We start from the raw sequence: 53,864 nt of genomic DNA, 5'->3' as shown, positions 1-53,864 counted from the left end.
CGGATGAAGCCGAGGGTGACCTTCTCGCCGAAGGCCTTCACCAGCTCGCCCGCTTCGTTCGTGTCGGCTTCGCTCGGCGGTACCAGGCGAACGCGAACCGGCCAGCCGTTGGCGTCCCTAGCCGTGATCTGCCAGAACACGTAGGGCTGGAAAATCAGGGCGTCGATCGTCCAGGCGAGGGTGTTCGAAAGCGGGGTGCCTTCTTCGGGCTGCTCCAGGATCGGGAACGTTCCGACCGGCCAGCGGGAGCCGTTGGGGCGCACTGCGCTGAGCGGGAGCCGCCCGACCGTGACGCATGCGGCGCGGCGGGCCTTCGAGACGACGGGGAGACGCATGGACCGGTCACGGGAGACGTAGACCTCGGCGACATCGCCGTACAGGGCTTCGAAGGTGACGTGCTCCAGGATGCCCTCTTCACGCCACGGACTCCGCACCTGGGTAGTGGTGCGGAGTCCGAGGGCTGAGGCGAGGGAGGAAAGGAAGGTCACGCCGTAAAGACTGCGGAGGGGGGCTGGACAATCCGCGAATCAGGGGTGTGTCGCCTTCTCAGCGGCGGCGTGTCGCTGGGCGTGCTTTCTAGCCGCCCAGCGGGCCGTCTCGCTGTCGGCGTGGAACGTCTTTTCGTGGTCGACGGCGCAACGGTGCGCCTCGCAGCACCCGAACCTGACGGCTGACCAGTGAGGGCAGTCGTCGCACTGGATGACGGCAGTTTCGGAGGGTGACGGGTCGATCTTGATTGCCATGGTCGGGCCTTTCAGCGGAGGGTCGGCGCGCCCATGGGGGCTTCGCGGTGGTCGTAGGCCCACAGGCCGACCGCGACCGCGATCAGCGCCGCTACCGGGCCGGTGGAGTACTTACGGGAGAAGCGGGCGGGGGCGTCACCGGCTGAGCGCATCACAGCGTGCATGACGGCGAGTCGGAGCGTTTCGGAGCCGTCGTGGCGCAGCGTCTTGTCGTCCCGAGCGGCGGACAGCAGCGCGATACAGGCGGTGCCGAAGTCGCGTGCGCCGAGCGTGAAGATGTCCTGTCCCCGGCGCACGAGCTCGTCGGTCACGGCTCGCGTTTCGCCGCCGTCGTCGGCTGCGATGACCATCGGCCGGCACTCGCGTTTGATGCGCTCAACGAGGTCGGCGAGCCAGATCGTTCCCGGGGCGGCGTGCACGACGTGTGTGCAGGGATTCCCGTCAGCATCTCGCCAGACGGCGTAGATCGCTGCGGAGTCCCCGCCGTGTGCGACCTCGTACGCGATCGCCACTTCCGACCATGCGGGAGGGTCGACCCACGTCGCGCGCAACTTGTCGAATTCCGCGGCCTCTACGATCGCGTTGACCGACTCGGTTCGCGTGTTCATGAACCCACGCATCCACTCGCCGTAGGGGATGCCGGTTTCGGCGCGCAGCGCTTCGACGGTCTGCGTGTTCCCGAGGGCCGGGTGGAACATCCACCACGTCCTCGGGTCGTACGGGTCGTGCCCCTCGGGCATTGAGTACTCGATGTAGCACAGGCCGGGATCGGTGCCCGCTCGCCCGAGGTCTACGAGGTCGTTCATGAACCCGGATTGAGCGGTGCCCATGGTCGAGACGTACCAGCGCTGCGCGATGCCGTGCAGCGTGATCATGGCGGGGCTGACAGCGCCCGTGAGCTGTTCGCCCAGCTCGCGCGAGTACTTCCAGAATTCGTCGTAGTCGACCCAGTGGGGCGTCTCGCCGTGGATCGCATCAGGACGCGGCGCGAACCGGGTCAGGCGGGAGCCGTTCGCCGGGAGGATCAGACCTTCGGAGCCGTTCGACAAGCGCGACTTGAACATGGGGGCCAGGGGCGACCCGGCCACCAGTTTGATCAGGTCTTTCATGCGCTTCCCGGCATCGTTCCCGGTCTGCGCCGTCGACCAGGCTGAGAGGTTCGGGCGGGTGATCATCCGGTGCGTTCGAACCGGCCCCATGAGCGTCGTCTTTCCCGACTGTCTCGGGACGGTGACCACGACGCGGCTATAGCGGTAGCGGCGCATGCCCAGGAACTTGTCGTTCTCCGACTCCCCCGGGCCGAACGTGCGCCACTCAGACGCGACCTCGACGGTTCGCCGCTGCCAGGGCATCAGCTCAACGCCCATCAGCCGAGCGGTCTTCGCGACCTCCTCGCCCTCGCTGTTCCAGGACAGGTCGCGCTCGGGCATGTAGCGCGGCTCGGGGTCGTAGGTGAACGGCATCAGTGATCGACCTCTTCGCTGTCGTGCTGCGGCTGATCGGACATCAGGAAGTCGAGAACCTTCGTGAGCGCGTCGGCGGATGCCGCTTCCGGGGCGGGCAGCGTCTCGAAGATCTCTTTCATGGCTCGGGTCAGGTTCGCGTACCCGGACGGGGCACCTCGACCCTGGGCCTGGTCGAGCGCGCGCGCCGTGGTGATCGCGAGTGCGACCTGTCCGGCGTGATGGTCTTCGATGTAGCCCATGCTGCGCAGCGCTTCAATCTGTCGGAGCGTTTCCTGCTCGATGAAGCCGGGTGTGCTGTCCTTCGGCGGCGTCGGGTCGAATCCGGGCAGATACGGGGCGTTTTCGGCGGTCATTTCCGGCTCCTTTCGGGCTCGTGGTCGGGTCTTTTTTGTGGGGTGTTGGGGGGAGATGGAAGCGCTGGCGCGGGGCGTCCGCTAAGCGGCCCGTTTGAAAAACTGGAGGCCTGTCTCTATCGGCGCAGTGACATCGCGATTGCCGCGCGACTCGTTGCAACGACGATGAGCTGGGCGACCGTTGGCAACGTCGTACCAGTCGCCGCCCTTCGATCGAGCGATGATGTGGTCGGCAGTGTCCGCACCAGGCAGACCGCACAGGCGACAGATCGTGCCCTTCTCAGCGAGGACAGCAGCGACCCACTCCTGCGACTTGCGCCCGCCCCACTTCTCAGCCACGGGCAAACCCCTGCCAGAACCCCCGGTGGGCCTCCTGCTGCTCACTGGTCAGCGGCTCGCGCTCAACCCACGCGACCAGCTTCATTCGGGCGGGGCCGTTGCACAGCCAGCACCGGCAGTTCATCGGGGGTCACCGGGCTTGTATGCGTCGAGCACCTTGCGGGCCGCGTCGACCCACTGCTGGCCGATCTCCGACCAGTCATCGAGTGGACGATCACCGACCATCTGAGCGACCAGGCGAAGCTGTGCGGCGTCGGTGTGCCAGATGTCGGACTGGGCGAACGTAGGCGCTTGCTCGGCTCGCTCGGCGTACTCGCGTGCGAGCTGGCGCAGCTGCTCGTAGATGGTCGGCTGAGGGGCGGTCTCGGTGGTCATGTCGTCTCCTTGGTCAGTCGGTCGGGGTCGTGTTGTTGGGCGGGGTCAGGATCAGGTACACGGTGATCACCACGGCGGCGATGATCGCGAAAGTCGGATCGATGTAGTCGGGCATCAGGCGACCTCTCCGGTGGCGGCGTTCATGGTCGGAGGCTCGAAGCAATGGGCGCACTTGCCCGTCGATTTGCTGAGCACGTGAGAGTGATCCCGCCAGTTGCCCGGACAACGCTCATCAATCCAGGTCATCGTCGGACGCACCGCAGATGCGCTCGCGCGACTACTTGAGTTGTCTCTAGGAGATGAGTGGTGAGTTCTAGGGACTGGTTTGGGTGACACTGGCGTCACCCCTCCGGGTGACATCGGCGTCACCCCTGTGGATAGATCGGGGGTGACACTGGCGTCACCCGTGTGGATAACCCCCAGCTCCCCGGCGAGGCCTTCCAATGGCGAGGGCCGGGGGCGGGAAAGCTGCTTCTTGGTGCGATGCTGCGCCGTGCGGTCGCAGTCGACGGGGCACCGGAGCAGGACTTCGTACAGGTTGGGGCGGTGGGAGTCCGCCATGAGGTGCGTGCCGCCGCCCTGGATGATCCGACGCACTTCGCCGAGCTTCACGAGCTGATCGATCGAGCGCTGGACGGTTCGCGGGTCGACGTTGGCATAGTCGGCCAGGGTGTCGATCGAAGGCCACGATCCGCCGTCGCCGTCGTGGTTGGCGATGCCGATCATGACAACCTTCGTGGTTCCCTTGGCGCGCGAGTGCCGAAGAGCGATCGCCATAGACTCAACCGACACGGCTGACCTCGCTGACCCGCTGGGCGGATACTCCCGATTTGTGCATGATCCACAGAGTTATGCACAGTGTGAATAACTCTGGGATTGGGCGCGGCGTGTCCCCGTTTTGGTCGCGGACACGCTAATCTGTGGATCATGACAATCCTCGACAACCCCACGTGGACGCTTGTTGACAGGCTGCGCAAGTCCCGGATGCTGGCCGACCTCGACCAGGGCGAGATCGCCGACCGTATCGGTGTGGCACGCAACACCGTGAGCAACTGGGAGCGAGGGCGCTCAGAGCCGACCGCGACCTACTTCGTCCGGTGGGCGAGCGCGACCGGCGTCACCCTCGACTGGTTGGCGGCTGGCCTTAACGCAGAAACGGCCCCCACCGAAGTGGAGACCGTTTCTGGTTCTGTGCGCCCGAAGGGACTCGAACCCCTAACCTTCTGATCCGTAGTCAGATGCTCTATCCATTGAGCTACGGGCGCTCAAACCCGCTCAGCGGGCCGACGATAAGCCTACAACAGACTCGGGGCGAAAGCGAAACGAGGCCGTCAGTCGACCTCGGACGCCTCCTTCTCCTTCTTCTTGTTCTTGGCCTTGGCGCGCTGCACAGACGACAGCGCCTGCAGATCGACGAGCCGCAGCGCCTGCATCCGCGCTTCGCGCATGCGGTCGTAATCGGGGTCCTGGTCGGGACGCATGCCCTCGACGCGCAGACGCCGATCGAGGTTGTGCCGCACATCGGCCCACGCACCCTCGCGGGCCTCTTCGACGATCACGCCGAGCTGCTCGGGGTCGTTCATCATCTCGCGCAGCTTCGCGGCGACACCGCTGGACTGCTTCGCGCGGCGGCGCAGATTGCGCACGTCGCGGTCACGGTAGTCGTGCGTGCCGTGCGGGTCGGAGTGCCGCCCGCGAGCGCGCTTGCGCAGCGCGGTGACGTTCGCGGCGGCCGCTTCTGACTCCTCGGCCATCGCGCGCAGTGCCTCCCGGGCATCCGCGATGTAGTTCTCGGTGTCGAAGACGCCATCCTCGGCGATCGTGCCCATGAGGATGTGATTCTTGACGGCGAGGCGCGCCGCAGCGGTCGCGATCGCGACGCCTTCGGCGATGGCATCCGCTGTTCGTCCCACCGGAACCTCCTCCCTTCGAGCGTACCGGTATCGCTTGCTCGCAGTGTCGGCCAGAATAGGGAAAAACCCGTTCTTCCCACCCCGCGCAGACGCACAGGGCGCGCACCCGAATCGCGCCCGGAGGAGGATGCATGAGGCCGCTCGCCCTTGCTAGAAACACCACGGTCATCACCGGCGCCGCCAGCGGAATGGGCGCGGCCGTGGCTCGTCTGCTCGCCGCGGAGGGAGCGCACCTGGCGCTCGTCGATCACAACGCCGAGGCCCTGCACGCCGTCGCCTCCGAGCTCGACACGACAGTGACCACGCACATCGTCGACCTGCGCGACGACGACGCCGTGTTCGCCGCCGTCGACGCCATCACCGCCGCCCATCCGCGGATCAACGCGCTCATCACCTGCGCAGGATCGTCGATGCTCGGCAACCTCGACCAGCTCACGATGGAAGAGATGCGCTGGCTCACCGACGTCAACCTGTGGGGAACCGTCTCCATCACCAAAGCCCTGCTGCCCGCCCTGCGTGCCGCGCCATCCGCACACATCACGCACCTCGCGAGCGTGTACGCCCTCGCGGCGCCGGCCGGACGCATCCCCTACGCGCTGAGCAAGTACGCCGTGCGCGGGTTCTCCGAAGCCCTGCGCCACGAGCTCGAAGGCACCTCGGTGTCGGTCGGAGCGATCTACCCCGCGGGGGTGCGCACCGGCATCATCCTGCACGGACGCTACGCCGCCGCCATCGACCCCGAGGTCGCCACCCGTGCCGCCGCCGCGCAGGCCCAGATGTACCACACCGAACCAGCCGATGCCGCGGCCCGGATCGTGCAGGCGACCGTGCGGCGCCGGGCGCGCACGATGGTCGGGCGCGAGGCGCGGCTCATCGACGTGCTCACCCGCCTGTCGCCGTCGGGCTACTGGAAGGTCATGCGTCGACCGCTGCGCGAAGCGATCGACACCACGACCCCGATCGCCTGAGCCGAGGCGGCGGGCGCGTCGAGTCGCGCTCAGCGCACCGCGCCCACCCAGATGCCCGATGCCCACGCCTGCTGATCGGCATCGCATCCGACGTCACCCGGATACCCGCGCACCACGGCCATGCAGTTCGCCAGGAACTCCGGGTCGCCGCCGAACGACGACCGGTACGCGGCCGACGAGTTCAAGGCTCCCCAGACGCGGAACTGGTAGATGTGCGCGAGCTCGTGCGCCATGGCCCACTGCAGGCGTCCGGTGCTCCAGTTCGCGAGGTCGGCCCGGTACTTGATGTATCCACCGCTGTTCGCGCAGGCCGGAGCCGTGCCTCCGGCGCACGACGATGACTCGTACAGGCCCACCCCGCCCCCGCCGACCTGGTCGAGCGCCGCGCGCACGCGGGCATACCCGTCGGGCCCGCTGCTCACCCATGCCGGGCCGCCGGGCCCGGCGCTCTGCGCCGCCTGCCAGCCGACGACCTGCTCACCGACCTTCTCGGTGAGCGCATGCACGGTCGCGGTCGCTGCGGTGACCGTCGCAGGGTCGTCGCGCTCGGCGAGCACGGTCTGTTGCGCCGACAGAGCGGATGCCCGATGGGCCGCTGTGTCGACCTTGCCCTCGGCCCCCTCCAACGCCGCGCTCAAGGCGGTGATCTCGGCGACGAACGCCGGTCGCACCTCGAGGATCGCGGCCCGATCGGCCGTGTCGTCCTGCGCCCGTTCGACCGCCCCTTCGAGGTAGGCGGTTCGCCCGGCCGCGGCATCCGTCCGCTCGGCGAGTGCGATGAGCTCGGCGGCCGCCTCGGCGCGGTCGGCCTCGAGTCCGTCGGCCCGGGCGACGATGGCGCCGCACACGACGACCGCCGCAGCGATCGTGACGGCGATCGTGCGGCGCATCACGGCAGGAATCCCGAGGTGTCGGAGAGTTCGCTCTCCTGCTCGGCGATCTGCGAGCGCAGAGCCGTGAGCTGTTCGGCGAGGGTGAGGTTGGCTTCGGAGATGTCGCCGAGCCGGTCGGTCGTGCGGTCGATCTGGTCGTGCAGCGTGGCGACCTCGGCGGCGCTCTGCTGGTCTGCGAGCACGACGACCGTCGCTCCCCCGATCAACAACAGACCCCCGACGACGACGGCAACGCCTCGCATACCGCTCCCCAGAGAACGCGAACCTACCCAATATGCCCAAATATAGCGGCGGATCAGAGAGCGTGACACCCGATTCCGCGGTCGGGCTCGGGGATGCCCCCTTCATAACTCCTCAAGACCAGGCCCGAAGTGCAACGGACTACACCGGAAATCGGATTGCGAGCCGATCTTGAGGAGTTATGAACGAAACCCCGTCGAGACCGCGCGTCAGCGGGCGGCGGTCTCGGCGCTGAGGCGGAGCTCGGCGGCGAGGCGCCCGCTCGCGAGGTGCTTCGGGATGAGCACACGCAGCGCCTCAGCGTCTCGCGCCTCCATCGCCTCGAGGATGATGCGGTGCTCCTCGGCCATGGCGAGCAGGTCGTCGTGCTGGCCGAACAACCACTGCAGGCGCGTGAGGAAGACGCTGATCAGCTCGCTGAGCATCTCGTTACCGGCGATGTTCCCGGCGAATTCGTGGAACTGGCCGGCGGCGATCCGGGCCGTCTCGGTGTCGTCGATCATGGCCGCTGCGAGTTCGCGCTCGTAGGCATCGCGCATGCGTGCGATGCCCGCATCGTCGTGCCGTTCGGCGGCGAACACGAAGATCAGCGTCTCGATCGCTTCGCGCACCTCGGCGAAATCCTGGATGTCGCGCAGCGTGAACTCGCGCACCACGGCCCATGTTCGCGGCCTCGCGACGACCACTCCCTCGCCCACCAGCGACTTGATCGCTTCGCGCACCGGCAACCGCGAGACGTTCAGTTCGGCGGCGATGTCGCGCTCGACGAGTCGCGACCCCGGGGCGCGACGACCCAACACGATGTCGTCGCGCAGTATGCGCGTGACTCGCACCGACTCCAATTCGCCGGTAGCCCCCGCCCCCGTCATGCCGGAATTCTCGCACTCATCAGCCGAATCACCAACTTTGGTATCCCACATGACGCGGTGGCACGCTCAGGGCATGCAAAGAGGGGCGGATGCCGTCAGCATCCGCCCCTCTTATCCGGCTGCGCTCAGGGCAGGCGGTTGGCGAGCGCGAGGTTCGCGGTGAGTTCTTCGGCGTTCTGTCGCACGACATAGGCGGGGCGGTCGCGCTCGACGCGCCACGATTCGCTGAGCGGGCCGACGTTGACGGTGTCGAATCCGACCTCGTCATAGAAGCGGGTGATGAACTCGATCGCGTCGGCGTCGTCACCCGCGGTCGCCAGGGCGCGACGATCGGGGGTTCCGGCCGGGGTGCCGTCTGCCGTGATGTCGCGGGCGTAGATGTGGTTGAAGGCCTTCGCGATGCGCGAGGTGGGAAGGTGGGCCTGCACGATCTCGGAGGTCGTCGTCTCGCCGTTGTCGAGGGCGTCGATGTGGCCGTCGCGCTCGAAGTAGTAGTTGTTCGTGTCGAGCACGATCTTGCCGGCGAGCGGCTCGGCCGGCACCTGGTCGATCGCGCGCAACGGCACGGTGACGACGACGACGTCGCCCGCTTCTCCGGCTTCGACCGCGGTGGCCGCCTTCGCCTTGGGTCCGAGTTCTTCGACGAGGGCGGCGAGCGTCTCCGGCCCGCGCGAGTTCGCGATCACGACGTCGTAGCCTGCGGCCACTGCCACGCGAGCGACCTGTGAGCCGATGTGTCCTGCACCGATGATTCCGAGAGTAGTCATGTGGTGTGCCAACGCCTGCGGCACAGCGGTATTCCCCAGACGTCACACGGCGACGTGCAGCTCAGAGCTCGCGGATGAACAGTTCTTCGGTACGGCGGTAGCCCAGTTCTTCGTACAGAGCGACGGCTCCGTGGTTGAAGCCGAACACGTGCAGTCCGATCGACGCGGCGCCCTCGCGCCGCGCCTCGCTCTCGGCGGCGAGCATCAGCTGCCGCCCGTAGCCGCGACGACGCTGATCGGCGGCGACCTCGATGTCGAGGATGAACGCGTGCGGGTGACCGTCGCGCTCGCGCAGACCGATCCACAGGATGCCGATCTCTGCACCGTCGACCGTGCCGACGAACAGCGCCTGGCCCGGTGTCGCCAACCCCTGCGGGAGCTCCTTCTCGAACTGGCGGCGCGACTCGACCTGCGCCTCGTCCATCGCCAGACGTCCGGAATCGACGAGGTCCTGCGCGAAGGCCTGCAGAGACTCGGCGGTGAAGCGCTCGAAGCGCTCCGGGGCCATGCGCACGACCTCGATGTCACCGGAAGGCTCCCGCTCCCGGATCGGATCGAGCAGCATCTGGATCGACGACGGCGAGAACCCTCGCCCCGCGAGGAAGCGGTGGCCTCCGGCATCCTGCGGGAACACGCCCATGCTGATGCTCGTGACCCCCGCGTCGCGCGCGACGGCCAGAACCGCCGCCATCAGGTCGTCGTTCTGCGCCTCCGACACCTCGCGCGCGAACGCCAGATCGACGACGAAAAGTCGCGTGGCGTTGAGTCCGAGCCACACCGTTCCGAGGTCGCCGTTCGCGTCGTCGACGATGCGCGAGATGCGCGCCGACGCGGTCTGCAGGCCCTCGGACAACAGCTCCTCGAAGTACTGATCGGCCTGATCCACGGCATCCTGCCCCGGGCGAGCGCCGGAGTCCTGCCGCAGACGGATCAGACGCTCCCGTGTGCCCGACCGCCACGCGTCGAACTGCTCGGGAGCGAGGGGAAGCAGCTGCACCGTCATACGTTCATCCTCTCCCGCGCGCGGCCGCCGGACGAGAGATCACGCCGACTTGTGCAGCGCGTCTTCAGCGGCGACCCAGGCGAGCATCGCGCACTTCACCCGGGCGACGTACTTCGACACCCCGCCGAGTGCGGCGGCGTCGCCGAGCAGCTCTTCGTCGGGCTCGATCTTTCCGCGCGAGCGCATCGCCTCGCGGAACGCCGCGATGCGGATCTCGAGGTCGTCGACGCTCAGACCCTCGGCGAGTTCCGCGAGCAGAGAAGCGGATGCCTGCGAGATCGCACACCCGTGCCCCTCCCACGCGATCGCCTCGATCGAGCCGTCGTCGGCGCGGTGCACCTGCAGAGTCACCTCGTCGCCGCAGGTCGGGTTGACCTGGTGCGACTGGGCCGCGATCTCGTCGCGCAGGCCGAAGCCGTGCGGGGTGCGGGAGTGATCGAGGATCAGCTCCTGGTACAGGTTCTGCAGGTCGCCGGATGTCATGCGTGTGCTCCGAAGAAGTCGATCGCCTGGGCGACACCGTCGATCACGGCATCCACCTCGGCCTCGGTGGTGTAGAGATAGGTGCTCGCCCGCGTCGACGAGGTGACGCCGAGACGCCGGTGCAGCGGCTGTGCGCAGTGGTGCCCGACCCGCACGGCGATGCCGCGGTCGTCGAGGAACTGGCCGACGTCGTGCGAATGGATGCCGGTGACGTCGAAGCTGGCGAGGCCCACGCGCGGCAGGTCGATGTCGGCGCCGAGCACGCGCACGCCGTCGATCGCCCGCAGACCCTCGAGAAGACGCGCACCGAGCTGGGCCTCATGGGCGGCGATGCGCGGCATGCCGACCGTCGTCAGGTAGTCGACGGCCGCGGCGAGCGCGATCGCCTGCGAGACCCGCTGCGTGCCGGCCTCGAAGCGCTGGGGCGGCGGCAGGTACTCGGCCTCGGTGGTGGTGACGGTGGTGATCATCGATCCGCCGGTGAGGAACGGCGGCATGATCTCGAGCAGCTCACGCCGACCGTAGAGCGCGCCGACACCGGTCGGTCCGAGCATCTTGTGGCCGGAGAGCACGGCGAAGTCGACGTCGAGAGCGCGCACGTCGAGCGGCAGGTGCGGGGCCGACTGGCAGGCGTCGAGCAGCACGAGAGCGCCCACCTCGCGGGCCCGCGCGATGATCTGCTCGACCGGGTTGATGACGCCGAGCACGTTCGAGACGTGGGTGACGGCGACGATCTTCGCCCGATCGGTGATGTGCGCGGCGAGGGTGTCGAGGCGCAGGGCTCCGTCGTCGTCGAGCGGGATCACGCGCAGGGTCGCGCCGGTGCGGAACGCGAGCTCCTGCCACGGGATGAGGTTGGCGTGGTGCTCCATCTCGGTGGTGACGATCTCGTCACCGGCGCGCAGATGCAGCGGCTCGGCGGCCGCTCTCCCGCGGCCGAGAGACGCGTTCGAGAGGGAGTAGGCGACGAGGTTGATGGCCTCGGTGGCGTTCGAGGTCCAGACGATCTCGTCGTCGTCGGCGCCGATGAAGCGGGCGACCGTGCTGCGGGCATCCTCGAACAGCTCCGTCGCCTCGGCGGCGAGCGTGTGCGCGCCACGGTGCACGGCGGAGTTGAACGTGGTCGCGAACTCGCGCTCGGCGTCGAGCACGGCGAACGGACGCTGCGAGGTCGCCCCAGAATCGAGGTACGCGAGCGGATGCCCCTGCACCTCGCTCGACAGGATCGGGAAGTCCGCCCGGAGCAGTCGCACCTCGTCGTCGCTCAGCGGGGTGGCCGGTGCGGTGACGGACGAAGTGCTCATCCTTCTAGCTTCTCACCCCGAGAGGGCTCCCGGGCCCGGAGCGACGACGGCGGCGGCCTCGGACGGCACGGTCACCCGGCCCGTCTCGACCCGCACCTCGGCGGTCGACAGCAGCACGGCGGCGTCTGGTCCGACCTCGAACGAGGCGTCGTCGGGCGAGAGGTTCACCAGCACCGAGGCGGGGCCGCGGTGGATCCGGTAGACGCGGGCGTCGGGACTGTTGCCTGCGGAGGCCGCGCTCATCTCGACCGTGACCCGGTTGTGGGTCATGTCGGGGTCGGTGAGTTCCGGGCGCTCGCGGCGCAGGGCGATGAGGTCGCGGTAGAGGTCGTGCAGCCGCTCGTGCGCAGGCTGCGCGAGTTCGCTCCAGTCGAGGTGCGAACGCTCGAACGTCGCGGGGTCCTGCGGGTCGGGCACCGTGGCAGGGTCCCAGCCCATGCGCGCGAACTCCGCGATGCGCCCCTCGGCCGTCGCCCGCCCGAGTTCCGGTTCGGGGTGCGAGGTGAAGAACTGCCAGGGGGTGGATGCTCCCCACTCCTCGCCCATGAACAGCATCGGCGTTCCCGGTGCGGTGAGAGTGAGCACCGCGGCGACCGCGAGACGATCCGCCGAGAGCGTCGCCGACAACCGATCGCCCGTCGCACGGTTGCCGATCTGATCGTGGTCCTGCGCGAAGGTGACCAGACGCCAGGCCGGCACCTCCGGAGGGATCGGCTTCCCGTGCGGACGCCCGCGGAAAGACGAGAAGCTCCCGTCGTGGAAGAAGCCGCTCTGCGTCACCTTGACGAGGGCATCCGCCGCGGCGAAATCTTCGTAGTATCCGGTGGTCTCCCCGGTGAGCGCGACGTGGGCGGCGTGGTGCCAGTCGTCAGACCACTGGGCCGTCAGACCGTATCCGCCGGCCTCGCGCGGAAGGATGAGCGTCGGGTCGTTGAGGTCGGACTCGGCGATCAGGGTGAGGGGGCGCAGCTGATGGGCCGAGAGAGCATCGGTCCGCTCGGCGAGTTCCTGCAGGATGTGCACCGGCTGGTCGTCGTGCAGGGCGTGCACGGCGTCGAGGCGCAGGCCGTCGACGTGGAAGTCGCGCATCCACATGAGCGCGTTCTCGATGATGAACTCGCGCACCGCCGGCTCGTCGAGGTTCACCGAATCGCCCCAGGTGTTGCGCTGCCCATCGCGCAGATAGGGGCCGAACTCGGGCAGGTAGTTGCCGCTCGGGCCGAGGTGGTTGTACACCACGTCTTGGATCACCGCGAGACCACGGGCGTGCGCGGCATCCACGAAGCGCTGGTAGGCCCGCGGCCCGCCATAGCCCTCGTGCACGGCGTACCAGAGCACCCCGTCGTAGCCCCAGTTCCACTGGCCGTTGAAGGCGTTGACCGGCAGCAGCTCGACATGCGTGATGCCGACGTCGACGAGGTGGTCGAGCCGCCCGATGGCCGACTCGAGAGTGCCCTCGGGCGTGAACGTTCCCAGGTGCAGCTCGTAGATCACGCCGCCGGCGAGCTGCCGCCCGGTCCACGACTCGTCGGTCCACTCGAAGTCCGTCGCATCGAAGGCGGCCGAGGGGCCGTGCACGCCGGACGGCTGACGACGAGATCGCGGATCGGGCCGCAGCTGCGCGCCGTCATCGATCAGGAACCCGTACTGCTCCCCGTCGGCGAGCGCGAGATCGGTGCTCCACCATCCCGTGTCGAGGGCATCCGACGTCGAAGCGACCAGATCGCGCTCGTCGATCGTCGCGCCGTCCGCAGACACGCGTCGCACCCGCATCCGCTGCGCCCGCGGCGCCCAGACCTCGATCATCGTGCGTCCTCCAGCAGTGCCACGGGATAGGTCTCCAAGAGTTCGGCGAGTCGCACCGGCCCCGGCGCGATGCGCCTGCCGGTCAGCACGTCGACGGCGGCGATGTCGGGCCGCATGAGCTGGGTATCGCCCCATCCGCCGCGACGCGACAGCCCTACCGGCAGTCGGGTCGCCACCGCGGTGACTCCGCCGCGGTGAACCGCGACCGCGTGATCGGATGCTTCGCCCACGACGACACCCGGCCGGTAGATGCCGAACAGCTCCGGGTTGTCGCGCCGCAGCCGCAGGGCACGCGACGTCACGAGTAGCTTCGCGCGGCCCGAGTCGTCGATCGGCGGGAGCGTGCCGCGGGCCACGTCGGCGTCGAGGTCTTTCAGCAGACGTGCGCGTGCGGCGAAGTCCACCGGACGACGGTTGTCGGGGTCGACGAGCGACAGGTCCCACAGCTCGGTGCCCTGATACACGTCGGGCACGCCGGGGCCGGTGAGCTGCAGCAGCTTCGCCGACAGGGAGTTCGAGCGTCCGGCATCCACGATCTCGTCGACGAAGGCCGACACGATGTGGGAGGCCGAGCCGTTGGCCGCCTCTGCGATGGCTGCGAGCCCCTTCTCGAACTCGGCATCCGGATGCTGCCACCACGTCGACTCGGCAGCTTCCCGGGCGGCCTTCGTGGCGTAGGCCAGCAGTCGCTCCGACGAGATCGGCCAGGCACCGACGACTGCCTGCCACAGCAGCGCATCGAGCGGACCATGACCGGTTGAGGCGATCCCTCGCAGTTCATCGAGAACCTCGGCCCACCGATCGGGCATCTCGGAGAGCACCGTGAGTCGCGCGCGCACATCTTCGGAGCGCTTCGTGTCGTGCGTCGACAGCGTCGTCATCGAGTGCGGCCAGGCGGCGAGCCGTGCGCTCTGCGCCTCGTGGAACTCCTGGGTCGAGAGCGCGGCGATCGACGGGTCGGCCCCCACCTCGGTGAGCGTGCCCAGGCGCGTGTACCGGTAGAACGCCGTGTCTTCGACGCCCTTCGCCATGACCGCACCGCTCACCTGCGGGAACCGCACGGCGGCCTCGAGCGTCGGGTCGGTGAGAATCGGCTCGAGTTCGGCGAAGGCCTGCTCGAGTTCGGGCCGCCGCCGCCGCGCCTCGGCGAACGCATGCTGCAGGTGCGCGCGCCCGGCGGGCAGATACGAGCGATAGACCGGGAAGCACGCCACGAGTTCGACCAGAGCATCGTCCGCGTCGACGATTCCGAACGGCAGAGACCCGACCAGCCGTCGCACCTCCGAGGCCAGCAGCTCTTCGGCGATCATGCGCTTGGTCGAGTGGATCAGGTCGGGCCACGACAGCGCCTCGGCGAGATTCGTCTGCGCGCGTAGACGCACGTCGAGACGGGTGAGCGCGTCGACCCCGTCCGCGTCGACGAACAGCCGGTCGATCTCGGCCAGCGCGTCGTACCCCGTCGTGCCGTCGGTGTGCCACCACGACGGCAGCTCCTCGCCCGGCTCGAGGATCTTCTCGACGAGCGTGTAGACCCCGCCCGTGGCATCCGCCAACCGCTCCAGGTAGCCGCCCGGATCGGCGAGTCCGTCCGGATGATCGACCCGCAGTCCATCGGCGAGCCCGGCCCGCAGCCACCGCACGATCTCGGCATGGGACTCGTCGAACACGTCGGGCAGCTCGACACGGATGCCGGCGAGCTCGGAGACCGCGAAGAACCGACGGTAGTTGAGCTCGGCGTTCTGGTCCTGCCAGAAACGCAGCTCGTAGTTCTGGGCGGCAAGCAGCGCCGGCAGATCGTGGGCGTGCTCCCCCGTTCCGGGAGCGAGCGGCAGCACGTGATCGAAGTACGTCAGCGTGCCGTCGGGGGCGTCGTCGGCAGGGGTCGTGTCGACGACGAGATCGCCGGCGGCGATGATCTCCGCCGGCTGCGCACCCAGAATGGGCAGGCGCACCCTGCCCTCGCCGATGCGCCAGTCCACGTCGAACGCCACCGCGTGCCGCGATGCGCGACCGAGACGCAGCACGTCCCACCACCACGGGTTCTGTCGCGGAACCGCGACTCCCACATGGTTGGGAACCGTGTCGACCAGGATGCCGAGGCCTGCGGCCCGGGCGGCCGCCACGAAGGTCTCGAGGCCCTCTTCGCCTCCCCGCGCCGTGTCGACGCGGGAGTGGTCGACCACGTCATAGCCGTGGTCGGAACCCGACACCGAGGCGAGCAGCGGCGAGAGGTACGCCCACGACGCCCCGAGCTCCGCGAGGTACTCGGTCACCGCCGCGGCATCCCCCAGCGGGAACCGCGGACTGATCTGCAGTCGGTAGGTCGACAGGGGGCGCCGCGTCATGACGTGCGAACCTCCGCGTGAGGAGCCGGCGCGATGACGTGCTCGTTCTGGGCGCGCAGTGAGGCGTCGACCGAGTCATCGGTCGAGAGTTCCACCGCATCGACCTGCTGCAGCACCAGCAGCGACCTCGACTCGAGCACGAGCTGCGTGCCGGCCGCGGTCGAGGGCCCGTTCGCCTTCTCGCCCGCGGTGTCGACCACGATGTGCCAGCGTTCGCCGTACCGCCGGTCGGGCAGAACCAGATCGACATGCTCATCGCCGCTGTTGAAGTACACGAGGAAGTTGACGTCGGTCACCGGCCGCCCCCGCAGGTCTTTCTCGCGGATGCCGCCGCCGTTCAGGAACATCCCGACCGCGAGGCCGAAGCCCGAGTCCCAGTCCTCCGGCTGCATCATCACGCCGTCGGGTCGCAACCAGACCACGTCGGGCACGCGCTCGCCGTCTTCGGCACGCACCGGGCGGCCGTTGAAGAATCGGCTGCGTCGGAACGTCGGATGCTCGCGCCGCAGTCGCGCGACCGCCACGGTGAACTCGACCAGCGGGAGATCGGCCGATGCCCAGTCGACCCACGTGGTCTCGTTGTCCTGCGCGTATCCGTTGTTGTTGCCGTGCTGGGTGCGCCCCAGCTCATCGCCGTGCGCGATCATCGGCACGCCCTGCGACAGCAGCAGGGTGGCGAGGAAGTTGCGCTGCTGACGAGCGCGACGACGGTTCACGTCGACATCGTCGGTCGGTCCCTCCACGCCCATGTTGTCGGAACGGTTGTGCGATTCTCCGTCGTTGTTGTCCTCGCCGTTCGCCTCGTTGTGCTTCTCGTTGTACGAGACGAGGTCGCGCAGCGTGAAGCCGTCGTGCGCCGTGACGAAGTTGATCGAGGCGACCGGGCGCCGGGCCGAATGCTCGTAGAGGTCGGCCGAGCCCGTCAGACGCGACGCGAACTCGCCGAGCGCCTGCGGTTCGCCGCGCCAGAAATCGCGCACCGTGTCGCGGTACTTGCCGTTCCACTCCGACCACTGCGGAGGGAAGTTGCCGACCTGATACCCGCCGGGGCCGATGTCCCACGGCTCGGCGATCAGCTTCACCTGCGACACGATCGGGTCCTGCTGCACGAGTTCGAAGAACGCCGCGAGACGGTCGACGTCGTAGAACTCGCGGGCGAGCGCCGATGCGAGGTCGAAGCGGAACCCGTCGACGTGCATCTCGGTGACCCAGTACCGCAGCGAATCCATCAGCAGCTGCAGCGCGTGCGGGCTGCCCGCGTTCAGGCTGTTCCCCGTGCCGGTGTAGTCGGTGTAGAAGCGCTTGTCCTCTTCGAGCCGGTAGTACGCCTCGTTGTCGATGCCGCGCATCGAGATCGTCGGGCCCAGGTGATTGCCCTCGGCGGTGTGGTTGTAGACCACGTCGAGGATGACCTCGATGCCGGCGGCATGCAGCGTGCGCACCATCGCCTTGAACTCCTGAACCTGCTGCCCGTCGTCGCCGCTCGACGCGTAGAGGTTGTGCGGAGCGAAGAATCCGAGGGTGTTGTAGCCCCAGTAGTTCGAGAGCCCCTTGTCCTGCAGCACCGAATCGTTCACGAACTGGTGCACCGGCATGAGCTCGAGGGCGGTGACGCCGAGGCGCACCAGATGATCGATGATCGCCGGATGCGCGATGCCCGCGTAGGTGCCGCGCAGCTCTTCGGGGATCTCCGGGTGCAGTTCGGTGAGCCCCTTCACATGCGCTTCGTAGATCACGCTCTGCGCATACGGGGTCTTCGGCTGCCGGTCACCGGCCCACTCGAAGAACGGATTGATGACGACGCCCTTCGCCATCGCGGCGGCGGAGTCGTCGTCGTTGCGGGAATCCGGGTCGCCGAAGTCGTAGCCGAACAGCGACTGCCCCCAGTCGATGCTGCCGGCGACCGCCTTGGCGTAGGGGTCGAGCAGCAGCTTGTTCGGGTTGAACCGCTTGCCCTGTTCCGGGTCGAAGGGGCCGTGCACCCGATAGCCGTACAGCTGCCCGGGCTGCACCGACGGCAGATAGCCGTGCCACACGAAGGCGTCGACCTCGGTGAGTTCCACGCGCTGCTCGGTGCCGTCCTCTTCGAACAGGCACAGCTCGACGCGATCCGCTCCCTCGCTGAACAGGGCGAAGTTCGTTCCCTGCCCGTCGAAGGTCGCACCCAATGGATATGCCGACCCCGGCCAGATTTCAAGGCTCATGCGGAGAGCTTAGGGTCACGAGATGACGCGACATATTCGATGACCGTCTTCACGGCCTCCGAGAAGTCGTACACCTGCGCGATCTCGGCCGCTCGGGGGTAGGGGTGGCCGGCGTAACAGACGAAGACCTGCGCCACGACCTCGACGTAGCCGATGGGGCCGTCGTCGAGCACGACGTAGCGATCGAGGTCGACGCGCTCGTACGTCGGCTCGACAGGGGTGGACTCCACCGTGGGCGCTTCATCGCACGTCGGTTCGGAGTCATGAGAGGTGGGGGATGCTGCAGTCATGAGGACTCCTGACTCTATGGACGAGCATCAGGTTAGAAGCGCCTCACGAGTATGGCCACGGCATTGCCGCAGCGGGTGGCGACCGGCTACTATCAGCGCGTCGTCACAGATCCTCGTGCTGTGCGGTCTTCATTGGAAAACCGTCTGCGCGTCGCGCAGGGAAGAGGAGACCATGGACGTCGACGACACGCCCCTCGACGACCTGGCCGCGGCATTGACGCAGTTCGATGCGCAGCGCCGGCGACTCTTCGGCATCGCCTATCGCATGCTGGGCAGCGTGGCGGATGCCGAGGACATCGTGCAGGAGACCTGGATCCGGTGGCAGGGCACGGATCGCACTGATGTGCGCGAGCCCGCCGCGTTCCTCACCACGATCGCGACCCGCCTGTCGATCAACGTGCTGCAATCGGCACACGCACGCCGCGAGACCTACATCGGTCCCTGGCTGCCGGAGCCCGTGAACACCGACGACGACCCCGCTCTCGGGGCCGAGCGCGCGGAGGCCCTGCAGTTCGCGGTGCTGCTCATGCTCGAGAAGCTCACCCCCACCGAACGCGCGGCGTATGTGCTGCGCGAGGCGTTCGACTACCCCTACCCGCGCATTGCCGAGGTGATCGGCGTGAGCGTCGTCAGTGCTCGCCAACTCGTCAGCCGGGCTCGCGCGCACCTGACGTCCGAGCGACACATCACGGTCGAGCCCGCAGCGCAGCGCAGCCTGCTCGAAGCGTTCCTCGTCGCCGCGCAGAAGGGCGATGCCGCGCAGCTCGAGAAGCTGTTCGCCGATGAGGTCGTCAGCTACACCGACGGCAACGGCGTCAACCTCGCCGCCCGCATCCCAATCATCGGCCGCCGTCGGGTCGCCATATTCATCGCGGCGTTCTCGCACCATTTCTGGACCGGCAAGTCGATCGGCTGGGTGACGGTGAACGGACAGCCCGCGGCCACGCTGATCGAGAACGGCACGGTGACGACCATGGTCACCGTCACCACGTCGACCGACGGCATCCGACAGCTGCTCTGGGTAATGAGCCCCGACAAGCTTCTCCATGTGAACGCGGCGCACGCATGATCCGACCGCCGGCCTGGTGGCGGCGGCGCGTGCAGGGCGCAGCGGATGCGCACACGATCGACGATCTGGTGGCGGCGCTCGAACGAGCGGATGCCGACGGCATCCGTCGTGTTCTGCATTCCGAGGTCGTGACCCTCGTCGACGGCGGCGGGCTCGTCGACGCTCCTCTCGCCGCACAGCACGGCGCCGACGCGGCCCTCGAGTCGCTCCGACGGACTGTGCGCGACGGCACGATCGAGGGCGCGTCGATCAACGGCTCCCCCGGCATCATCGTGCGCGATGGCGACCGGGTGGTCGCGACGATCTGCGGCAGTGCGCGCGGCGAGAAGCTCGTGGAGCTGTGGATCGTGCGCAATCCCGAGAAGCTGCAGCGCTGGAATCGGCCCTGACGTCACATCCGCGAGCACCGTCCGGTCATGACTGATGAACATCGCCCCCTGAGCGGTGCCTCAGCGAAAGGCTCGACATGTCAAAGATCGTCGTCATCGGCGGCACGGGACTCATCGGTTCCCAGGTCGTCGCGAAGCTCACCACCTACGGTCACGACGCCATCGCGGCGTCACCCGGAACGGGCGTGAATTCGATCACCGGCGAAGGTCTCGCCGAGGCGCTCGCGGGTGCCGACGTCGTCGTCGACGTGTCGAACTCTCCCTCGTTCGAGAAGGATGCGGTCCTTGATTTCTTCACGACCTCGACGAACAATCTGCTCGCGGCTGAGAAGGTCGCCAGCGTCGGCCACCACGTCGCGCTCACCATCGTGGGCACGAACCGCCCGCAGAACATCGACTACTTCCACGCCAAGGCCGCGCAGGAGAAGCTCATCGCCGAGTCGGGTGTGCCGTACTCGTTCGTGCACGCGACGCAGTTCTTCGAGTTCATCGGCAGCATCGCCGCGACCGTCGCCGAGGGCGCCGAGGTGCGCCTGCCGGGTGCCCTGATCCAGCCGCTCGCATCAGCCGATGTGGCGACGGCCGTCGCGCGCACCGCTGCCGGCGAGCCCCTGAACGGCGACATCGAGATCGCCGGACCCGAGGTGTTCACGATGGACGAGTTCATCCGCCAGGGACTCGCGTTCCGCGGCGACCACCGGTCCGTGGTGCAGGACCCCGATGCCCAGTACTTCGGCGCCCACATCGAGGAGCGCACGCTGCTTCCCGTCGACGGTGCGCAGATCTTCTCGACCACGCTCGCGCAGTGGCTGCCGGAGAACCCGGCGCGCTGAGCATCCGCTTCGCGATCAGCGGCGGTCGAGCACCCGCTCGTCGGCCGCTTCGTCGTACCGGTCCTGCGCATCGAGCACGTCCTCAACGTGCGACTCAGCCCAGATCTGCAGGGCCTGCAGCGGCTCGTGCAGGGTGCGACCCAGCGGAGTGAGGCGATAGCGCGGATGACCGTCGTCGGCACTGGCGCGCTCGAGCATCCCGTCGCGTTCCAGCGCTCGCAGGGTGTCGGCGAGCACCTTCTTCGTGATGCCGGCGACCCGCTGATGCAGCTCACCGAAACGCAGAGGCTCCTCGTGCAGGACGACCACGATCATCGCCGTCCACTTGTTGGCGATGCGAGCCAAAGACTGCCGCGACGGGCACTCCGCCGAGAACACCGTCCACTCTCGGGCCATGCGCCGCTCCGTTCGGTGACGTTGAAGTAACCGCGCCCGTGTCGAGACGCTGGAGACTCCAGAATACCGAGCAACCACAAGGAGCATCATGTCGGCAATCGACGTCGTCGGGCAGTACGGAACAGCAATGGCCGCGGGTGACATGGCGGCGCTGGCAGCCACTTTCGCAGCGGATGCCGTGTGGCACCAGCCCGGTCAGAGCCCGGTGTCCGGCGACCACATCGGACCCGACGCGATCCTCGCCCACCTGGGTCATTTCATGGAACTCAGCGGCGGAACGTTCGCGCTCGAGACGGAGTCGGCGACCGAGAGCGGCGACCTCGTCTCGGCGACCGTGCGATTCCGCGCGCAGCGAGCAGGTCGCGGCGATCTCGACCAGCACGGCATCGACGTGTTCCGCGTCGTCGGCGACCGCATCGTCGAGGTGTGGCTGATCAGCGAAAACCAGCAGGCAGAAGACCTGTTCTGGAGCTAGCCGAAGTGCTCGTCACGCTTCGCCGTTCGGTCACGGACTGCACAGAATCTGGCGTCACGGCGTAGGCGTCGGGCTCGGCGTCGCGAGACCGAACTTCGGCTCGGTCGACGGATGCTCGGTCGGGCGTTCTTCGTAGTCACCAAGACCGTCCGGGTACATGAGCGTGACGAGCTCGTCGTCGTCACCTGGCTCGCACGTTCCTGTGACCCTCAGGCTGAGGACGTCGTTGGCGACGCCGGTGGTGAGGTTGATGAGGAGGTCATCGATGTACGCTTCGGGCTTTTGCGCCTCGATCGTCACCGACGTGACGCCACCGGTATACGAACGGAAAATGATCCCCGACCAGTCGTGCTCATCCAGCCACGCGACGAGCGCTTCCGCTTTCGCCTGAGTGGTCTCTTGCGGTAAACGCCACCCATCGTCATAGGGTGCAGTCCGCCCCATGGAGAAGCGATAGCCGTTCGCTCCACACGCGGAAGGGATATCGCCGTATTCCGACGTACTCCACTCTCCGTCGAAGATGTGAAATTGAAGATCGGCGATCTCCTGTTTCATCGTCGTATTCACGTCCCGCGCCTGCCAATAGAGATCAGTCCCGCTCGGGGCACAACCTGTTGCCGTCATCACCACCACGGCGAGAACGAACAGCTTCCACGCGTCACCCTTCGCCTCCTCGTCGCGGATGGCGCGGAATCGAGCCTCACGGCGTCGGCGTCGGACTCGGCGTCGCGAGACCGAACTTCGGCTCGGTAGACGGATGCTCTGTTGGACGCTCCTCATAGTTCTCGAGATCATCTGGGTACATCAGATCGCGCAGCTCCCATTTGTCGCCGGGCTCGCAGGTACCGGTGATGCCGAGGTTGACGATGTCGTTTCGGATGCCCGGTGTGAAGGTGAGGAGGAGATCATCGATGTGTGCGGATGGTTTCTCCGCTTCGATAGACGTGGATGTGACGTCGCCGCTGTATGACAGCAGACGAATGTTGGACCATCCGTGCTCGTCCAGCCACGCCATGAGAGCGTCAAGCTTCGCCTCTGTCGATTCCTCGGGCAGCCGCCATCCATCATCGAGCGGGGTCGACCGACCGAACACGAATCTGTAGCCGTTCGCACCGCAGGCCTCCGCGATGTCCCCGTACTGGCTGACGTCCCATTCGCCATCGAAGATGTGAAGTTGGAGGGCTGCGATCTCCTGTTTCATCGTCAAGTTCGCGTCTCGTGCCTGTTGATAGAGCTCGGCGCCCGCAGGGGCGCAACCTGCCGCCGTCATCATGATCACTGCGAGCACGAATAGCTCCCATGTTCTCGCCGTTCTTCGCGGCCTCGTCACGGATGGCGTGGAATCAGGCCTCACGGTGTCGCAGTTGGAGACGGTGTCGCAAGACCGAACTTCGGCTCGGTCGACGGATGCTCTGGCGCAGCCCAATCGCGTCCGCCAACGCCCTCGGGGAACATGAGATCTATGAGCTCCCCTGCGTCGCCAGGCTCGCATGTGCCGCCGATGCGGAGGATGATGATGTCGTTTCCGATGCCCGGCATGAAGTTGATGAGGAGGTCATCAATATGTGCCGACGGTTTTTCCGCTTCGATCGACGTGGATGTGACGTCGCCGGTGTACGACAGCAAGCGTATGTTGGACCATCCGTGCTCATGGAGCCACGCCATCAGAGCGTCGAGCTTCGCTTGTGTGGACTCCTGCGGCAGACGCCACCCGTCGTCGGGCGGCGTCGAGCGCCCGAACGTGAATCTGTAGCCATTTGCGCCGCAACCTTCGGGAATGTCCCCGTACTTGCTCACTTCCCACGCGCCATCGAAGATGTGCAGCTGAAGATCCGCGATCTCGCGCTTGATCGCCAAGTTCGAATCTCGTGCCTGTTGGTACAGCTCAACGCTCGTCGGGGCACAGCCTGTCGTCAACATCATGACTCCTCCTACCAGCACAGTGATCGCAGTGCGTCGTAACGTTCGCCGCGCTGAGCAGGCGTTATTCATTGACGCGCCTCGACGCGCTCGGCGAAATCAGCGATCGCCTGCAGGAAGGACTGGCCGCGGGGGTCGAGGTAGCCGACACTGTCTGCGGGCATCGTCCCGACTGCACCGATGAGGCCCATACCGACCCCGCCCTGAAGGGTTAGGTTCCAGCCCGGCGCCCGGTGGATGCGGTAGATGAACTCCTCCGAAGCCCCCGCGTTGTGACCTCCCGTGGGGAGGCCGATGACCGGCTCATCATCGGGGGTGATGTAGTCGGTGACAACTCCGCCGTCTGATCCGAACATCTCGACACGCGCTTCGCCTCGGGGGTCGATGTCGTGCGTCGAGACGTTCTCAAGGCGTCCCCACATGGCGATCCAGTCATCCTCGGCAGACGTGGCCGACACAGTGACATCGTCGTTGACGAGGGCTTCACCCATCTCTGCGGCCGCCTCGTCAGTGATACCTGCTGATCCGAAGAGTGTCATGTGGTCGAACAGGCCCGGAGACTGCATCTGAGCGATCGTCGTCGCGGTCGTGCCCAGCGAGTGCGCCCAGCCTTCCTGCGATGCACCCGGATTCACGTACCGGAGGCCTTCCACGAGCGCGACTTCGCGGCTTGCCCCTGTTGACGGGATGTCGTCTCGCTGGACGGTGGCTGCTCCCCCTGAATCCCACTCCGCCTGCAGGATCACCGCGGTCGTTGAGTTGATGTGGCGAGCGTCGATGATCTGACTGTTGGCGAAGTCATATATGTCGCGGGTAATCGTTGCCCACTCGTCAATCGAGCCAAGGTCCGTGCTGATCCCGTGCGTGATTGTAATGACCTGGTCGACGGTGTCGGGGTCGCCGATCATGAGCGACGCTCGCGGGTTGCCGGTATCGTCGATGAACGTCGACAGTATCCTCATCGCGTCTGATGCTGCGGCTTGGAGCAGCCGAAGTTTGTCCTTCGCCTCGTCACTCACTGTCGGGTCCGCGAGCAACCGCTCCACCTCGTGCGCGGCGAACGGCGCTCGGACCGACGTCTTGAGTCCGTTGAGGTTTCCGATCGCGCCGGGGGCACGGCTCCAGAGTGTGGCGAGTGGCCCGGCGGTCCAGGCGCCGGACGCGTCAGCGGTCGACTTCGAGGCGAGTTGCTCGTACAGCGCCGCGGATTGCGGCGGCGGGATGAACCCGATCGCCGCGAAGAACTCGGGGTGCGCGGCGAGCCAGTCGGCCACGTCTTGCTCGTTGGCCGTTGTCATCCAGTGAATGCGGTCGGTGGTCGCGCGGGCGACCGACAGGTCGAAGTAGTCGGTGAACGACACCACTGTCGGAGCCGTGCCCGGGCCGGACGGTGCACCGGGAGGGAAAAGCCCCCACACGGTCTGCGCTGTCTTCACTCGCGTGCCGTCGTAGCGCATCACCTCGTCTCCACCGGAGAGTGCCCGGATCTGATCGGCCAGGTCCTGCTCGGCCTGGGCGAGCTGCCGGTGGAACATCTCGACCTCCAGCGCCAGCCGCTCGGCCTCCTGGTCGAGCAGTCCGAGGTTCACGTGCGCCGTCGTGTACGCGTCGGTCTCGGGATGATTGCGTCCGGTGATCGTCGGGTCGTTTTCGGGGTCGGCTTGGAACGTCGCGACCTCGCCCTCGAGGATCAGCGAGTGCGCACGATGGCGACCGTTGAGGTTCTCGATCGTTCCTTGCAGATCTGCCCGTGTGCGTTCGAACTTCGCGAAGACGTCCTCGGCCGAGACGACGAGCACCTTCTTCACTTGCGCCATCACATCCGCGAAATCTTCCGCAGACCGCAGCGGACGCTCCATCACCGCCACGGGGTTCCCGTTCGGGATGATCTCGAACGCCCCGTCCAACGCCCACCACTGGGAGTTGACAGCATCCATCGCCTCCGAGACCGTCACACCCAGCTTCTCCGCATCGACACCGAGAGCCGACATCGCGGCTGACGACGGCACATCGCGCAGCGTGTGCGCGACGAACGCCGACACTAGGACCACCCGAATTCGAAGAGCTCCGGATGGGTACTGCGCCAGTCCGCGGCCATCGCTTCATCTCCGGCGACGATCGCCGTGACGCCTTCGACGACACCCCGGGCTGAGGACGCCACGACATCGATCAGCATCCCCGGCATCAACGCCCGCACCTCGAGGAAGTCGTCCCAGGCGGCCGCGATCTCGGCTCGCCCGCTCGCCATCAGATCGGTACGACGCTCGGCGAGCGCCTGCGCCGTCTTCACTGCCGCGCCGAGCGGTTCGCCCGCGATGTCCACTTCTCGCAGCACTGTCGCGACCTGTTCCGGCGCGACCGTCCACCCATCAACCGTCATGTCTGACCTCCGATCAGAACGAGAGGTTACCGCACTATGTACTCATATGTGATCAGAAAGTTAACATGCGTGAAGGGAATATCGGCATGCCTCTAAGCTCGGCTCATGTTCGCTCCCGACACGCTGCTCGCATTCATCGTCGCCGCGTTCGTCATGGTCGTGATCCCCGGACCGACGGTGCTGTTCACGATCGGTCGATCCATCGCCCTCGGACGCCTCGGCGGCTTCTTGAGCATCATCGGCACGGCGATCGGTTCGATCGTGCTCGTGCTCGCCGTGGCCCTCGGCGTCGGCACGGTGATCGCGCAGTCGGTGGTGCTCTTCACGATCGTGAAGGTGCTCGGCGCGGGGTACCTCGTGTTCCTCGGCATCCAGGCCATCCGCCACCGTCACACCGCTGCGGCCGCCGTCACCGGTGCCCGCACGACGAAGACGGGGTTGCGGCTGCTCGTCGAGGGATTCGTCGTGGGGCTCACGAACCCGAAGTCGATCGCGTTCTTCCTCGCGATCCTCCCCCAGTTCGTCGACCTGCACGGCGGGTCCGTGCCCCTGCAGCTCTTCGTGCTCGGCGTGATCGTCGTCGCGATCGGCGTCACCTGCGACGCGATCTGGGTGCTGCTGGCGAGTGCGGCCCGTGACTGGTTCGGCCGCTCGCCCCGCCGCCTGTCGACCATGTCGGCCACCGGCGGAGGCATGATGATCGGGCTCGGCGCCTTCCTGCTGCTGTGGAGTGAGAAACCCTCGACCGCCTGACCCGGCTGATCTCCGTCATTGGGGAGGAGATCGGCAGTAGGGAGGGAGATTCTCGCGAATCCGCCCTCCCTATCGCGGATCTCCTCCCGAATGACGCCCGTCGTGCTCAGAAATCGGATGCTTCGGCACGCGCGACCGGCTGTCGCAGGATCGTGCGCAGCTTCGCCGGCTCGACGCGGCGTGCGTCGCTGAGGTAAATCTCGTGGTGGAGGCCCGTCATCGTCAGCCCGTGCTCCGGGATGAACCGCGTGTGCAGGTCGTCGAGTACGGGCGCCTCGTCGTCGTACGACCCGACATGCAGCGTCTGCACGCAGAGGCCCTCGTCGAGAGTCTCGAACCGCACCGCGAGCAGACTCGGCGAAGCATCCTTCTTCTTCGCCGCTTCGGCTCGCACCTGCTCGACCATGTCTCCGGTGACGTGCTCGGGCACCATGATCATGAGCGTCCACCGCCACGTCGACTTGTCGCGCTGAGTGGTGAACGACGCCATGTCGTCGGCGTGCCACTGGCCCTCCAGCGGCATCACGACCGTGTCGATCCCCAGTTGCTTGCGGCTCGCGAACTTCAGCCCGTAGGCGAGGGGGAACAGCGCGGCGAGCGCCTGAGCATAGGCGGGCGCGGTGTTCGGGTCGCCCGTGCCGTCGACCATCAGGTACTGCATCGGCGGCACCTCGACGAGTCGAAAGGCGCCGCGTTTGGCCTGATACGCGTCAAGGGTCTTCTTCAGATCGATCGCCATTGCTCCTCCTTGCACAAGGTTAGGCCGCGACCTCTGGGAAGGGAGCGAGGCGATCACTCTTCTTCGACGGGCAGCCAGAGCTCGCACGATGCGTGCGTACCCGTGAACGAGAGGTAGCGCACGATCGAGGGGCCGGGCCGCAGCCGCCACGGGTTCGAGGGGAACCAGTCCGTCGCGGTCGCCGCCCACAGCGTCTGCAGCGTGTCGGGGAACGGCCCCTCTGCCGCGAACACCGCCCAGGCGCCGGCGTCGAGCGGTATCGCGTCGAGGTCGTCCGGCACTGGTGTCGACGTCTGCAGCGCGACACCGTGCAGGTAGGTGAGCATCGACCCCTCCGGTGCGTCGGGATCGATGTCGGCCGTGACGGCGAGGATGCCGGAGGGCTCCGCATCGGAGAGGGCTTTGAGCCGCGCGTGCTCTTCGGGCGCGATGGCGGCGATGTGCTGCTGGATGTGCGGGTTGACGCCCACATGGATCAGCGGCACGTCGACCGCATGTCCGGCGAGGACGAGCGACGGCTGGTGTGTGATGGTGACGTGCATCGGGGTACTCCCTTCGACGCTCAGGCGGAACCGGAGCGTGGGTTGTGTACGAAGAGGACCACCATCTCGGCGTGCTTCTGACGGCGTGATGCCGTGCACGGCGCGGAAGGCGCGGCCGAAGGCTTCTACCGATCCGTACCCGTGCCGCACGGCGACGTTGAGCAGACTCGGCGCCCCCGCAACGAGTTCTGCCCCGGCCACCGTCATGCGCCGCCTCCGAACGTATTCCGAGAGCGACATGTGAGCGAGCGCCGAGAACATCCGCCGCAGGTGATACTCGGTTGTGCCGTGTTCGCGAGCGAATGCGGCGACGTCGAGGTCGCCTTCCGCGCTCGCCTCGATGCGTTCGACCAGGTCGTTGAGCGTTCCGATCATGGGATCCTCCTCTCTTTCGTCACCCATCGTCTCCGGCGGGCGGATGCCGTCACCCGATCATCCCTGCCCGATGCGGTCGGGCGACCAGTGCCAGGCCGAACGAGATCCTGGCGCCACCGCTGCTCCCCACGGTACGGATCGACCGCCTCGATGAAATCATCGCAAGCGACCAGGATACGAACGCGAATTCGGCATCAGCCCGCGAGCCATCCCGGCATCCGGCCGGCGATCATCCACACGACCGACCCGAGGACGATCGCCGCGACCACGATGCTCGAGAGGATCTGCGATGCCGACGCGCGGAGTCTGACCCGTGCCGCTCGGGCGGCCACACGATCCGCTGCGAACGCGTCGGGGGTGACGGTGCCCGCCGCTGTGCGCGGCTCAGCCTGTACGCGGATGCGAGACAGGATCTTCTCGCGAACGACGTCCACCGCGATCCGGGTGGAAGCGATCGAACGGCTCGTGCCGAAGCGTCCTGCCTCGCCGTACACGAAGATCCATCCATCGGTCATCTCCACGTCGCACCCGACTCCGGCATCGACCAGCAGGCTCATCAGATCAGGGGTGAAGATGACGCGAGCCTCGAAACCGGAGCCTGCCGGACCGTAGAGCGAGAAGCTGCGCTGGAAGTCCCCCTCGAGAACGACCTGCTGTCCCGCGCGGGGCACGAGTCCTGCCTTTCTGACCATGCTCCGCTCCGCGTTGACGAGGACGAAGTTCGTGACATCGTGATCCATCGGGATCGCGATGAAGGTGCTGGCGATGCGACGGGGTGTCGAGGTGCCTGTGCCGTACGTGCCGAAGAGATCGCCGGCGAGGAAAGGCGACTCGGTGTCGCGGGCATCGACGACATTCGCCGCGATGGAGTGGTCGGCTCCTCGGAAGAGGATGCCGGGGAGGGCCAGCTCCCCCAGGCTCTCGGAGTATCGAAGGCCGAGTGCCGCCGCTTCTCTCGTCCATCGATGGCGCCCTCGGAGGACATGGCCGCCGCGCCATGCTCCCGTGAGCAGGACGACGCCCGCGCCCGCGAGCAGGGCACTGATGAACCACGAGGAGTCGACGGGGACGACGCGGAAGCCCACCATCGTACCGAGCACGAGGAGAACCGTTCCGGCGGCAGCGGCGATGACGACGGATCCTCGACGGTGATGCATTATCCGTCGCCTCAGATCTTCCGGTCTTCGAGCGGGAGAACGTAGTCGACGCCGTCCAGGTTCGCCCACAGGGCCCAGCTGACATCCCGCTTCTTGCCAAACAGCGTCACGGCGAAGACGAAGATGCCTTCTTCCGGTCGGCTGAGGCTCGTGATATCGATCGCATTCTCGTAGGACCCGAAAGGAACCGGGAGGAACGCGGCGTTGGAGCCTTCGTACCGCACGGTACCCAGGGGTACCATCTCCGCCGCGCGCGTCAGCGCGTCGAGCGTCGATCGCGACAGGTCGCCCTGCACGCCGATGGCTTTGATCACATAGACAGTTCCCTCGTGCTCTCTCCGATCGAGTCCGTAGGTGCGTCGTGCGGCTTTCTTCTCTGCGGCGGCGAAGATCGCGTGCGCCCGCTTGGCCCGGCCGCCCAGCAGGAAGCCGAACAGCTTCCGGAAGGCCGCAAGATCGGAGAAGCGGGCGAGGAGGGATTCGGGCGTGGTCACGGATGCTGCTTTCTGATGGCGCGGTCGACCTTCGTCGGAAAGGCGACGCGGCGTCCTGCGGGAATCGGGTGTGGCGCGTCGTACGAGCCGGGCGCGGTGGGCAGGGAGGCTTCACTCCCCTCGGAGACAACGAGGGTGTCGTCCGAATCTGACGAGAGGCAGCGTTCCGCGAAAGGGCGTCAACCCGGGAACGCCGGCACGGCACGTTGTGCGCGGCCGCTGTGGAGGTGCCTGTCGTACATCGCGGCCGAAGCTGCGGTTGAGCCCGAGGCCCGCTGTCCAGCGCCATCAGAGCATCCGAAAAAGATGCTCTGATCAAGAGGAAAGTGCGGAGACGAGGGGATTTGAACCCCTGGTCCCCGTGAGGGGACTCCACCTTAGCAGGGTGGTGCACTCGGCCGGACTATGCGACGTCTCCAGGCATCCGAACCGAAAGCACGGATGCACGTAGCAATCATAACGGGTTCGACGAGCTGCGACGAATCATGCTCGGCGAACCGCGCGCCCCGCACCGTCTGACGAACGACGAAGCCCCCGCCGGCGCCGAGCGCAGCGGGGGCTTCCTCCAGAAGATCGTTCTAGCGGACGTTGCCGTTCGAGCAGGTCTGCTGTGCGGCCGAGTTGCCCTTGATCGAGCTCGGCAGCTGCACGACGTTCTCCGGTGTCGCTGCCGGCGTCTCGGGCGTCTCGCCCTCGACGGGAGCCGCCTCTTCGGTCGTCGGGGCGGTCTCCTCGGCGGGAGCCGCCTCCTGCACCACCACACCGTCGTTGCCGTTGTTCTCGTGCGTGATCTGCAGCTGCGCATTGGCCTCGATGGCCGCGAACAGCTCATCGGCCGCCGTGTAGTTCGGCACGACCTTGTTGGGGTTGGCCGAGTCGGAGCCGTTCGGATACTGCACGAAGACGATGTCCTCGAAGGGCACTTCCTTGACCGCCAGGGCGATCTGTACGATCGTCATCGGGTCGTTGAGCGTGGTGCTCGTCTCGAGGTTGCTGAGACCGACATTCGCGAGCTTGAGCACGGTTCCGACGTTGCCGAGCGTCTCGCTGCTGATGAGCTTGCGCGCAAGACTCGACATGTACTGCTGCTGGTTACCGATGCGACCGAGGTCGCTGCCGTCGCCCACACCGTGGCGCGTGCGCAGGAACTGCAACGCCTCGAGGCCGGCCACCGTGTGCGTGCCTGCAGCCATGTCCAGCCCGGTGTACTTGTCTTTGATGGGGTTCGCAAGGCACACGTCCACACCACCGATCGCGTTGGTGATCTCGATCACACCACCGAAGGTGACGGATGCTGCGAACTGCACCTCTTGACCCGTCAGGTTCGAGATCGTCTTCACGACGCAGTTCAGGCCGGCGTCGCCATAGGCGACGTTGAACGGCTGCTTGCTCATCGCCGAGTGCACCTGACCGTCTTCATCGGTGCACTCCGGGATCGGCACCATGAGGTCGCGGGGAAAGCTCACCACCGTGATGCGCCGAGGGGCATCCGAGACGTGCACGAGGAGGTTCACATCGTTGAGGTTTCCCTCGGCATCGCTGCCACTGCACCGCTCACCGAAGAGATAGGCGTAGGCCTCTTCGCAGGTGTCGACGCCGGCGAGGACGAAGTTGAAGCCGCCCTTGTACTCGCTGATGTCGGGCGGCACCTCGGAGGCCTCCTGGCCCTCGAGCTCGACCGAGTTCGCCACCAGTGCGCTGCGCAGGTCGTAGACGACGTACGCGGCCACGCCCACGCCGCTGACGAGAACCACGGCGAGGCCGATGGCGATGAACTTCAAGAGCTGGCTGAGAGGTCCGGGCGTGTGCAACTGACCGTGTCGCGCGATGGTACGCCGACGTCGGGTGTTCTCGGTCACTCGTGGCCTTTCGGTTCTGCCTGCGGTGATGGGGGCACCGGCTCAGACTGCGGAGGGTGTGGGATTCGAACCCACGAGACATCTCTGCCCACTGGTTTTCAAGACCAGCTCCATCGGCCGCTCGGACAACCCTCCCGACAGACGAATCTGCCGACAACGCGTGAGTCTAGCCGAGTTCTATTCTCCTGCGCTGACCTGGGCAGGCGCTGGAAGCGTGTTCAGCGCGCGAGCGAGGCCCCCGTCGTCGACGTCATCGGTGATCTCCGTCGCCGCATCCTGCACCTCGGCCGGCGCCTGCCCCATGGCGACGGCTCGTCCGCCGAGCGTGCGCGCCCAGCCGAACATGCCGATGTCGTTGCGACCGTCGCCCGCGACGAGCACTCGTTCTCCGGGAAGACCGAGCTCGGTGCGCACGCGCTCCAACGCGGTGCCCTTGTCGACGCCCTGCGGTGCGATGTCCAGCCACGCGGTCCACCCGATCGCGTACGAGACCTCGTTGAGACCGGCATCCGCCACCAGCCGGTGGAAGTCCTCCTCGTCGTGCCCCGGCGAAACCACGACGACGCGTGAGACCGGCTCGGCGGCGAGCTCGTCGAAATCGACGCGGCGGCCGCCATCGAGGGTCCAGTCGTCGAGCTGCTCGGTGTAGAGGCGCTGCCCGGACGCGAGTTCGACCATGTACCGGGCATCCGGCAGACGTTCCTGCAGCAGCGCGAGCACGGGCGACGGATCGAACGTCTCGATGCTCCAGCGCTCCCACTCGTCGCCCACGCGGCGCATGGTCACCGCGCCGTTGGAGCACACGACGTACTCGGCGTCGATCTCGAGTTCTTCGACATACCGGCGCGTGGCCATCCAGCTGCGGCCGGTCGCGATCGTCACGGTGTGCCCTGCATCGCGCAGACGAGCGATCGCCTCGGGCACACCGGGACTCATCATCTCGTCCTGCAGGAGGATGGTGCCGTCGACGTCGAGGCCGACGAGCCAGGGGGCTGTCACGCCTTCACCGAGCCCTTCGTCGGCGCGGGGGTGAGCACGTCGAGCCCGCCGAGGTACGGACGCAGCACTTCGGGAACGCGCACCGACCCGTCGGCCTGCTGGTGCGTCTCGAGCAGGGCGACGATCCACCGGGTGGTCGCGAGCGTGCCGTTGAGCGTGGCCACGTGCTGCGTCTTCGCCGTGCCCGGGGCCGCGTCGGCCGATGCGTCGACCGCCGGACGGTGACGCACGTCGAGGCGCCGTGCCTGGTAGGTCGTGCAGTTCGACGTCGAGGTGAGTTCGCGGAATGCGCCCTGCGTCGGAACCCAGGCCTCGATGTCGTACTTGCGGGCGGCGCTGGATCCGAGATCGCCCGCGGCCACGTCGATCACCCGGTAGGCGAGACCGAGCGAGGTGAGCATCTCCTCCTGCAGGGCGACCAGACGCAGGTGCTCGGCCTCGGCTTCTTCGGGCGTCGTGTAGACGAACATCTCGAGCTTGTTGAACTGGTGCACCCGGATGATGCCGCGGGTGTCCTTGCCGTGCGAACCCGCCTCGCGGCGGTAGCAGGTCGACCAGCCGGCGTAGCGCAGGGCTCCGTCCGACAGGTCGACGATCTCGTCTTTGTGGTACCCGGCGAGGGCGACCTCGCTCGTACCGACCAGGTACAGGTCGTCATCCTTGTCGAGGTGATAGACCTCGTCGGCGTGCTCGCCGAGGAATCCGGTGCCCTGCATGATCTCGGGGCGCACGAGCGTCGGGGTGATCATGGGGACGAAGTCGTGCTGCAGAGCCTTGTCGAGTGCGAGGTTCATCAGTGCGATCTCGAGGCGTGCACCGATGCCGCGCAGGAAGTAGAACCGTGCACCCGAGACCTTGGCCCCGCGCTCCATGTCGATCGCGCCGAGGATCTCGCCGAGCTCGAGGTGGTCGCGCGGCTCGAAGTCGAAGGCGGGCACCTCGCCGACGCGGCGCAGCTCGACGAAGTCGGCTTCTCCGCCCGCGGGCACACCGTCGATCACGACGTTCTCGATGCGGGCGAGAGCGGCGGATGCGGCATCCGCGGCTTCACCGGCGGCCTGCTGCGCCTGCTTGACGCGGTCGGCCAGGTCTTTGGCCTGCGCCACGAGCGCGGCCTTCTCGTCTTTCGGGGCCTTCGCGACCTGCTTGCCGAAGGCGTTCTGCTCGGCCCGCAGCTCTTCGAACGCGGCCAGCGCCGCACGGCGCGATCGGTCGGTCTCGAGCGCGATATCGACGGTGCCCTGGTCGTTGCCACGGGCGACCTGGGAACGGCGAACGATGTCGGGGTGGTCGCGGAGAAGGGCGAGCTCGATCATTCATCGATTCTACGGGGCCGTCCGACACACCGAGATGTCACACCGGGCGACGACCGTCGTCTTTCTCTTCGGTGGCAGGCAATCGGCCGGCCCACCCTGAAAGGAACATCAATGAGCACGCGTGTGACCTCCCTCGACCAGCTGAACCTGGCCTTCGCCGACCGGTTCAACGCCCGCGACCTCGACGGCCTGATGGCCCTCAACACGGCGGATGTCGTCTTCGTCCCGGCCCCCGGCACCCCGGTGACCGGCGAGACTGCCGTGCGCGGCGCGCTCGAGCAGTTCCTCGGTCTCAACCTGCCGATCTCGATGACCGTGCGCCACGTCTTCGAGAGCGCGGGCACGGGCCTCGCGATCGCCGACTGGACCATCACCGGCACGGGGCCCGACGGATCCGAGATCGCTCTCGCCGGCACGACGGCCGATGTCGCGGTCTACGACGACGAGCACGGATGGCGCTACGCCGTCGACAACCCCTTCGGCACGGTCTGATCGCTCGGTTCGACCACACGGGGAGGTCGCGCCACGCGCCGGCCTCCCCTCAGCGGTTCGCCCTCAGTCTGCCTCCATGCCGGACTTGCGGCAGGCGTTCATCGCCTTGCGGGCACGCGACACCCGCTGTCGCACCGCGGCCGGCTCGATCCCGAGGCGGTCGGCGACCTCGCCGGTCGACAGCCCGTCGACGACGGTGAGCAGGAGTGGTTCGCGGAGCGAGTCGGGAAGACCGTGCAGCGCAGCGAGCGCCCCATCGAGAAGGACCCTGACCTCGACCTCCCCGGCGACGCTGGCCCCGGCAGGAACGCTCTCGTCGAACTCCGCTTCCGGACGCCGAGCACGCTGTCGCGCGAGATCGATCGCCACGTTGCGGGCGATCGAGTCGAGCCACGAGCACACACGCCCTGGTTCCGGGGTCTCGAGGTGCGCGACCGACCGCCACGCGCGCAGCAGCGCCATCTGGGCCACGTCGTCGGCATCGTCGACCGGCACCCCCAACGAGATGCTGCGCCGGCGGAGCCGATCCGGCTCCTCCGCGATCATCTCCGCGAGAAGTTCCCGCGTGCTGTCGTCTCTCGCACTGCCCGTCGGAACACCCATCTCGACTCCTCCCCAGAGCGTCGGGCCTTCGCACCCGTGGAAATACGGGACACGCGCCGGGCTTAGAGTATCGCCATGACGTTGCCCACCTCCGCTCGACGTCAGGCGGCGCTCGTCTACAACCCGATCAAGGTCGATGAGAAGCGTCTGCGTGCCACGTTGCGCGACCTGTCGAAGGCCGAGGGGTGGGAGCATCCCGCGTTCTATCCGACGACGATCGAAGATGCGGGGCAGGACGCCACCGCTCAGGCGCTCGCGCGCGGGGTCGATGTCGTGCTCGTCGCCGGGGGCGACGGAACCGTGCGCGCCGTGTCCGAGGCGATCGCCGGCACCGGTGTGCCCCTCGCGATCCTGCCCAGTGGCACGGGCAACCTCCTCGCCCGCAATCTCGCTCTCCCGCTCGGGGCTCCGGAGGGGATGATTCGCGCGGCGCTGAGCGGCAGCCGTCACGCGATCGACATCGGATGGGCCCGCATCACCCGCGAAGACGGCACCGACGAGGAGCACGCGTTCGTGGTGCTGGCGGGCATCGGACTCGACGCCGACATGATCGCCAACACCCGCCCCAATCTGAAGAAGTCCGTCGGATGGATCGCCTACGTCGACGGCGCCGCGCGCTCTCTGGCGAATGCCTCCCCCTTCCGCTCGGTCTATCAGATCGACGACGGCCGCCTGCACTCGACGAAGGTGCACAGCATCCTGTTCGCGAACTGCGGCATGCTTCCCGCGGGCATCTCGCTGATCCCGAACGCATCGATCGATGACGGCACGCTCGACGTGGCCGTGATCAAGCCCTCCGGAGCATTCGGCTGGTTCAACGTCTGGCGACGGATCTGGTGGGAGAACTCGGTGCTGCGCCGATTCCCGGCCGGCCGCCGGGTGCTCGAACGACGCGGACGGGATGCTTCCGTGCACTACTTCGAGGGGCGCGTCGCAGAGGCCGCGACATCGCACCCCACTCCGGTCGAGCTCGACGGCGACGAATTCGGCGAAGCCGTGCGCATCACGTGCCGGGTGGATGCCGGAGCATTGCTGCTCGCACTGCCCGAGGGCCACCCGGTCGACACGCTCTGACCCGGGCGGATGAGCCCTGCGCCGGCGTCAGTCGCCGCGCACCGAGACGGTGCCGTCGAGTCCGCCGCCGACGAGTGTCAGCGTGAAGTCATCGTCGTCCACGACATCGTCGCCGAACGAGAGCAGGGTGGCGCGGGGCGCCATGTCCATGGTGCACGCTTTGTCCTCCTCGGTGACGAAGGTGGCGGTGCCGGTGTTGCCCGATGCCTCGAGCTCTCCGAGCACCGGCGGGCAGCCCGACGAGCCCCACGTGAGCAGCACGAGGGTCCCGTCGTCGATCCATCCGGCGGAGGGCAGGAAGTCGGTGGACTCCCCGGGCACGCCCGTGACGGGTGAGCCACCGATCTCGACGTCATCGGATGCGTCGCCGAAGGTGACCTGCAGAGTGATGTCCTGCGTGGGATCCACGCCTTCCGGCAGCGCACCGATGCTCGCCCGCGGCGCCATATCGGCGGTGCAGGGCTCGTCCGCATCGACGTCGACGAGGGTCACCGCCACCGTCTGGCCGTTGCCGGTGACGGTGTCGACCTGCGGCACGCAGGTCGAGGAGCCCCAGGTCACGACGGCGAACATGCGCCCGTCGTCGAGCAGTGTGCCCTCGATGTCGTCGAAGTCGTCGGCATCGGTGTCCGACGGTGCCGACGTGCTGGTCGGCGTGACCGCACCCGGAGTCGCGGTGCATCCGGCGATCAGCAGCGCGGCGGCGAGTGCGGAGAGTGCGGCGACGACGCGCGTGGGGGAAGCCATGGATTCAGGGTACCGGCGCCGATATTCCATCGGGTAGTCACGATTCGACTACTGCAGGGCAGAGGTGAGCCGCGCGAGATTATCGAGAACCGTCGACCGGAGGGGCTGCTGCATCCACTCTTCGAGCGTGAGTTCACGGCTGAGCGCCCGGTAGGTGTCTTCGACCTCGCGCATCTCGGAGACGAACTCCTCGCCGCGCACGAGCATCGACACCTCGAGGTTCAGACCGAACGACCGCATGTCCATGTTGCTCGACCCGATGACCGCGACCTCGTCGTCGATCGTCAGGCTCTTGGTGTGCAGGATGTACGGCTTGCGATACATCCAGATGCGCACGCCCGCCTTGAGCAGCACCTCGTAGTAGCTGCGCTGGGCGTGGTAGACCATCGCCTGGTCGCCCTCCTCCGAGACGAACAGCTCGACCTCGACTCCCCGGTCGACGGCCGCGGTCACGGCCAGCAGCAGCGCCTCGTCGGGCACGAAGTAGGGACTCACGATCATGATGCGCTTCTTGGCCGCGTACAGCAGACCGAGGAAGAGCCGGAGGTTGTTCTCGACCTCGAACCCCGGGCCGGACGGGATGACCTGGCAGTCGAGATCGCCCGAACCGATGTCGGCGTGCGCGATGTCGATCTCTTCGAGGACGATGTCGGTCTCGCTGTACCAGTCGCTGAGGAAGATGGCGTTGACGCTGAGCACGACGGGCCCGTCGAGGCGCACCATCAGGTCGACCCAGTGCAGCCCGCGCTTGATGTTCTTGGGGAGGTTGTAGGTCGAGTCGGTGACGTTCTGCGAGCCGAGGAACGCGGTGGCCCCGTCGACGACGAGCAGCTTGCGGTGATTGCGCAGATCAGGACGCTGCATCCGTCCCTTCAACGGCTGCACCGGGAGCATCAGGTGCCATTCGGCGCCCATCGCGTTCAGGCGCTTGATCGTGGCGCGGTACCTCGGCTTCCAGCGGTTCGCCCAGTGGTCGAGCAGCACGCGTACCGAGATGCCGCGCGCCGCGACCTCTTCGAGAGCGCGGAAGAAGTTGTCCGTCGACTCATCGGACTGGAGGATGTAGAACTCGACATGCACGTAGTCCTTGGCCTCGCGGATCGCGTCGGCCATCGCGTCGAGCGAGCCCTGATAGTCCGGGATGAGGTGCGCCCCGTTGTCACCCGAGAGCGGAAGAGCGCCGAGCCGCTGGTTCATCTCGACGAGCGGGCCGAACCAGTCCGGCGCGTTCGGTCGGAGCGTGCCGAAGTGCAGGTGCTCGCTCGTCGCGGCGATGTACTCGTTGATCTGGTCCTGCTTGCGGCGCCGCGCCCGGGGCAGCCGGGGGTTTCCGATCAGCAGGAAGAGGAAGACCCCGACGAACGGGATGAAGAACACGGCGAGCAGCCAGGCCATCGCAGCCGTGGGGCGTCGATTGCGCGGGATGATGATGATCGCCGTGACCCGGATGGTGATGTCGAGCACCACGAGGAACGCCGTGATCCACCAGAGGAGGGCGCCCTCGAACATGCTGTTCTCTTCCTGGCTCGCCGCATACGGGACCGGCTTCACCGCGCGTCACCGTCTCGGGTCGGCGTTGGCTACACAGTAGCCGATGGGTGGGACAGCGCTCAGGAGCGCGGGGGCAGGCCGCGCGCAGCGCGCTCTTCGGCCTCGATCTGCGCGTGCACCTTGCGCTCGGTGCGATCGAATCGCAGGATGCCGCGGATCACCATGAAGAAGACGAAGCTCACACCGATGGTCGGCAGAATCGACCATGCTGCTGCGAGCCAGAAGTTCTCCATGTCCCCATCGTACCGCCCCCCTCACTCCTCCTCCCCCGGCGGGGCAAGCTCGGCATTCTGTCCACAACGCCCTTTCTCGCCGCACACGGTGCCCATCGTCGCGTCACACTCGCCTGATGAACACAGTCCTCCGTGCCGTAGATTCCGCCGACTTCCTCGGCATCCTTCCCGTCCTCGCCGGCTTCACGCCGCGTCAGAGCATCGTGCTGCTCCCCTTCGAAGGCAGTCGCACCCATGGCGCGATGCGCCTCGATCTGCCGGCCGACGGCCTGCCGCTCGACGACTACGCCGCCGCCGCCATCGGGCTCGTGGCACGGGTCTCCCGAACCGACGCGGTGGCCGTCGTCGTCTACACCGATGAGCGGGCGCAGTCCACCCGCGACGGCCTCGTGCTCCCTCTCACCGTGGCTCTCGATGAGCTTCTCGGCTGCGCGGAAGACGCCGGGCTCGGCATCGTCGACGCACTCTGCGTCACGCCCGACGGGTGGGCGAGCTACCTCGACGACGCACCGATGCTGCACGACCTCGACCTGGTGCCCACCGCGCCCGCGGTGCCGGGGGTCGGAGACGTCTCCGGCGATCAGAGCGCAGGAGCCGAACTCCCCCACGCCGATCTCGCCGAGAAGGAACGTGTGGGCCGTGCGCTGCACGACCTGTCCGAGCTGCTCGACCACGGAACGCACGATCACCGGAAGACGCGGGAGAACCCCGAAGCGTTGGCCGCCGCTGCGATGCTCGACGACCTTCCCGAGTTCTTCGAGCTGCTGATCGAGACCCGAGGAGACGTGCCGCCGTTCGCGACAGCGGCTCTGCTTTGGTGCCTGCAGCGTCCGGCGTACCGCGATGTCGCGCTGCTCCAGTGGGCCGCCGATCGCGGCGCGGGCAATCGTGCTCTCCATGCCCAGCTCGACTACGCGCACCGTGGGCGCACGGTTCCCGATGAACTCGGTGACATCTTCCTCGGCAAGGGGCCCAGCCCCGACGCCGACCGTCTCCGCTTCGCGCTCGACGTCGTCCGCGTCGCGGCATCGCGTGCCCCGCGCGCCGCACGCCCCGCGCCGCTCACCGCAGCAGCGTGGCTCTCGTGGGCTCTCGGGCGGTCGACGCACGCCGGCCATTACCTCGATGCCGTGCGCGAGATCGATCCCGAGTACGGTCTCGCCTCGCTTCTGCAGACGATGATCGACTCGGCGATCCTCCCGGAGTGGACCTTCCGCCGATCCGGCGGGTCGGCTACTTGACCAGCGGGAAGAGGATGGTCTCGCGGATGCCGAGGCCCGTGATCGCCATCAGCAGCCGGTCGATGCCCATGCCCATTCCGCCGGACGGCGGCATGCCGTGCTCGAGAGCCCGCAAGAACTCCTCGTCGACCGGCATGGCCTCCACATCGCCGCGCGCGGCGAGCTTCGCCTGCTCGACGAAACGCTCGCGCTGGATCACCGGGTCGACCAGCTCGGAGTATCCGGTCGCGAGCTCGAAGCCGCGGATGTACAGGTCCCACTTCTCGACGACGCCCTCGATCGAGCGGTGCTCGCGCACCAGGGGCGACGTGTCGACGGGGAAGTCCATCACGAACGTCGGGCGCACCAGGTCGCCCTTCACGAAGTGCTCCCAGAGCTCTTCGATGAGCTTGCCGTGAGTGGCCTGCGCCGGCAGATCGACGCCGTTCGCCTCGGCGAAGGCGATCAGGTCGTCGCCGGCATCCTGCGGGGTGAACGTGCGCCCGGCTGCCGCCGAGAGCGACTCGTACATCGAGATGCGATCCCACTCGCCACCGAGGTCGTAGTCGGTGCCGTCGGCCCACGTGACCGTCATCGATCCGGCGACGGCGACCGCCGCCTTCTGCACGAGCTCCTGCGTGAGCGCGGCCATCTGGTTGTAGTCGCCGTACGCCTGGTAGGCCTCGAGCATCGCGAACTCGGGGCTGTGCGTCGAGTCGGCGCCCTCGTTGCGGAAGTTGCGGTTGATCTCGTACACCCGCTCGATCCCGCCGACCACCGCGCGCTTGAGGTACAGCTCGGGAGCGATACGCAGATACAGCTCGGTGTCGAAGGCGTTGGAGTGCGTGACGAACGGACGGGCGGATGCCCCACCGTGCTGCACCTGCAGCATGGGGGTCTCGACCTCGAGGTACTCGTGACTCGTGAACGTGGCGCGCAGGCTGGCGTTGACGGCCGCACGGGCACGCACCGTGGTGCGCGCCTGCTCGCGGACGATCAGATCGAGGTAGCGGCTGCGCACACGACTCTCATCGCTGAGCTCGGCGTACGCGTTCGGCAGGGGCAGGATCGCCTTCGCCGCGATCTCCCATCCGTCGGCCATGATCGACAGCTCGCCGCGGCGGCTGGAGATGACCTCGCCGTGGACGAACACGTGATCACCCAGGTCGACGTATTCCTTCCAGTCTGCGAGCGACTCCTCGCCGACGTTCGCCAGCGAGATCATGGCCTGGATGCGCGATCCGTCGCCGGCCTGCAGCGTCGCGAAGCAGAGCTTGCCGCCGATCCGGCTGAACACCACGCGTCCGGCGACACCGACCACGACGCCGGTCTCGGCACCCGCCTCGAGTTCGCCGTACTCGGCGCGAAGGGCCGGGATCGTGTGCGTGACGGGCACGCCCACGGGGAACGCTCCGCCACCGGCATCCGTCCGCTTCGCGATCAGGCGCTCGCGCTTCGCGAGACGCACGGCCTTCTGCTCGTGGATCTCGTCGTCACCGGCCCCCGAGTTCGTCGAAGGGTCGTTGGGGTTCTGCGCGGGCGCGGCGGACGCGTCAGTCATTCGGGGCTCCTTGGAAAAGTCACTCCAGTTTACCGAGGCGGCGCGACGATCCTGGGCCGGCCCTGGGTAGCCTCGAAGAATGACCCTCACCCGGATCATCCGCACACTCACCGTCGCCCTCGCCGTCGCCGCCGGCATGGGCCTGAGCGTTCCCTCCGCGGCGAGCGCTCAGGTCGCCGCAGCGCCGACCGCCTCGACGCCATCGGTCACCGCAGACGCCGAGGGCGACGTCGACGACTTCTCCTACGCCTCCTGGGACGCGCGGTACGACGTCGGGCTCGATGCCGACGGCCGAGCCACGATGCACGTCTCCGAGACGCTGGTCGCACGATTCCCCGACTTCGACCAGAATCGGGGCATCGTGCGCGGGCTCGCGACGACATACGAGAACGCCGGACTCGACACCCGCGTGCTCTCCGTCACGGACGAGAACGGTGCCGACGTGCCGTTCGAGACCGAGACCGACGACGGCGTCCTCTACGTCCTGACCGGAGACGACGACTACGTGCGCGGACTGACGACGTACGTGATCGAGTACGAGATGCGCGATGTCATCCTCCCCGCCGATTCGGGCGTCGACGAGTTCTACTGGGATCTCCTCCCGCTCGACAGCACCCAGAGCATCGAGTCGTTCCGCGCCGACATCGTCTTCGATACCGCGATCTCCGCCGGGTTGACGGGGGCGACGCGCTGCTACGAGGGCTTCTCCGGAGAGGACGAGTCCTGCACTGTCGAGGGGCCCGACGACGTCGACGGGGGAACCCGCTTCCACGTCGAGTCCGGCGAGCGCTCCGCCGGTGACGGGATGACCGTGGCGATCGGGTTCGAAGCCGGAACGGTCGCCCAACCGGCTGCCCGCGAGCCGAACGCCGCCACCGACGTCGTCCCGATGTTCGCCGCGCTCGGCGCGGGTGGGCTGTCGATCGGCAGCTGGTTCGCGGTGAGCGCCTTCGCCCGCCGACGCCGCACGGCCACCGGGATCGTCGTCGCGCAGTACGACGTTCCCGCGTCGATGCCTCCGCTCCTCGCCGGCGCGATCATCCCCGGGGCGAAGTCGGTGATCCCCGCGGAGATCGTGCACCTCGCCGTGCACGGGGTGATCCGCATCGAAGAGGGCGCCGCCCCCGAGCAGCCGCGCCTGCGCCACCTCTCCGACGAGCGGCTCTCCGACCATCTCGACATCGCCACGGTCGAATCCCTCTTCCTCGGTGCGGACGATGACGGTGTCGTCGACATGCCCACCGCCAGCGAGTCGTTCGCCGCCCGCATGTCCGCGCTCGAAGCGCAGGGAAAGGCCGCGGCGGAGTCCCGTGGTCTGCTGCGGCGCGAGCGCGCACGCGGTGCGGTGATCATCCAGTGGGTCGCGCTGGGCGTGGTGGTCGTCGGACTCGCGCTCGCCCTGTGGGGTGTCATCAGCGGACGGGTGGGCGCAGGGCCGGCGGTCGTCGTCGCCTCGTTCACCACCTTCTTCGTCCTGTTGTCGAGCCTGTACTCCTTCTCGAAGCACCCTGTCCTCAGCCCGGAAGGAGCCCTCGCTCACGAGTACCTGCTCGGCGTGCGGGAGTTCATCCGCCTCGCCGAAGCCGACCGGCTGAAGATGCTGCAGTCGTACCGTGGCGCCGAGCGGCGCGAAGACGGAGGGGCGAACGTGATCGTGCTCTACGAGCACCTGCTCCCCTACGCGATGCTCTTCGGCATGGAAGACGAGTGGGGCCGCGTGCTCGAGAACGCGTACTCCTTCGAGCAGCACGGGCCGTCGTGGATCGGCGATCCGACCTCACCGTATCTGCGCACCTCGCTCGCAGCCTTCGCCGTCTCGTCGCACTCGGCGGCCACGTACTCGGCCCCGTCGACCAGCAGCTCGTCGAGCTTCGGCGGGTCGAGCGGCGGCGGGTTCTCCGGCGGCGGGGGCGGCGGCGGGTTCTCGGGAGGCCGCTGACCCGTCAGAGCAGGGGCGGCGGATCGGATGCTTCGCGCAGCGCCCGCTCGACGGTCGACTGCACGAGCGCCGACAGGTAGCCACCGGGGTTCTCGACACCGATCTCGCGGAGTCGACCGGTCGCCTGACCGATGATCGACCGTGAGAACTCGGTCGCCGTCTGGATGGCATCCGCATAGGCAGGACGATCCGCCTCGGCGACGACCACGGGTTCGCAACCGATCTCGACGGCGAGTGCCTGCGCGATCGGCAGGACCGCCGCGGGAGCCGTCACCGCGGCGAAACCCGCCTGCAGCTGGCGCAGGTCGATCGAGGTGCCCGTGAACGTGATCGCCGGGTGAACCGCCAGCGGTATGGCCCCGCGCTCCGCCGCCGGGCGCAGCACCTCGATGCCGAAGGCGGGATCGGTGTGCAGCACGAGCTGACCGATCTGCCACCCGCCGACCTCGGCGATGCCCGCGACCAGGGACTCGAGCTGATCATGGGGAACGGCGAGAACGACCAGCTCGGCCCGTCGTACGACCTCGAGCGCGTCGAGAACCAGAACATCCGGGAGCACGGCCGAGGCACGCTCGTCGTCGGAGCCGCTCGTGATGCCGACCACCGCGTGGCCCGCGCCGCCGAGCGCGGCACCGATCACGGGGCCGACCCGACCGGCGCCGATGACGCCCACGCCGAGGCGCCCGTCTCGCACCATCACGTCACTCGCCCGTCGGAGCCGGTGGCGCAGGAGGAGCCGGAGGAGCGGGAGGAGTCACGGGCGGGGCCGGCGGAGCGGGAGGCCCCTGGTACGGCGGAGGCGTTGGCGGACCCTGATACGGCGGAGGCGTCGGAGGCCCCTGATACGGCGGAGGCGTCGGAGGCCCCTGGAACGGCGGAGGCGTCGGCGCACCCTGGAACGGCGGAGGCGTCGGCGCACCCTGGAACGGCGGAGGCGTCGGCGCACCCTGGAACGGCGGAGGCGTCGGCGCACCCTGGAACGGCGCGATCGGAGCATCCGCCGTGTGCGCGCTCCACCGGTGGGTGGTGTCGCGGGCTGCGGCGACCGCGGCCCGGTGACTCACGTCATCGATCAGGGCGAGAGCATCCTCGCGTTCGAGTCCCGACAGCAGACCCGTGATCGGGCCCGGCACCGTGTGCACCTGCGCGCCGCTGACGCGCTGCGCGCGATCGATCGGCCCCTGGGCGAGCGAGACACCCTGCAACCGCGCGAGCGGGAAGACCGCGAGCTTGCGCCACACGACTCCGCGGCGCAGCAGGAGCCCGAAATCGGTCACGGTGTAGCCGTGACGCTTCCACGACACCGGTCGGCGCCACCGCGCCCGCCGGGGCATGGTGCGGTACGGATCGCCCTCGACCGGGCCGAGGATTCCGTGTTCCCAGATGAGCGGGATGTCCGCGGCAGGCACGTCGGGCAGGATGAGCCCGAGAACCCGCTCGACGTCGGGGCGCTTTCCGACCGGGAGGACGATGTTGAACTGCTGCGCGCTGCCGGACTGCTGCTGCGCCGCGCTCTTGCCGCTCATGCGGTTGATCTTGATCGACCACCAGCCGAACGGACGCCACAGCAGCGACTGCGTGACCTCGACGGCGAAGATGCGGCCGGGGGGCAGCGTCTCGGTGACGGTCGTCAGCAGGCCGTAGGTGATGCGCACGCCGTCGGGGGTGGGGGCGATCGAGTAGCGGAGCGACTTCGAGATCTGCGCCCAGGTGATACCGACCACGGCGATGACGAGGGGGATGCCGATACCGAGCGCCAGTCCGAGGGTGATGAATCCGCTCGCAGCGTCGCCGTCGAGGAACGCGCCGAAGAACATGAAGCCCATCGTCACGCCGAACACGATGGCGAAGAACAGGAACCACAGCACTCCGACGATCAGCTGCGAGCCGATCAGACGCCCCGTGGGGATCTTGACGACGCTCTCGGGGGCGACATCGGCGAGGTCGACGCCGGCGATGAGCCCCGTCACCCCGTGGTTCATCGAGTCGATGAGTTGCGCGCGCGACGTCGGGGCGACGGTGCCGCCGGCCGTGGCCGGTGCACCCGGGGTCTGCGCGCCGGCGATGCCCTCGGCTGCCGCCTGACGCGCCGCACGCACACCGGAGGCGAGCCGCAGGATGTCGGCGCGCACGCCCTCTGCACGACCCGTCGCGAGGTACTCCAGCTCGACGTTCGCGTCGGTTCCCGCGCCAACCACCTCGAGCTTCGCGAGCCCGATGATGCGAGCGGGGAACGGACGGGTGAGGTTGACGCCCTGCACCCGGTCGAGCGGCGCGCGGCGGTGCGAGCGGAAGATGATGCCCTTGCGCACTTCGACGTGGTCACCGGTGATGCGGAACTGCTGGAAACGCCAGATGAACCAGAAGATCGCCACGAGCACCAGCAGCAGCGCGAGCACGCCCAGCAGCGCGATGAGGATCAGGTTGTTCTCGAGCACCCAGTCGACGGGGTCACCCGACGAGTACTCCCCGTAGTGCGCCTCGCTCGGGGTGAAGATGTTGACGAACCAGGCGATGACGCGGTCACGCAGGTTCGCGATCGTGATGCCGGCGACGATCAGCAGCACCAGGCCGCCCTTGAACAGGGGCGTGAGCGGGTGCATCCGATGCCATTCGCCGTCCGCCAGGTTCGACGAATCGGCGGACTTCGGCGCGGGGGGCGGCGCGCTCTGGGGCGCCGGGAACTGCGGCTCGCTCACAGGCCGGTCCGACGGGTCTCGGCGACCTCGATGAGCGTGTCGCGCAGGGCTTCGGCCGCACCCTGCGTGAGCCCGGGGATCTGCACGCCAGTGGTGGCCGCTGCGGTCACCATCTTGAGCTGCGAGATGCCGAAGGCGCGGTCGACCGGTCCCTGCGTGATGTCGACGAGCTGCATGCGGCCGTACGGCACCGCGATCATGCGCTGCCAGAGGATGCCCTTGCGGAAGACGATGTCGTCGGAGCGGAGCATGTAGCCGATCGCCTTGGCCTGGCGCGGCAGGATGATCATCGTCGCGACGATGATCAGGGTGATGACTGCTGCGGGGATCCATGCCCAGGTCTGGTGCAGCACGAGCGCGAGCACCGCGGCGGCGACCAGGACGATCACGAGCAGGATGCCGTTCTGCAGGAGCTGCGAGACGACGTAGCGCGGCGAGATCTGGTGCCAGGTGCCGTCGAGTTCGAGTCGACCCTCACTGCGCGCTGTGCGCAGGGCCGTGTAGGTTCCCTGGTCGAGAGCGGCGAGGTCAGTGCCCTCCGCCGGGTTCAGGGGCGGGTTCTCTGGGTTCTGAGTCATCAGGATCCTTCGGCAGGGTGCAGAACTGTTCGGCGACGAGTGCGGCGGCCACGAGCACGAGTGCTCCCACGATGAGTGCCGCCATCGCCACAGTCGACCCTACCGGGGGATCGATCGGCCGTGTCAGAAGGAAGAGCAGCAGCCCGACTCCGAAACCGGCCAGAAGGGCTCCGAGCAGACTCGATGCCCGAGCGAGGGTCGCGGCGCGCAGCGCCCGGAACGGGTCGATGCGGATGCGCGAGCGCACACTGCGACGCACCGGCCAGGCCACCCCCACCGAAGCTGCCGCGATGAGGATCAGAAGCACCGGGAGGAACAGCGACGGGGTGAACGTCGCGCGCCCCGTGCTCGTGAGCAGCTGATCGAGCAAAAACCCCGCGCCCGCGCCGATCGCGGCGAGACCGACGAGCACACCCGCAGATGTGCGCCTCATCCCTCGCTCCGCGCGCGCAGACCGGCCACGAGATCGGCGATGCGTCCGTGCCCGACGAGCACGGCGTCTGCGTCGAGTTCGAGCCACGGTTCGAGCACGAACAACCGCTCGGCCGCTCGCGGGTGCGGGAGCTGGATGCGCGGATCATCGGAGACCTCGTCGCCGTACGCGATCAGGTCGAGATCGAGCGTGCGATCGCCCCAGCGCTCGTGTCGCACTCGCCCGTTCTCGTCTTCGATGGCGTGGAGCATCCCCAACAGGATCTCCGGCGCGAGCCGAGTCGTGACCAGAGCGACCGCATTGACGTATCCGGGGGCATCCGGATCCGGGCCGTCGACACGCAGGGCCACCGTCTCGATCAGAGTGGACAGGTTCACGTCGGTCACGAGCGGCAGGCGGGCGATGCGCTCGGCCGCCTTCGTGATCGTCTCGTGCCGGTCGCCGAGGTTGGCACCGAGCGCGACGACGGCGATCCCCTCTTCGCGCACGATGCGCGCCGAGGGAACCTCGGGCGGGATGGTCAGATTGCGGCTCATGCGGTGGCCTCCTGCAGGGTCTGCGGCGTGCGTCCGCGGTTCACCGTCACGGAGACGTCGGCGAAGGTGAGCGGGATCGGCGCGTGCGGCTTGTGGACGGTCACCGACACGAAATGCACGCGACGGTCTTCGAGCACCATGTCGGCGATGCGCGAGGCGAGCGTCTCGATCAGATTCACGGGCTCACCCGCGACGATCGCGGCGACCTTCTCGGCGAGTTCGCCGTAGTGCACCGTGTCGACCACGTCGTCGGATGCCGCGGCATCATCGAGCGGGATCTGCAGCCGCAGGTCGATCGTGAACTCCTGGCCGTCCTCGCGCTCGTGGTCGTAGACGCCGTGCCTGCCGAAGACCGTCAGGCCGGTCAGTGCGATCTGGTCGAGGAAGTCCATCCCACCAGCGTACGCGGCGGGGTCGGGCGACGCAGAGGAGGGCGTCAGCGCCCCTCCCAGGCCTGAGCGATCGCCAGTGCGTCACGAGTGGCGGCGACGTCGTGCACACGCACGGCCCAGGCTCCCGCGCGCACCGCGAGAGCGCTCGTCACCGCGGTGGCGAGGTCTCGACGCGACTCGGAGACGTCGGCATCCGCATCGCCCTGGGCGAGGGTCTCGGCGAGGAACCGCTTGCGGGAGGTGCCGATCAACACGCGCGGGCCGAGGGCGACGATCTCGTCGAGCCCGCGCAGCACGTCCCAGTTCTGGGTGCCGGCCTTCGCGAACCCGATCCCCGGATCGACGATCAGTCGCGACGGGGCGATGCCCGAGGCCGCGGCCTCGCCGATGCGTTCCTGCAGCTCCCCCGCGACCTCGCGCGCGATGCGCCGGTACTCGGCATGCGCGTACATGTCGGACGAGAAGCCGCGCCAGTGCCCGATCGCGAAGTCCGCGCCGGATTCCGCCACCGCGGCGCGCATGTCGGGATCGGCCAGACCGCCCGAGACATCGTTGACGATGCGCGCGCCGGCGCGCACGGCCGCCGCGGCGGTGTGCGCATCGAGCGTGTCGATGCTGATCGGGATGCCGGCGGCGGCGAGCTGCTCGATCACGGGCAGCACGCGTTCCTGCTCGACGGCGGTGCCGACGCGTTCTGCCCCTGGGCGCGTGGACTCCCCTCCGATGTCGAGCACGGATGCTCCGTCGGCACGCAGCTGCAAGCCGTGCGCGACCGCGCGGTCGACGTCGAGGTACCGCCCGCCGTCGCTGAACGAATCCGGGGTGACGTTGACGATGCCCCAGATGCTCGTCACGACGGTGCCCCCGCGGTGCTCGAGGCACCGATGAGGGCGATGAGCTCGGACCGCGCAGCGGGATCGGTGTATTCGCCGCGGGCCGCGATCGTGAGGGTCGAGGCCTCGGGCTGGCGGCCGCCGCGCATCGTCACGCATCCGTGGCTGGCGTCGAGCACGACCAGTACGCCGCGGGTGTCGAGGTGCTCGTCGATCGTGTCGGCGATCTGCTCGCCGAGTCGCTCCTGCACCTGCGGGCGTGCCGCGAGGATCTCGACGACGCGCACGAGGGCGCCGAGTCCGACGACCTGCTCACCGGGCAGATAGGCGAGGTGCGCACGACCGGCGAACGGAAGCAGGTGATGCTCGCATACCGAGCGGAAGCGGATGTCGCGCAGCAGCACCGCGCCCGACGGGAGGGTGTCGGGCGCCGGCCCCCGGGTCACGCTGATGGTGCGCTCGAGCGGCTGCGCGGGGTCTTCACCGACTCCAGCGAAGAACTCCGAGTAGAGCTCTCCCATGCGGGTCGGGGTCTGGCGAAGGCCGGGACGATCGGGGTCTTCCCCGATCGCCTCCAGCAGTTCACGGGTGAGTCGCTCGATGCGCGCCCGGTCGACGCCCATGGTCAGGCCGTCGCGGGGCGCGGGTTGGTGGCTCCGGTGGCCTCCTGCTGCGTGCGCGGTGCCGTCGCCGGCGCCTCGACCGCGGCGGCGAGGGAGACATCCTTCTTCGGAACGTCGATCGGCGGCAGCTCCGAGACCGGGCGGTCTTCGCTCGACAGCCACAGCGGGCGCTCGGGGAGCTTGCGGATCTCGGTGAAGATCTCGGCGATCTGGTTGTGATCGAGAGTCTCCTCTTCGAGCAGAGCCAGCGCGAGACGATCGAGGATGTCGCGGTTCGCGCTGATCACCTGGTAGGCCTCGTTGTGCGCCTGCTCGATGAGGGCGCGCACCTCGGCGTCGACCCGCTCGGCGACCTTCTCGGAGTACTCGCGACCGCGACCCATGTCGCGGGCCACGAACACGTCGCCGCCTTCGGTGCCGAGCTTGACCGGCCCGACCTGCGTCGTCATGCCGTACTCGATGACCATCTTGCGGGCGATCGAGGTCGCCTTCTCGATGTCGTTGGATGCCCCGGTGGTCGGGTCGTGGAAGACGAGTTCTTCGGCGACGCGGCCGCCCATCGCATACGTGAGCTGGTCCTGCAGCTCGTTGCGGGTGATCGAGTACTTGTCGTCGAGCGGCATCACCATCGTGTAGCCGAGGGCCTTGCCGCGGGGCAGGATCGTGATCTTGGTGACCGGGTCGGTGTAGTTCATCGCCGCCGCCGCGAGCGCGTGTCCGCCCTCGTGGTACGCCGTGATGAGCTTCTCCTTGTCGCGCATGACGCGGGTGCGACGCTGGGGACCGGCGAGCACGCGATCGATGGCCTCGTCGAGCGCCCGGTTGTCGATGAGCTGCGCGTTCGAGCGGGCCGTCAGCAGCGCGGCCTCGTTGAGCACGTTGGCCAGGTCGGCACCGGTGAATCCGGGGGTCTTGCGGGCGACGACCTCGAGGTCGACGCTCTTCGCGAGCGGCTTGCCCTTGCTGTGCACCTCGAGGATGCGCTGGCGGCCCTTCATGTCGGGGGCATCCACGCCGATCTGACGATCGAAGCGGCCCGGACGCAGCAGAGCGGGGTCGAGGATGTCGGGGCGGTTCGTCGCCGCGATCACGATGACGTTCGCGTTCGGGTCGAAGCCGTCCATCTCGACGAGCATCTGGTTGAGGGTCTGCTCGCGCTCGTCGTTTCCGCCACCCATGCCGGCGCCGCGGTGACGACCGACGGCGTCGATCTCGTCGATGAAGATGATGGCGGGCGAGTTCTCTTTCGCCTGGCTGAACAGATCGCGCACGCGGGATGCTCCGACACCGACGAACATCTCGACGAAGTCAGAACCCGAGATCGAGTAGAACGGTGCGCCCGCCTCGCCGGCGACCGCGCGGGCGAGCAGCGTCTTTCCGGTTCCGGGAGGGCCGTACAGCAGCACGCCCTTCGGGATGCGGGCACCGATGGCCTGGAACCGCGTCGGGTCCTGCAGGAAGTCCTTGATCTCATGGAGCTCTTCGATGGCCTCCTCGGCCCCGGCGACATCGGCGAAGGTGACCGTGGGGGTCTCCTTGCTGACGAGCTTGGCCTTGGACTTGCCGAACTGCATGACCTTGCCGCCGCCGCCCTGCATCGACGACAGGAGCCACCAGAACAGCAGGCCCAGCAGCACGAGCGGAAGCAGCAGCGAGAGGAAGCCGTCGAACCACGTGGCACGCGGCACGGCGTCGTTGAAGCCGTCCTTCGGGTCGGAGTCGTTGATCGCCGTGACGACCTCGTCGGCCCGGGCATCCACGTAGTAGAACTGCACCTTGTCGGCACCCTTGAACGGCTTCGAGAGCGTCATGTCGACGCGCTGATCACCGTCGGTGTTGACCACTTCGGAGACCGTCGAGCCGCTGAGCAGCTTGAGGCCCTCCTGAGTGGTGATCTGCTTGGGTGCCGAGAGCCCCGTGACCAGCATGACGCCGACGAACAGCAGAACACCGATCAGCGGTACATAGACCAGGGGATTCCGTGCGAGCTTCTTCACATCCATGATCGGATCAGCGTATCGCGCGCGTACTAGGCGGCTGCTGTGCGTTCACCCACGGCGTATCAGCTGTAGACGTGCGGTGCGAGAACGGCGACGTCGCGCAGATTGCGGTAGCGCTCGTCGAAGTCGAGTCCGTATCCGACGACGAAGTCGGTCGGGATGTCGAAGCCCACGTACTTGCAATCGATGACGACCTTCGCCGCCTCGGGCTTGCGCAGCAGCGCCAGCACCTCGATCGACTCCGCACCGCGTGACTCGAAGTTCTCGAGCAGCCAGCTGAGGGTCAGACCCGAGTCGATGATGTCCTCGACGATGAGCACATGCTTGCCGTTGAGGTCGGTGTCGAGGTCTTTGCGGATCTGCACGACACCGCTCGACTTGGTGCTCGCGCCGTAGCTCGACACCGCCATCCAGTCCATCGGCGCGTGGAACGGCAGCGCCCGCGCGAAATCGGCCATCACCATCACCGCGCCCTTGAGCACGCCGACGAGGATGATCTCCTTGCCCGCGTAGTCGGCGGCGACCTGAGCCGCCAGCTCGTCGAGCTTGGCGAGGATCTGCTCCTCGGTGACGAGGATCTCGGACAGGTCAGCCTGGATTTCCGTGGCGCGCATGGATCGATTTTAGGCGATGCGCGGGGTCGTCTCCCGCACGGGTCCACGGCCGCACTACTCTGAGCGGTGAGACGGGCGGATGCCCACCGACGGAAGGAATCCCATGGCTCTTGACGACATCCTCACGCAGGTGCCGATCGATGACATCGCGAAGCAGTTGGGCGTCTCCCCCGACGTCGCGAAGACCGCCGTCGAGCAGGGCGGCGCGGTGCTGCTGGGCGGACTGGCGAAGAACGCCTCGACCGATGAGGGTTCGGCGGCCATCCAGAAGGCGTTGAAGAAGCACGAGGGCACGGCGGGTGCGGCGTCGGTGAAGGACATCGATCAGGCCGACGGCGGCAAGATCGTCTCGCACATCCTCGGTGCCGACGAGAAGAAGGTGACCGAGAAGCTCACGCAGTCCGACAAGACGGCGGGCATCGACTTCGGCAAGCTCCTCCCGATCCTCGCTCCGATCGTCATGGGACTCATCGCGAACGCGAACAAGGGCAAGTCCACGTCGGCGGGTGCCGAGTCCCAGGGTGGTGGCGGCATCGGCGACCTCATCGGCGGTCTGCTCGGCGGCGGCAACAACAGCGGTGGCACTGGCGGCGGCGGCATCGGCGACCTTCTCGGGGGCCTGCTCGGCGGCGGCAACAAGTCGGGCGACGGCGGCATCGACCTGGGCAGCATCGTGGGCGGCCTCTTCGGCAAGAAGTAGCCCCGCGCCCACCACCTCTGCGGTCTCGATCATCGATCGGGGCCGCAGAGGTCGTTGGGGGGGCGCGATCGCGCCCGTGTCAGCTCGGAGCCGTGAACACGATCTGCCCGCCTCGGCGCGCGGCGGAGCATCCGGGCAGATCGATCGGGCCCTGCCCCGACCAGTCGGTCACGAGCCGGGCCACCTCGATAGTCTGCGAGCGGGTGAGACTCACCCCGAACTCGCTGTCGACGACCAGACGGATGATGCGGTTGCGCAGCGCCGCAGGATTCGCTGCGAGCGCGGCGACGCTCACCGAGATGCCCGCCTCGGCGTGCTCGACGATGTCCTCGATCGTCTCGTGGATCATCTCCTCGAACGCCTCGGTGTCTTCTCTGAGCTGGTCGGCGGTGCGGGCCAGAGCCTCGGCGATGCCCGGCCCGATCTCGGCCTCGAACACGGGGAGCACGCTCTCCCGCACCCGCACGCGGGCGAAACGGTCGTCGAAGTTGTGGGGGTCATCCCAGAAATCGAGATCGGATGCCGCGCAGAAGGCGCGCGTCGTCTCGCGCCGCACCGCGAGCAGCGGGCGCATCCACCGCACGCCGTCGTCGTCCTCCCGTACGGGCGCCATGCCCTGAAGACTCGCGGCTCCGGCGCCGCGAGCGAGCCCGAGCAGCACGGTCTCCGCCTGGTCGTCGAGCGTGTGGCCGAGTAGCACCCCTCGCGCGCCGACCTCGGCGGCGACATCCCGCAGCGCCCGATAGCGTGCGTCCCGCGCGGCAGACTCGGGTCCGTCGGGCGCGGAGTCATCGACCTCGACGCGCACGACGCGCGCCTCGAGGCCGAGGGTCGTCGCCTGCTCAGCGGCTCGGGCGGCGACGGCATCCGATCCCGTCTGCAGTGCGTGATCGACGGTGACGGCGGTCGCACGGATGCCGAGCTTGGGAGCTTCGAAGGCGACCGCTGCGGCGAGCGCGAGCGAGTCGGCTCCCCCGGA

General features: G+C 67.8%; 60 protein-coding genes and 3 tRNA genes (2 of these 63 cut by a window edge). 12 read left to right on the top strand and 51 right to left on the bottom strand.

What is annotated here, in order from left to right:
• The 7 genes from ACIOSY_RS16265 to ACIOSY_RS16235 form a co-directional block, all read right to left on the bottom strand.
• Positions 1–488: the 5' portion of a phage portal protein gene (locus ACIOSY_RS16265; protein ID WP_400855124.1), read on the bottom strand. The gene continues 607 nt to the left of window position 1, outside the view; only the first 488 of its 1,095 coding nucleotides appear in the window; its start codon is at positions 486–488; the stop codon falls past the left edge of the window.
• A gap of 39 nt (positions 489–527) precedes the next feature.
• Entirely contained in the window at positions 528–743 is a 216-nt protein-coding gene (locus ACIOSY_RS16260) for a hypothetical protein (protein ID WP_400855123.1), read from the bottom strand.
• Positions 744–754: 11 nt separating this feature from the next.
• Entirely contained in the window at positions 755–2,206 is a 1,452-nt protein-coding gene (locus ACIOSY_RS16255; RefSeq protein ID WP_400855122.1) for a hypothetical protein, read from the bottom strand.
• Entirely contained in the window at positions 2,206–2,562 is a 357-nt protein-coding gene (locus tag ACIOSY_RS16250) for a hypothetical protein (protein ID WP_400855121.1), read from the bottom strand. The genes ACIOSY_RS16255 and ACIOSY_RS16250 overlap by 1 nt, the downstream gene beginning before the upstream one ends.
• An 81-nt stretch (positions 2,563–2,643) precedes the next feature.
• Positions 2,644–2,901, bottom strand: a complete 258-nt coding sequence (locus ACIOSY_RS16245) for an HNH endonuclease (RefSeq protein ID WP_400855120.1) — start codon at positions 2,899–2,901, stop codon at positions 2,644–2,646.
• Between the two features lie 120 nt (positions 2,902–3,021).
• Positions 3,022–3,276 carry a hypothetical protein gene (locus ACIOSY_RS16240; RefSeq protein ID WP_400855119.1) on the bottom strand — a complete coding sequence of 85 codons (255 nt, stop codon included), beginning with the start codon at positions 3,274–3,276 and terminating at the stop codon, positions 3,022–3,024.
• A 114-nt stretch (positions 3,277–3,390) separates the two neighbouring features.
• Positions 3,391–4,053, bottom strand: coding sequence for a helix-turn-helix domain-containing protein (locus tag ACIOSY_RS16235; protein ID WP_400855118.1), 663 nt, complete (start codon positions 4,051–4,053; stop codon positions 3,391–3,393).
• A 150-nt stretch (positions 4,054–4,203) separates the two neighbouring features.
• Here ACIOSY_RS16235 and ACIOSY_RS16230 point away from each other — a divergent pair, with 150 nt between their 5' ends.
• Positions 4,204–4,503: a helix-turn-helix domain-containing protein gene (locus tag ACIOSY_RS16230; protein ID WP_400855116.1), complete on the top strand. Its 300-nt coding sequence runs from the start codon at positions 4,204–4,206 to the stop codon at positions 4,501–4,503.
• Here ACIOSY_RS16230 and ACIOSY_RS16225 read toward each other — a convergent pair.
• Positions 4,469–4,541, bottom strand: a tRNA-Arg gene (locus ACIOSY_RS16225). The two genes, ACIOSY_RS16230 and ACIOSY_RS16225, sit on opposite strands and share 35 nt — an antisense overlap.
• Positions 4,542–4,607: 66 nt before the next feature.
• Positions 4,608–5,189: an asparagine synthase gene (locus ACIOSY_RS16220; protein WP_400855115.1), complete on the bottom strand. Its 582-nt coding sequence runs from the start codon at positions 5,187–5,189 to the stop codon at positions 4,608–4,610.
• A 131-nt stretch (positions 5,190–5,320) separates the two neighbouring features.
• On the opposite strand from ACIOSY_RS16220, the gene ACIOSY_RS16215 reads away from it, so the two are divergent.
• Positions 5,321–6,157 (top strand): SDR family NAD(P)-dependent oxidoreductase, encoded by an 837-nt coding sequence (locus ACIOSY_RS16215; protein ID WP_400855114.1) that lies wholly within the window; start codon positions 5,321–5,323, stop codon positions 6,155–6,157.
• A gap of 29 nt (positions 6,158–6,186) precedes the next feature.
• On the opposite strand, the gene ACIOSY_RS16210 is transcribed toward ACIOSY_RS16215, so the two are convergent.
• The 11 genes from ACIOSY_RS16210 to ACIOSY_RS16160 form a co-directional block, all read right to left on the bottom strand.
• Complete coding sequence (locus ACIOSY_RS16210) at positions 6,187–7,047, bottom strand: hypothetical protein (RefSeq protein WP_400855112.1); 861 nt, start codon at positions 7,045–7,047, stop codon at positions 6,187–6,189.
• Positions 7,047–7,292, bottom strand: coding sequence for a hypothetical protein (locus ACIOSY_RS16205; RefSeq protein ID WP_400855111.1), 246 nt, complete (start codon positions 7,290–7,292; stop codon positions 7,047–7,049). The genes ACIOSY_RS16210 and ACIOSY_RS16205 overlap by 1 nt, the downstream gene beginning before the upstream one ends.
• 207 nt (positions 7,293–7,499) lie before the next feature.
• The gene (locus tag ACIOSY_RS16200) at positions 7,500–8,159 is read right to left on the bottom strand and encodes a GntR family transcriptional regulator (protein WP_400855110.1); all 660 of its coding nucleotides are present in this window, start codon (positions 8,157–8,159) and stop codon (positions 7,500–7,502) included.
• 125 nt (positions 8,160–8,284) lie between these two features.
• Positions 8,285–8,926 (bottom strand): NADPH-dependent F420 reductase, encoded by a 642-nt coding sequence (locus tag ACIOSY_RS16195; protein WP_400855109.1) that lies wholly within the window; start codon positions 8,924–8,926, stop codon positions 8,285–8,287.
• 61 nt (positions 8,927–8,987) lie between these two features.
• The gene (locus tag ACIOSY_RS16190) at positions 8,988–9,929 is read right to left on the bottom strand and encodes a GNAT family N-acetyltransferase (protein WP_400855108.1); all 942 of its coding nucleotides are present in this window, start codon (positions 9,927–9,929) and stop codon (positions 8,988–8,990) included.
• Between the two features lie 39 nt (positions 9,930–9,968).
• A complete protein-coding gene (sufU, locus tag ACIOSY_RS16185) occupies positions 9,969–10,412 on the bottom strand; it encodes a Fe-S cluster assembly sulfur transfer protein SufU (RefSeq protein ID WP_400855106.1) in 444 nt (147 codons plus the stop codon).
• Positions 10,409–11,716: a cysteine desulfurase gene (locus ACIOSY_RS16180; RefSeq protein ID WP_400855105.1), complete on the bottom strand. Its 1,308-nt coding sequence runs from the start codon at positions 11,714–11,716 to the stop codon at positions 10,409–10,411. The genes sufU and ACIOSY_RS16180 overlap by 4 nt, the downstream gene beginning before the upstream one ends.
• A gap of 12 nt (positions 11,717–11,728) precedes the next feature.
• The gene (gene treZ, locus ACIOSY_RS16175; RefSeq protein WP_400855104.1) at positions 11,729–13,522 is read right to left on the bottom strand and encodes a malto-oligosyltrehalose trehalohydrolase; all 1,794 of its coding nucleotides are present in this window, start codon (positions 13,520–13,522) and stop codon (positions 11,729–11,731) included.
• Entirely contained in the window at positions 13,519–15,867 is a 2,349-nt protein-coding gene (gene treY / locus ACIOSY_RS16170; RefSeq protein ID WP_400855102.1) for a malto-oligosyltrehalose synthase, read from the bottom strand. The genes treZ and treY overlap by 4 nt, the downstream gene beginning before the upstream one ends.
• Positions 15,864–18,071 carry a glycogen debranching protein GlgX gene (gene glgX, locus ACIOSY_RS16165; RefSeq protein WP_400855100.1) on the bottom strand — a complete coding sequence of 736 codons (2,208 nt, stop codon included), beginning with the start codon at positions 18,069–18,071 and terminating at the stop codon, positions 15,864–15,866. Before glgX ends, treY begins: the two co-directional genes overlap by 4 nt.
• Positions 18,068–18,361, bottom strand: a complete 294-nt coding sequence (locus ACIOSY_RS16160) for a hypothetical protein (RefSeq protein ID WP_400855099.1) — start codon at positions 18,359–18,361, stop codon at positions 18,068–18,070. Before ACIOSY_RS16160 ends, glgX begins: the two co-directional genes overlap by 4 nt.
• A gap of 172 nt (positions 18,362–18,533) precedes the next feature.
• On the opposite strand from ACIOSY_RS16160, the gene ACIOSY_RS16155 reads away from it, so the two are divergent.
• From ACIOSY_RS16155 to ACIOSY_RS16145, 3 genes are all read left to right on the top strand, one after another.
• Entirely contained in the window at positions 18,534–19,430 is an 897-nt protein-coding gene (locus ACIOSY_RS16155) for an RNA polymerase sigma-70 factor (protein ID WP_400855097.1), read from the top strand.
• On the top strand, positions 19,427–19,819 hold the full coding sequence (locus ACIOSY_RS16150) for a hypothetical protein (RefSeq protein ID WP_400855096.1): 393 nt from the start codon (positions 19,427–19,429) through the stop codon (positions 19,817–19,819). The genes ACIOSY_RS16155 and ACIOSY_RS16150 overlap by 4 nt, the downstream gene beginning before the upstream one ends.
• Positions 19,820–19,896: 77 nt before the next feature.
• Entirely contained in the window at positions 19,897–20,652 is a 756-nt protein-coding gene (locus ACIOSY_RS16145; RefSeq protein ID WP_400855095.1) for an SDR family oxidoreductase, read from the top strand.
• 15 nt (positions 20,653–20,667) lie between these two features.
• On the opposite strand, the gene ACIOSY_RS16140 is transcribed toward ACIOSY_RS16145, so the two are convergent.
• A complete protein-coding gene (locus tag ACIOSY_RS16140; RefSeq protein ID WP_400855094.1) occupies positions 20,668–21,048 on the bottom strand; it encodes a winged helix-turn-helix transcriptional regulator in 381 nt (126 codons plus the stop codon).
• A gap of 88 nt (positions 21,049–21,136) precedes the next feature.
• Here ACIOSY_RS16140 and ACIOSY_RS16135 point away from each other — a divergent pair, with 88 nt between their 5' ends.
• On the top strand, positions 21,137–21,523 hold the full coding sequence (locus ACIOSY_RS16135) for a nuclear transport factor 2 family protein (protein WP_400855092.1): 387 nt from the start codon (positions 21,137–21,139) through the stop codon (positions 21,521–21,523).
• Positions 21,524–21,577: 54 nt separating this feature from the next.
• Here the strand turns inward: ACIOSY_RS16135 and ACIOSY_RS16130 are convergent, their stop codons facing one another.
• The 5 genes from ACIOSY_RS16130 to ACIOSY_RS16110 form a co-directional block, all read right to left on the bottom strand.
• The gene (locus ACIOSY_RS16130; RefSeq protein ID WP_400855091.1) at positions 21,578–22,156 is read right to left on the bottom strand and encodes a hypothetical protein; all 579 of its coding nucleotides are present in this window, start codon (positions 22,154–22,156) and stop codon (positions 21,578–21,580) included.
• 67 nt (positions 22,157–22,223) lie between these two features.
• Positions 22,224–22,811 (bottom strand): hypothetical protein, encoded by a 588-nt coding sequence (locus ACIOSY_RS16125; protein ID WP_400855090.1) that lies wholly within the window; start codon positions 22,809–22,811, stop codon positions 22,224–22,226.
• Positions 22,812–22,873: 62 nt separating this feature from the next.
• Positions 22,874–23,446, bottom strand: a complete 573-nt coding sequence (locus ACIOSY_RS16120) for a hypothetical protein (RefSeq protein ID WP_400855088.1) — start codon at positions 23,444–23,446, stop codon at positions 22,874–22,876.
• A gap of 65 nt (positions 23,447–23,511) precedes the next feature.
• Entirely contained in the window at positions 23,512–25,485 is a 1,974-nt protein-coding gene (locus tag ACIOSY_RS16115; protein WP_400855087.1) for an alpha/beta hydrolase, read from the bottom strand.
• Complete coding sequence (locus tag ACIOSY_RS16110; RefSeq protein WP_400855085.1) at positions 25,485–25,823, bottom strand: DUF6507 family protein; 339 nt, start codon at positions 25,821–25,823, stop codon at positions 25,485–25,487. Before ACIOSY_RS16110 ends, ACIOSY_RS16115 begins: the two co-directional genes overlap by 1 nt.
• Positions 25,824–25,928: 105 nt before the next feature.
• Here ACIOSY_RS16110 and ACIOSY_RS16105 point away from each other — a divergent pair, with 105 nt between their 5' ends.
• Positions 25,929–26,576, top strand: coding sequence for a LysE family translocator (locus ACIOSY_RS16105; RefSeq protein ID WP_400855083.1), 648 nt, complete (start codon positions 25,929–25,931; stop codon positions 26,574–26,576).
• 106 nt (positions 26,577–26,682) lie between these two features.
• Here the strand turns inward: ACIOSY_RS16105 and ACIOSY_RS16100 are convergent, their stop codons facing one another.
• From ACIOSY_RS16100 to serS, 9 genes are all read right to left on the bottom strand, one after another.
• Positions 26,683–27,315: a GyrI-like domain-containing protein gene (locus ACIOSY_RS16100; RefSeq protein ID WP_400855082.1), complete on the bottom strand. Its 633-nt coding sequence runs from the start codon at positions 27,313–27,315 to the stop codon at positions 26,683–26,685.
• 53 nt (positions 27,316–27,368) lie between these two features.
• Positions 27,369–28,232, bottom strand: a complete 864-nt coding sequence (locus ACIOSY_RS16095) for a GyrI-like domain-containing protein (RefSeq protein ID WP_400855080.1) — start codon at positions 28,230–28,232, stop codon at positions 27,369–27,371.
• Positions 28,233–28,426: 194 nt separating this feature from the next.
• On the bottom strand, positions 28,427–29,389 hold the full coding sequence (locus tag ACIOSY_RS16090; RefSeq protein ID WP_400855078.1) for a hypothetical protein: 963 nt from the start codon (positions 29,387–29,389) through the stop codon (positions 28,427–28,429).
• A gap of 11 nt (positions 29,390–29,400) precedes the next feature.
• The gene (locus tag ACIOSY_RS16085; RefSeq protein ID WP_400855077.1) at positions 29,401–29,883 is read right to left on the bottom strand and encodes a hypothetical protein; all 483 of its coding nucleotides are present in this window, start codon (positions 29,881–29,883) and stop codon (positions 29,401–29,403) included.
• Positions 29,884–30,212: 329 nt separating this feature from the next.
• A tRNA-Ser gene (locus tag ACIOSY_RS16080) sits at positions 30,213–30,301 on the bottom strand.
• A gap of 160 nt (positions 30,302–30,461) precedes the next feature.
• On the bottom strand, positions 30,462–31,742 hold the full coding sequence (locus tag ACIOSY_RS16075; protein WP_400855076.1) for an LCP family protein: 1,281 nt from the start codon (positions 31,740–31,742) through the stop codon (positions 30,462–30,464).
• Positions 31,743–31,792: 50 nt separating this feature from the next.
• Positions 31,793–31,877: transfer RNA gene (locus ACIOSY_RS16070), tRNA-Ser, on the bottom strand.
• Positions 31,878–31,919: 42 nt separating this feature from the next.
• Positions 31,920–32,741 carry an HAD family hydrolase gene (locus ACIOSY_RS16065; RefSeq protein WP_400855074.1) on the bottom strand — a complete coding sequence of 274 codons (822 nt, stop codon included), beginning with the start codon at positions 32,739–32,741 and terminating at the stop codon, positions 31,920–31,922.
• Positions 32,738–34,057 carry a serine--tRNA ligase gene (serS, locus tag ACIOSY_RS16060; RefSeq protein ID WP_400855073.1) on the bottom strand — a complete coding sequence of 440 codons (1,320 nt, stop codon included), beginning with the start codon at positions 34,055–34,057 and terminating at the stop codon, positions 32,738–32,740. The genes ACIOSY_RS16065 and serS overlap by 4 nt, the downstream gene beginning before the upstream one ends.
• Positions 34,058–34,168: 111 nt before the next feature.
• Between serS and ACIOSY_RS16055 the strand changes: the two genes are divergently transcribed.
• A complete protein-coding gene (locus ACIOSY_RS16055; RefSeq protein ID WP_400855072.1) occupies positions 34,169–34,549 on the top strand; it encodes a YybH family protein in 381 nt (126 codons plus the stop codon).
• Positions 34,550–34,612: 63 nt separating this feature from the next.
• Here the strand turns inward: ACIOSY_RS16055 and ACIOSY_RS16050 are convergent, their stop codons facing one another.
• Entirely contained in the window at positions 34,613–35,152 is a 540-nt protein-coding gene (locus ACIOSY_RS16050) for an RNA polymerase sigma factor (protein WP_400855071.1), read from the bottom strand.
• 75 nt (positions 35,153–35,227) lie between these two features.
• On the opposite strand from ACIOSY_RS16050, the gene ACIOSY_RS16045 reads away from it, so the two are divergent.
• The gene (locus ACIOSY_RS16045; protein ID WP_400855070.1) at positions 35,228–36,226 is read left to right on the top strand and encodes a diacylglycerol/lipid kinase family protein; all 999 of its coding nucleotides are present in this window, start codon (positions 35,228–35,230) and stop codon (positions 36,224–36,226) included.
• Between the two features lie 27 nt (positions 36,227–36,253).
• Here the strand turns inward: ACIOSY_RS16045 and ACIOSY_RS16040 are convergent, their stop codons facing one another.
• From ACIOSY_RS16040 to ACIOSY_RS16030, 3 genes are all read right to left on the bottom strand, one after another.
• Complete coding sequence (locus ACIOSY_RS16040) at positions 36,254–36,973, bottom strand: hypothetical protein (RefSeq protein ID WP_400855069.1); 720 nt, start codon at positions 36,971–36,973, stop codon at positions 36,254–36,256.
• A gap of 48 nt (positions 36,974–37,021) precedes the next feature.
• Positions 37,022–38,482 (bottom strand): cardiolipin synthase, encoded by a 1,461-nt coding sequence (gene cls, locus ACIOSY_RS16035; protein WP_400855068.1) that lies wholly within the window; start codon positions 38,480–38,482, stop codon positions 37,022–37,024.
• 101 nt (positions 38,483–38,583) lie between these two features.
• The gene (locus ACIOSY_RS16030) at positions 38,584–38,757 is read right to left on the bottom strand and encodes a hypothetical protein (RefSeq protein ID WP_400855067.1); all 174 of its coding nucleotides are present in this window, start codon (positions 38,755–38,757) and stop codon (positions 38,584–38,586) included.
• A 116-nt stretch (positions 38,758–38,873) separates the two neighbouring features.
• Between ACIOSY_RS16030 and ACIOSY_RS16025 the strand changes: the two genes are divergently transcribed.
• Positions 38,874–39,998, top strand: coding sequence for a DUF4192 family protein (locus ACIOSY_RS16025; RefSeq protein ID WP_400855065.1), 1,125 nt, complete (start codon positions 38,874–38,876; stop codon positions 39,996–39,998).
• Here ACIOSY_RS16025 and lysS read toward each other — a convergent pair.
• Positions 39,991–41,538: a lysine--tRNA ligase gene (gene lysS / locus ACIOSY_RS16020; RefSeq protein WP_400855064.1), complete on the bottom strand. Its 1,548-nt coding sequence runs from the start codon at positions 41,536–41,538 to the stop codon at positions 39,991–39,993. The two genes, ACIOSY_RS16025 and lysS, sit on opposite strands and share 8 nt — an antisense overlap.
• Before the next feature lie 79 nt (positions 41,539–41,617).
• Here lysS and ACIOSY_RS16015 point away from each other — a divergent pair, with 79 nt between their 5' ends.
• Positions 41,618–43,477, top strand: coding sequence for a DUF2207 domain-containing protein (locus ACIOSY_RS16015; RefSeq protein WP_400855063.1), 1,860 nt, complete (start codon positions 41,618–41,620; stop codon positions 43,475–43,477).
• Positions 43,478–43,481: 4 nt separating this feature from the next.
• Here ACIOSY_RS16015 and ACIOSY_RS16010 read toward each other — a convergent pair whose 3' ends face one another.
• From ACIOSY_RS16010 to hpt, 10 genes are read right to left on the bottom strand one after another with little or no spacing between them, the layout of a single operon-like run.
• Positions 43,482–44,174 carry a DUF2520 domain-containing protein gene (locus ACIOSY_RS16010; RefSeq protein ID WP_400855160.1) on the bottom strand — a complete coding sequence of 231 codons (693 nt, stop codon included), beginning with the start codon at positions 44,172–44,174 and terminating at the stop codon, positions 43,482–43,484.
• A 4-nt stretch (positions 44,175–44,178) separates the two neighbouring features.
• The gene (locus tag ACIOSY_RS16005; RefSeq protein WP_400855061.1) at positions 44,179–46,176 is read right to left on the bottom strand and encodes a PH domain-containing protein; all 1,998 of its coding nucleotides are present in this window, start codon (positions 46,174–46,176) and stop codon (positions 44,179–44,181) included.
• Positions 46,173–46,754 carry a PH domain-containing protein gene (locus ACIOSY_RS16000; protein ID WP_400855059.1) on the bottom strand — a complete coding sequence of 194 codons (582 nt, stop codon included), beginning with the start codon at positions 46,752–46,754 and terminating at the stop codon, positions 46,173–46,175. The genes ACIOSY_RS16005 and ACIOSY_RS16000 overlap by 4 nt, the downstream gene beginning before the upstream one ends.
• Positions 46,705–47,187, bottom strand: a complete 483-nt coding sequence (locus ACIOSY_RS15995; RefSeq protein ID WP_400855058.1) for a DUF3180 family protein — start codon at positions 47,185–47,187, stop codon at positions 46,705–46,707. Before ACIOSY_RS15995 ends, ACIOSY_RS16000 begins: the two co-directional genes overlap by 50 nt.
• Complete coding sequence (folK, locus tag ACIOSY_RS15990) at positions 47,184–47,723, bottom strand: 2-amino-4-hydroxy-6-hydroxymethyldihydropteridine diphosphokinase (protein ID WP_400855057.1); 540 nt, start codon at positions 47,721–47,723, stop codon at positions 47,184–47,186. Before folK ends, ACIOSY_RS15995 begins: the two co-directional genes overlap by 4 nt.
• Positions 47,720–48,115 carry a dihydroneopterin aldolase gene (gene folB, locus ACIOSY_RS15985; RefSeq protein ID WP_400855056.1) on the bottom strand — a complete coding sequence of 132 codons (396 nt, stop codon included), beginning with the start codon at positions 48,113–48,115 and terminating at the stop codon, positions 47,720–47,722. Before folB ends, folK begins: the two co-directional genes overlap by 4 nt.
• Before the next feature lie 44 nt (positions 48,116–48,159).
• Positions 48,160–48,969, bottom strand: a complete 810-nt coding sequence (gene folP / locus ACIOSY_RS15980) for a dihydropteroate synthase (protein ID WP_400855055.1) — start codon at positions 48,967–48,969, stop codon at positions 48,160–48,162.
• Entirely contained in the window at positions 48,966–49,571 is a 606-nt protein-coding gene (gene folE / locus ACIOSY_RS15975; RefSeq protein WP_400855053.1) for a GTP cyclohydrolase I, read from the bottom strand. Before folE ends, folP begins: the two co-directional genes overlap by 4 nt.
• Positions 49,572–49,573: 2 nt before the next feature.
• Complete coding sequence (gene ftsH / locus ACIOSY_RS15970; protein ID WP_400855052.1) at positions 49,574–51,574, bottom strand: ATP-dependent zinc metalloprotease FtsH; 2,001 nt, start codon at positions 51,572–51,574, stop codon at positions 49,574–49,576.
• 59 nt (positions 51,575–51,633) lie between these two features.
• Complete coding sequence (gene hpt, locus ACIOSY_RS15965) at positions 51,634–52,185, bottom strand: hypoxanthine phosphoribosyltransferase (protein WP_400855051.1); 552 nt, start codon at positions 52,183–52,185, stop codon at positions 51,634–51,636.
• Positions 52,186–52,288: 103 nt separating this feature from the next.
• On the opposite strand from hpt, the gene ACIOSY_RS15960 reads away from it, so the two are divergent.
• Positions 52,289–52,885, top strand: coding sequence for a DUF937 domain-containing protein (locus ACIOSY_RS15960; protein ID WP_400855050.1), 597 nt, complete (start codon positions 52,289–52,291; stop codon positions 52,883–52,885).
• A gap of 79 nt (positions 52,886–52,964) precedes the next feature.
• Here the strand turns inward: ACIOSY_RS15960 and tilS are convergent, their stop codons facing one another.
• Positions 52,965–53,864, bottom strand: the 3' portion of a protein-coding gene (gene tilS, locus ACIOSY_RS15955; protein WP_400855048.1) for a tRNA lysidine(34) synthetase TilS. It continues 96 nt past the right edge of the window; only the last 900 of its 996 coding nucleotides appear in the window; the start codon falls outside the window, past its right edge; the stop codon is at positions 52,965–52,967.

It is taken from the genome of Microbacterium sp. NPDC087665, assembly GCF_044743285.1.
In the GTDB taxonomy this organism is placed as follows: Bacteria; Actinomycetota; Actinomycetes; order Actinomycetales; family Microbacteriaceae; genus Microbacterium.
Note: the sequence above shows the minus strand (reverse complement) of the source record. Positions and strands in the feature narration are given on the sequence as shown.

Coding starts and splice junctions, on each gene's coding strand:
- ACIOSY_RS16180 (WP_400855105.1), bottom strand. CDS start 11,716: ATGAGCACTTCGTCCGTCACCGCACCGGCCACCCCGCTGAGCGACGAC.
- cls (WP_400855068.1), bottom strand. CDS start 38,482: ATGTTCGAGGGCGCCCTCCTCTGGTGGATCACGGCGTTCCTCGTGGTG.
- folB (WP_400855056.1), bottom strand. CDS start 48,115: ATGGACTTCCTCGACCAGATCGCACTGACCGGCCTGACGGTCTTCGGC.
- ACIOSY_RS16090 (WP_400855078.1), bottom strand. CDS start 29,389: ATGCATCACCGTCGAGGATCCGTCGTCATCGCCGCTGCCGCCGGAACG.
- ACIOSY_RS16155 (WP_400855097.1), top strand. CDS start 18,534: ATGGACGTCGACGACACGCCCCTCGACGACCTGGCCGCGGCATTGACG.
- ACIOSY_RS16050 (WP_400855071.1), bottom strand. CDS start 35,152: ATGGGTGTTCCGACGGGCAGTGCGAGAGACGACAGCACGCGGGAACTT.
- ACIOSY_RS16260 (WP_400855123.1), bottom strand. CDS start 743: ATGGCAATCAAGATCGACCCGTCACCCTCCGAAACTGCCGTCATCCAG.
- folK (WP_400855057.1), bottom strand. CDS start 47,723: ATGAGCCGCAATCTGACCATCCCGCCCGAGGTTCCCTCGGCGCGCATC.
- lysS (WP_400855064.1), bottom strand. CDS start 41,538: ATGACTGACGCGTCCGCCGCGCCCGCGCAGAACCCCAACGACCCTTCG.
- ACIOSY_RS16200 (WP_400855110.1), bottom strand. CDS start 8,159: ATGACGGGGGCGGGGGCTACCGGCGAATTGGAGTCGGTGCGAGTCACG.
- ftsH (WP_400855052.1), bottom strand. CDS start 51,574: ATGGATGTGAAGAAGCTCGCACGGAATCCCCTGGTCTATGTACCGCTG.
- ACIOSY_RS16100 (WP_400855082.1), bottom strand. CDS start 27,315: ATGGCGATCGATCTGAAGAAGACCCTTGACGCGTATCAGGCCAAACGC.
- serS (WP_400855073.1), bottom strand. CDS start 34,057: ATGATCGAGCTCGCCCTTCTCCGCGACCACCCCGACATCGTTCGCCGT.
- ACIOSY_RS16195 (WP_400855109.1), bottom strand. CDS start 8,926: ATGACTACTCTCGGAATCATCGGTGCAGGACACATCGGCTCACAGGTC.
- sufU (WP_400855106.1), bottom strand. CDS start 10,412: ATGACATCCGGCGACCTGCAGAACCTGTACCAGGAGCTGATCCTCGAT.
- ACIOSY_RS16240 (WP_400855119.1), bottom strand. CDS start 3,276: ATGACCACCGAGACCGCCCCTCAGCCGACCATCTACGAGCAGCTGCGC.
- ACIOSY_RS16010 (WP_400855160.1), bottom strand. CDS start 44,174: ATGGTGCGAGACGGGCGCCTCGGCGTGGGCGTCATCGGCGCCGGTCGG.
- ACIOSY_RS16235 (WP_400855118.1), bottom strand. CDS start 4,053: ATGGCGATCGCTCTTCGGCACTCGCGCGCCAAGGGAACCACGAAGGTT.
- ACIOSY_RS16210 (WP_400855112.1), bottom strand. CDS start 7,047: ATGCGCCGCACGATCGCCGTCACGATCGCTGCGGCGGTCGTCGTGTGC.
- ACIOSY_RS16025 (WP_400855065.1), top strand. CDS start 38,874: ATGAACACAGTCCTCCGTGCCGTAGATTCCGCCGACTTCCTCGGCATC.
- ACIOSY_RS16190 (WP_400855108.1), bottom strand. CDS start 9,929: ATGACGGTGCAGCTGCTTCCCCTCGCTCCCGAGCAGTTCGACGCGTGG.
- ACIOSY_RS16030 (WP_400855067.1), bottom strand. CDS start 38,757: ATGGAGAACTTCTGGCTCGCAGCAGCATGGTCGATTCTGCCGACCATC.
- ACIOSY_RS16015 (WP_400855063.1), top strand. CDS start 41,618: ATGACCCTCACCCGGATCATCCGCACACTCACCGTCGCCCTCGCCGTC.
- ACIOSY_RS16215 (WP_400855114.1), top strand. CDS start 5,321: ATGAGGCCGCTCGCCCTTGCTAGAAACACCACGGTCATCACCGGCGCC.
- ACIOSY_RS16110 (WP_400855085.1), bottom strand. CDS start 25,823: ATGACGGTTGATGGGTGGACGGTCGCGCCGGAACAGGTCGCGACAGTG.
- ACIOSY_RS16150 (WP_400855096.1), top strand. CDS start 19,427: ATGATCCGACCGCCGGCCTGGTGGCGGCGGCGCGTGCAGGGCGCAGCG.
- ACIOSY_RS16140 (WP_400855094.1), bottom strand. CDS start 21,048: ATGGCCCGAGAGTGGACGGTGTTCTCGGCGGAGTGCCCGTCGCGGCAG.
- ACIOSY_RS16145 (WP_400855095.1), top strand. CDS start 19,897: ATGTCAAAGATCGTCGTCATCGGCGGCACGGGACTCATCGGTTCCCAG.
- folE (WP_400855053.1), bottom strand. CDS start 49,571: ATGGGCGTCGACCGGGCGCGCATCGAGCGACTCACCCGTGAACTGCTG.
- ACIOSY_RS16160 (WP_400855099.1), bottom strand. CDS start 18,361: ATGACTGCAGCATCCCCCACCTCTCATGACTCCGAACCGACGTGCGAT.
- ACIOSY_RS16250 (WP_400855121.1), bottom strand. CDS start 2,562: ATGACCGCCGAAAACGCCCCGTATCTGCCCGGATTCGACCCGACGCCG.
- hpt (WP_400855051.1), bottom strand. CDS start 52,185: ATGCGCGCCACGGAAATCCAGGCTGACCTGTCCGAGATCCTCGTCACC.
- ACIOSY_RS16255 (WP_400855122.1), bottom strand. CDS start 2,206: ATGCCGTTCACCTACGACCCCGAGCCGCGCTACATGCCCGAGCGCGAC.
- ACIOSY_RS16095 (WP_400855080.1), bottom strand. CDS start 28,232: ATGATCGGAACGCTCAACGACCTGGTCGAACGCATCGAGGCGAGCGCG.
- treY (WP_400855102.1), bottom strand. CDS start 15,867: ATGACGCGGCGCCCCCTGTCGACCTACCGACTGCAGATCAGTCCGCGG.
- ACIOSY_RS16000 (WP_400855059.1), bottom strand. CDS start 46,754: ATGACTCAGAACCCAGAGAACCCGCCCCTGAACCCGGCGGAGGGCACT.
- ACIOSY_RS15960 (WP_400855050.1), top strand. CDS start 52,289: ATGGCTCTTGACGACATCCTCACGCAGGTGCCGATCGATGACATCGCG.
- ACIOSY_RS16120 (WP_400855088.1), bottom strand. CDS start 23,446: ATGATGTTGACGACAGGCTGTGCCCCGACGAGCGTTGAGCTGTACCAA.
- ACIOSY_RS15995 (WP_400855058.1), bottom strand. CDS start 47,187: ATGAGGCGCACATCTGCGGGTGTGCTCGTCGGTCTCGCCGCGATCGGC.
- glgX (WP_400855100.1), bottom strand. CDS start 18,071: ATGAGCCTTGAAATCTGGCCGGGGTCGGCATATCCATTGGGTGCGACC.
- ACIOSY_RS16205 (WP_400855111.1), bottom strand. CDS start 7,292: ATGCGAGGCGTTGCCGTCGTCGTCGGGGGTCTGTTGTTGATCGGGGGA.
- ACIOSY_RS16135 (WP_400855092.1), top strand. CDS start 21,137: ATGTCGGCAATCGACGTCGTCGGGCAGTACGGAACAGCAATGGCCGCG.
- ACIOSY_RS16105 (WP_400855083.1), top strand. CDS start 25,929: ATGTTCGCTCCCGACACGCTGCTCGCATTCATCGTCGCCGCGTTCGTC.
- ACIOSY_RS16045 (WP_400855070.1), top strand. CDS start 35,228: ATGACGTTGCCCACCTCCGCTCGACGTCAGGCGGCGCTCGTCTACAAC.
- treZ (WP_400855104.1), bottom strand. CDS start 13,522: ATGATCGAGGTCTGGGCGCCGCGGGCGCAGCGGATGCGGGTGCGACGC.
- ACIOSY_RS16230 (WP_400855116.1), top strand. CDS start 4,204: ATGACAATCCTCGACAACCCCACGTGGACGCTTGTTGACAGGCTGCGC.
- ACIOSY_RS16055 (WP_400855072.1), top strand. CDS start 34,169: ATGAGCACGCGTGTGACCTCCCTCGACCAGCTGAACCTGGCCTTCGCC.
- ACIOSY_RS16040 (WP_400855069.1), bottom strand. CDS start 36,973: ATGGCTTCCCCCACGCGCGTCGTCGCCGCACTCTCCGCACTCGCCGCC.